Source organism: Aromatoleum toluolicum, assembly GCF_012911005.2.
In the GTDB taxonomy this organism is placed as follows: domain Bacteria; phylum Pseudomonadota; class Gammaproteobacteria; order Burkholderiales; family Rhodocyclaceae; genus Aromatoleum; species Aromatoleum toluolicum.
Genome location: NZ_WTVS01000004.1, coordinates 1 through 55885 on the forward strand (window position 1 = coordinate 1; position 55885 = coordinate 55885).

General features: G+C 67.7%; 56 protein-coding genes (1 of these 56 cut by a window edge). 21 read left to right on the plus strand and 35 right to left on the minus strand.

Features of this window, described 5'->3' with window-relative positions; translation table 11 throughout:
- Positions 1-44: 44 nt before the first annotated feature.
- The 12 genes from GPA27_RS02820 to GPA27_RS02875 are packed head-to-tail and all read right to left on the minus strand — an operon-like array spanning position 45 to position 11703.
- Positions 45-830 (minus strand): enoyl-CoA hydratase-related protein, encoded by a 786-nt coding sequence (locus GPA27_RS02820; RefSeq protein WP_169137633.1) that lies wholly within the window; start codon positions 828-830, stop codon positions 45-47.
- Between the two features lie 35 nt (positions 831-865).
- Positions 866-2542, minus strand: coding sequence for a CoA-transferase (locus tag GPA27_RS02825; RefSeq protein WP_169137635.1), 1677 nt, complete (start codon positions 2540-2542; stop codon positions 866-868).
- Between the two features lie 23 nt (positions 2543-2565).
- Positions 2566-3312 (minus strand): SDR family NAD(P)-dependent oxidoreductase, encoded by a 747-nt coding sequence (locus GPA27_RS02830; RefSeq protein WP_169137637.1) that lies wholly within the window; start codon positions 3310-3312, stop codon positions 2566-2568.
- Between the two features lie 58 nt (positions 3313-3370).
- Positions 3371-4129 carry an enoyl-CoA hydratase/isomerase family protein gene (locus GPA27_RS02835; RefSeq protein ID WP_169137639.1) on the minus strand — a complete coding sequence of 253 codons (759 nt, stop codon included), beginning with the start codon at positions 4127-4129 and terminating at the stop codon, positions 3371-3373.
- Positions 4130-4131: 2 nt separating this feature from the next.
- The gene (locus GPA27_RS02840) at positions 4132-5748 is read right to left on the minus strand and encodes an AMP-binding protein (RefSeq protein ID WP_169137641.1); all 1617 of its coding nucleotides are present in this window, start codon (positions 5746-5748) and stop codon (positions 4132-4134) included.
- Between the two features lie 4 nt (positions 5749-5752).
- A complete protein-coding gene (locus GPA27_RS02845; RefSeq protein ID WP_169137643.1) occupies positions 5753-6547 on the minus strand; it encodes an SDR family NAD(P)-dependent oxidoreductase in 795 nt (264 codons plus the stop codon).
- 13 nt (positions 6548-6560) lie between these two features.
- Entirely contained in the window at positions 6561-7748 is a 1188-nt protein-coding gene (locus GPA27_RS02850; protein WP_169137645.1) for an ABC transporter substrate-binding protein, read from the minus strand.
- Positions 7749-7768: 20 nt separating this feature from the next.
- Positions 7769-8467 carry an ABC transporter ATP-binding protein gene (locus GPA27_RS02855; protein WP_169137647.1) on the minus strand — a complete coding sequence of 233 codons (699 nt, stop codon included), beginning with the start codon at positions 8465-8467 and terminating at the stop codon, positions 7769-7771.
- Positions 8464-9174, minus strand: coding sequence for an ABC transporter ATP-binding protein (locus GPA27_RS02860; RefSeq protein ID WP_169137649.1), 711 nt, complete (start codon positions 9172-9174; stop codon positions 8464-8466). Before GPA27_RS02860 ends, GPA27_RS02855 begins: the two co-directional genes overlap by 4 nt.
- On the minus strand, positions 9171-10196 hold the full coding sequence (locus GPA27_RS02865; protein WP_169137651.1) for a branched-chain amino acid ABC transporter permease: 1026 nt from the start codon (positions 10194-10196) through the stop codon (positions 9171-9173). The genes GPA27_RS02860 and GPA27_RS02865 overlap by 4 nt, the downstream gene beginning before the upstream one ends.
- Positions 10193-11044, minus strand: coding sequence for a branched-chain amino acid ABC transporter permease (locus GPA27_RS02870; RefSeq protein WP_169137653.1), 852 nt, complete (start codon positions 11042-11044; stop codon positions 10193-10195). The genes GPA27_RS02865 and GPA27_RS02870 overlap by 4 nt, the downstream gene beginning before the upstream one ends.
- The gene (locus tag GPA27_RS02875; protein ID WP_169137655.1) at positions 11041-11703 is read right to left on the minus strand and encodes a TetR/AcrR family transcriptional regulator; all 663 of its coding nucleotides are present in this window, start codon (positions 11701-11703) and stop codon (positions 11041-11043) included. The genes GPA27_RS02870 and GPA27_RS02875 overlap by 4 nt, the downstream gene beginning before the upstream one ends.
- A 150-nt stretch (positions 11704-11853) precedes the next feature.
- Between GPA27_RS02875 and GPA27_RS02880 the strand changes: the two genes are divergently transcribed.
- Entirely contained in the window at positions 11854-12786 is a 933-nt protein-coding gene (locus tag GPA27_RS02880) for a helix-turn-helix domain-containing protein (protein WP_169137657.1), read from the plus strand.
- Positions 12787-12855: 69 nt separating this feature from the next.
- On the opposite strand, the gene GPA27_RS02885 is transcribed toward GPA27_RS02880, so the two are convergent.
- The 6 genes from GPA27_RS02885 to GPA27_RS02910 are packed head-to-tail and all read right to left on the minus strand — an operon-like array spanning position 12856 to position 18311.
- Positions 12856-13560, minus strand: coding sequence for a histidine phosphatase family protein (locus tag GPA27_RS02885; protein WP_169137659.1), 705 nt, complete (start codon positions 13558-13560; stop codon positions 12856-12858).
- Positions 13560-13961 (minus strand): DUF6285 domain-containing protein, encoded by a 402-nt coding sequence (locus GPA27_RS02890; RefSeq protein WP_169137661.1) that lies wholly within the window; start codon positions 13959-13961, stop codon positions 13560-13562. Before GPA27_RS02890 ends, GPA27_RS02885 begins: the two co-directional genes overlap by 1 nt.
- Positions 13961-14971 (minus strand): phosphotransferase family protein, encoded by a 1011-nt coding sequence (locus tag GPA27_RS02895; RefSeq protein WP_169137663.1) that lies wholly within the window; start codon positions 14969-14971, stop codon positions 13961-13963. Before GPA27_RS02895 ends, GPA27_RS02890 begins: the two co-directional genes overlap by 1 nt.
- Positions 14972-15017: 46 nt before the next feature.
- Positions 15018-16190, minus strand: a complete 1173-nt coding sequence (locus tag GPA27_RS02900) for an acyl-CoA dehydrogenase family protein (RefSeq protein WP_169137665.1) — start codon at positions 16188-16190, stop codon at positions 15018-15020.
- Positions 16191-16224: 34 nt separating this feature from the next.
- Positions 16225-17076 carry a 3-hydroxybutyryl-CoA dehydrogenase gene (locus GPA27_RS02905; RefSeq protein ID WP_169137667.1) on the minus strand — a complete coding sequence of 284 codons (852 nt, stop codon included), beginning with the start codon at positions 17074-17076 and terminating at the stop codon, positions 16225-16227.
- 47 nt (positions 17077-17123) lie between these two features.
- Positions 17124-18311, minus strand: coding sequence for an acetyl-CoA C-acyltransferase family protein (locus GPA27_RS02910; protein WP_169137669.1), 1188 nt, complete (start codon positions 18309-18311; stop codon positions 17124-17126).
- Positions 18312-18809: 498 nt separating this feature from the next.
- Between GPA27_RS02910 and GPA27_RS02915 the strand changes: the two genes are divergently transcribed.
- The 6 genes from GPA27_RS02915 to GPA27_RS02940 are packed head-to-tail and all read left to right on the plus strand — an operon-like array spanning position 18810 to position 23664.
- Entirely contained in the window at positions 18810-19700 is an 891-nt protein-coding gene (locus GPA27_RS02915) for an SDR family NAD(P)-dependent oxidoreductase (RefSeq protein WP_169137671.1), read from the plus strand.
- Positions 19700-20461, plus strand: coding sequence for an SDR family NAD(P)-dependent oxidoreductase (locus tag GPA27_RS02920; RefSeq protein WP_169137673.1), 762 nt, complete (start codon positions 19700-19702; stop codon positions 20459-20461). Before GPA27_RS02915 ends, GPA27_RS02920 begins: the two co-directional genes overlap by 1 nt.
- 50 nt (positions 20462-20511) lie before the next feature.
- On the plus strand, positions 20512-20940 hold the full coding sequence (locus GPA27_RS02925) for a Zn-ribbon domain-containing OB-fold protein (RefSeq protein WP_169137675.1): 429 nt from the start codon (positions 20512-20514) through the stop codon (positions 20938-20940).
- Positions 20941-20954: 14 nt separating this feature from the next.
- Positions 20955-22103 (plus strand): thiolase family protein, encoded by a 1149-nt coding sequence (locus GPA27_RS02930; protein WP_169137677.1) that lies wholly within the window; start codon positions 20955-20957, stop codon positions 22101-22103.
- 27 nt (positions 22104-22130) lie between these two features.
- Positions 22131-22895, plus strand: coding sequence for a DUF2889 domain-containing protein (locus GPA27_RS02935; RefSeq protein ID WP_169137679.1), 765 nt, complete (start codon positions 22131-22133; stop codon positions 22893-22895).
- A gap of 25 nt (positions 22896-22920) precedes the next feature.
- Positions 22921-23664, plus strand: coding sequence for an SDR family NAD(P)-dependent oxidoreductase (locus GPA27_RS02940; RefSeq protein ID WP_169137681.1), 744 nt, complete (start codon positions 22921-22923; stop codon positions 23662-23664).
- On the opposite strand, the gene GPA27_RS02945 is transcribed toward GPA27_RS02940, so the two are convergent.
- Genes GPA27_RS02945 through GPA27_RS02975 form a run of 7 tightly spaced genes read right to left on the minus strand, consistent with a single transcriptional unit; the run spans position 23636 to position 31306 of the window.
- A complete protein-coding gene (locus tag GPA27_RS02945) occupies positions 23636-24871 on the minus strand; it encodes a multidrug effflux MFS transporter (protein WP_256222753.1) in 1236 nt (411 codons plus the stop codon). The genes GPA27_RS02940 and GPA27_RS02945 overlap by 29 nt on opposite strands.
- Positions 24872-25669: an enoyl-CoA hydratase/isomerase family protein gene (locus tag GPA27_RS02950; RefSeq protein WP_169137683.1), complete on the minus strand. Its 798-nt coding sequence runs from the start codon at positions 25667-25669 to the stop codon at positions 24872-24874.
- Positions 25670-25705: 36 nt separating this feature from the next.
- Positions 25706-26497: an SDR family NAD(P)-dependent oxidoreductase gene (locus GPA27_RS02955; protein ID WP_169137685.1), complete on the minus strand. Its 792-nt coding sequence runs from the start codon at positions 26495-26497 to the stop codon at positions 25706-25708.
- Positions 26494-27612: an acyl-CoA dehydrogenase family protein gene (locus GPA27_RS02960; protein ID WP_169137687.1), complete on the minus strand. Its 1119-nt coding sequence runs from the start codon at positions 27610-27612 to the stop codon at positions 26494-26496. Before GPA27_RS02960 ends, GPA27_RS02955 begins: the two co-directional genes overlap by 4 nt.
- On the minus strand, positions 27609-28796 hold the full coding sequence (locus tag GPA27_RS02965; protein ID WP_169137689.1) for an acyl-CoA dehydrogenase family protein: 1188 nt from the start codon (positions 28794-28796) through the stop codon (positions 27609-27611). The genes GPA27_RS02960 and GPA27_RS02965 overlap by 4 nt, the downstream gene beginning before the upstream one ends.
- A gap of 48 nt (positions 28797-28844) precedes the next feature.
- Positions 28845-30143 (minus strand): spinster family MFS transporter, encoded by a 1299-nt coding sequence (locus GPA27_RS02970; protein WP_211164806.1) that lies wholly within the window; start codon positions 30141-30143, stop codon positions 28845-28847.
- A 23-nt stretch (positions 30144-30166) separates the two neighbouring features.
- On the minus strand, positions 30167-31306 hold the full coding sequence (locus tag GPA27_RS02975; protein WP_169137691.1) for a phosphotransferase family protein: 1140 nt from the start codon (positions 31304-31306) through the stop codon (positions 30167-30169).
- Between the two features lie 411 nt (positions 31307-31717).
- Here GPA27_RS02975 and GPA27_RS02980 point away from each other — a divergent pair, with 411 nt between their 5' ends.
- The 9 genes from GPA27_RS02980 (at position 31718) to GPA27_RS03020 (ending at position 41190) form a co-directional block, all read left to right on the plus strand.
- Complete coding sequence (locus GPA27_RS02980; RefSeq protein ID WP_256222754.1) at positions 31718-32437, plus strand: carboxymuconolactone decarboxylase family protein; 720 nt, start codon at positions 31718-31720, stop codon at positions 32435-32437.
- Positions 32434-33459, plus strand: a complete 1026-nt coding sequence (locus GPA27_RS02985; RefSeq protein ID WP_169137693.1) for an NADP-dependent oxidoreductase — start codon at positions 32434-32436, stop codon at positions 33457-33459. Before GPA27_RS02980 ends, GPA27_RS02985 begins: the two co-directional genes overlap by 4 nt.
- A gap of 12 nt (positions 33460-33471) precedes the next feature.
- Complete coding sequence (locus tag GPA27_RS02990; RefSeq protein WP_169137695.1) at positions 33472-35559, plus strand: 3-hydroxyacyl-CoA dehydrogenase NAD-binding domain-containing protein; 2088 nt, start codon at positions 33472-33474, stop codon at positions 35557-35559.
- A gap of 63 nt (positions 35560-35622) precedes the next feature.
- Positions 35623-36825: an acetyl-CoA C-acyltransferase gene (locus GPA27_RS02995; protein WP_169137697.1), complete on the plus strand. Its 1203-nt coding sequence runs from the start codon at positions 35623-35625 to the stop codon at positions 36823-36825.
- A 128-nt stretch (positions 36826-36953) separates the two neighbouring features.
- Complete coding sequence (locus GPA27_RS03000) at positions 36954-37751, plus strand: enoyl-CoA hydratase/isomerase family protein (protein ID WP_169137699.1); 798 nt, start codon at positions 36954-36956, stop codon at positions 37749-37751.
- A gap of 21 nt (positions 37752-37772) precedes the next feature.
- Positions 37773-38108, plus strand: coding sequence for an EthD domain-containing protein (locus GPA27_RS03005; protein ID WP_169137701.1), 336 nt, complete (start codon positions 37773-37775; stop codon positions 38106-38108).
- 25 nt (positions 38109-38133) lie between these two features.
- Positions 38134-38931 (plus strand): SDR family NAD(P)-dependent oxidoreductase, encoded by a 798-nt coding sequence (locus GPA27_RS03010; RefSeq protein WP_169137703.1) that lies wholly within the window; start codon positions 38134-38136, stop codon positions 38929-38931.
- Positions 38924-40456 (plus strand): class I adenylate-forming enzyme family protein, encoded by a 1533-nt coding sequence (locus GPA27_RS03015; RefSeq protein ID WP_211164808.1) that lies wholly within the window; start codon positions 38924-38926, stop codon positions 40454-40456. The genes GPA27_RS03010 and GPA27_RS03015 overlap by 8 nt, the downstream gene beginning before the upstream one ends.
- A gap of 89 nt (positions 40457-40545) precedes the next feature.
- On the plus strand, positions 40546-41190 hold the full coding sequence (locus GPA27_RS03020; RefSeq protein WP_169137707.1) for a TetR/AcrR family transcriptional regulator: 645 nt from the start codon (positions 40546-40548) through the stop codon (positions 41188-41190).
- Here GPA27_RS03020 and GPA27_RS03025 read toward each other — a convergent pair whose 3' ends face one another.
- Together GPA27_RS03025 and GPA27_RS03030 are read right to left on the minus strand one after the other, a co-directional pair.
- The gene (locus GPA27_RS03025; protein WP_169137709.1) at positions 41191-41880 is read right to left on the minus strand and encodes a carboxymuconolactone decarboxylase family protein; all 690 of its coding nucleotides are present in this window, start codon (positions 41878-41880) and stop codon (positions 41191-41193) included.
- Positions 41881-41952: 72 nt separating this feature from the next.
- Positions 41953-43458, minus strand: coding sequence for an aldehyde dehydrogenase family protein (locus tag GPA27_RS03030; protein WP_169137711.1), 1506 nt, complete (start codon positions 43456-43458; stop codon positions 41953-41955).
- Between the two features lie 345 nt (positions 43459-43803).
- On the opposite strand from GPA27_RS03030, the gene GPA27_RS03035 reads away from it, so the two are divergent.
- Together GPA27_RS03035 and GPA27_RS03040 are read left to right on the plus strand one after the other, a co-directional pair.
- Positions 43804-44100 carry a hypothetical protein gene (locus GPA27_RS03035; protein WP_169137713.1) on the plus strand — a complete coding sequence of 99 codons (297 nt, stop codon included), beginning with the start codon at positions 43804-43806 and terminating at the stop codon, positions 44098-44100.
- Between the two features lie 88 nt (positions 44101-44188).
- Positions 44189-45208, plus strand: a complete 1020-nt coding sequence (locus tag GPA27_RS03040) for an NADP-dependent oxidoreductase (protein ID WP_169137715.1) — start codon at positions 44189-44191, stop codon at positions 45206-45208.
- A gap of 55 nt (positions 45209-45263) precedes the next feature.
- On the opposite strand, the gene GPA27_RS03045 is transcribed toward GPA27_RS03040, so the two are convergent.
- The 5 genes from GPA27_RS03045 to GPA27_RS03065 all read right to left on the minus strand — a co-directional run bounded on the left by GPA27_RS03045 (position 45264) and on the right by GPA27_RS03065 (position 48940).
- A complete protein-coding gene (locus tag GPA27_RS03045; protein WP_169137717.1) occupies positions 45264-46046 on the minus strand; it encodes a glucose 1-dehydrogenase in 783 nt (260 codons plus the stop codon).
- A gap of 32 nt (positions 46047-46078) precedes the next feature.
- The gene (locus GPA27_RS03050) at positions 46079-46522 is read right to left on the minus strand and encodes a nuclear transport factor 2 family protein (RefSeq protein ID WP_169137719.1); all 444 of its coding nucleotides are present in this window, start codon (positions 46520-46522) and stop codon (positions 46079-46081) included.
- A 21-nt stretch (positions 46523-46543) separates the two neighbouring features.
- Positions 46544-47305: an SDR family NAD(P)-dependent oxidoreductase gene (locus GPA27_RS03055; RefSeq protein WP_169137721.1), complete on the minus strand. Its 762-nt coding sequence runs from the start codon at positions 47303-47305 to the stop codon at positions 46544-46546.
- Positions 47306-47409: 104 nt separating this feature from the next.
- Complete coding sequence (locus tag GPA27_RS03060; protein WP_169137723.1) at positions 47410-48459, minus strand: NAD(P)-dependent alcohol dehydrogenase; 1050 nt, start codon at positions 48457-48459, stop codon at positions 47410-47412.
- A 28-nt stretch (positions 48460-48487) separates the two neighbouring features.
- Complete coding sequence (locus GPA27_RS03065; RefSeq protein WP_169137725.1) at positions 48488-48940, minus strand: SRPBCC family protein; 453 nt, start codon at positions 48938-48940, stop codon at positions 48488-48490.
- 317 nt (positions 48941-49257) lie between these two features.
- Here GPA27_RS03065 and GPA27_RS03070 point away from each other — a divergent pair, with 317 nt between their 5' ends.
- From GPA27_RS03070 to GPA27_RS03080, 3 genes are all read left to right on the plus strand, one after another.
- Positions 49258-51417, plus strand: a complete 2160-nt coding sequence (locus GPA27_RS03070; protein WP_169137727.1) for a molybdopterin-containing oxidoreductase family protein — start codon at positions 49258-49260, stop codon at positions 51415-51417.
- A 159-nt stretch (positions 51418-51576) separates the two neighbouring features.
- On the plus strand, positions 51577-53457 hold the full coding sequence (locus GPA27_RS03075) for a 2-oxoacid:acceptor oxidoreductase subunit alpha (protein WP_246260917.1): 1881 nt from the start codon (positions 51577-51579) through the stop codon (positions 53455-53457).
- A 10-nt stretch (positions 53458-53467) separates the two neighbouring features.
- On the plus strand, positions 53468-54490 hold the full coding sequence (locus GPA27_RS03080; RefSeq protein WP_169137729.1) for a 2-oxoacid:ferredoxin oxidoreductase subunit beta: 1023 nt from the start codon (positions 53468-53470) through the stop codon (positions 54488-54490).
- Positions 54491-54560: 70 nt separating this feature from the next.
- On the opposite strand, the gene GPA27_RS03085 is transcribed toward GPA27_RS03080, so the two are convergent.
- The 3 genes in view from GPA27_RS03085 to GPA27_RS03095 are tightly spaced (at most 46 nt apart) and all read right to left on the minus strand, a layout consistent with a single transcriptional unit that may run on beyond the window.
- On the minus strand, positions 54561-54806 hold the full coding sequence (locus GPA27_RS03085; RefSeq protein ID WP_169137731.1) for a YfhL family 4Fe-4S dicluster ferredoxin: 246 nt from the start codon (positions 54804-54806) through the stop codon (positions 54561-54563).
- 46 nt (positions 54807-54852) lie between these two features.
- Positions 54853-55611 carry a glucose 1-dehydrogenase gene (locus GPA27_RS03090; protein WP_169137733.1) on the minus strand — a complete coding sequence of 253 codons (759 nt, stop codon included), beginning with the start codon at positions 55609-55611 and terminating at the stop codon, positions 54853-54855.
- Positions 55612-55636: 25 nt separating this feature from the next.
- A protein-coding gene (locus GPA27_RS03095) for a hypothetical protein (RefSeq protein WP_169137735.1) crosses the window boundary here: on the minus strand, positions 55637-55885 show its 3' portion. Its footprint extends 135 nt past the window's final position; only the last 249 of its 384 coding nucleotides appear in the window; its start codon lies beyond the right edge, outside the window; the stop codon is at positions 55637-55639.

Sequence of the window (55885 nt, forward strand, 5' to 3'; positions counted from 1 at the left end):
ACCCCAACCCTCCCCTTGAAGGGGAGGGAGCACCGGTGCTGCGCTCAGCGGAACTGCGCGAAGTTCGGCGGACGCTTGTCGACGAAGGCCTGCTTGCCTTCGGCGCTCTCCTCGGTGCTGCCGAGGAGCTCCAGCGACACGGCCGCCATCTTCACGGCGCCGAAGATCTGCGCGCTGTCGGCGTTGAAGCCGTACTTCAGCGCTTTCAGCGCGGTCGGGCTCATTGCCGCGGCGTCCTTCGCCCAGGCCTTGGCCTCATCGAGGAGCTGTTCGCCCGGCACGACCTTGTTGACGAGGCCCCATTCGAGCGCCTGCTGCGCCGTGTATTGGCGGCAGAAGAACCAGATCTCGCGGGCGCGCTTCTCGCCGATCGTGCGCGCGAGGTACGCCGCGCCCCATCCGGCGTCGAAGGACGCAACGCGCGGACCCGCCTGGCCGAACTTCGCGTGCTCGGCCGCAATCGTCACGTCGCACAGCACGTGGATCACATGGCCACCGCCGATCGCATGGCCGTTGATCGCCGCGATCACCGGCTTCGGGATGTTGCGGATCACCGTGTGCAGCTCGTCGATTTCCCACAGCCCGTTTTCGCTGGTGCCGTAGCTGCCGGTCTCGTTGAAGATCTTCTGGTCGCCGCCGACGCAGAACGCGCGATTGCCGGCGGCGGTGAGGATCACCGCAGCGACGTCGCGCGAGGCCCACGCACGTTTGAACGCGTGGATCAGCTCCTCGATGGTACGGGCGCGGAAGGAATTGAGGCGGTCCGGGCGGTTGATCGTGATGATCGCGGCGGCATCGCTGATTTCGTAGCTGACGTCTTCGTAGTTCATGGTGTGTCTCCGTTTGAAAAATGCAGGTGTGGTACTCAGGAAAGAAGGATTCGGCCGGGGTCGAAGGCACGTACCGCGGCGAGTTCGGCCGCCGATGGCGGATCGATCCGGCGCAGGTCGGCGGCCACCTCGACCGGCCAGTCGCACAGCTCGCGGATCTCGCGCACCGCCTGCCGCTCGCCGCCCGCGTCGCTCATCACCGCGGCGATCTGCAGGTCGCCGCCGGGGCTTGTCGGCGCGAACCACGCGCGGTCGGTCGCAACCCCACGCAGCCGGTGCGCCGGGCTCGTGACGAAGGGCAGGCGATCGACGAGGCGCCCCGCGCGCAGCGGCATCACGACGATGCAGTCGCCGCCGCCGTTCACCAGGTCATTCGCGCCGCCCGAGCCGACGATCAGCTGCCCGTTCGCCGCACGCGACGAATTGATGCTGCCGCGCCGGTCGAGCTGGGCCGCGGCAAGGAAGACCAGCACCCGCTCGGCGCGCGGCCCGGCGAGTGCGCCGAGCATGCGCAGGAAGCTCGAATGCATGAGGCTCGAGCGCGCGTTGGGATAGTTGAAGAGATACGGGTCGCCCTTGAACGGCCGGAAACCGTACATACCAGTTTCGGCGACGAGTTCGACCGGCACCCCTGCCTCGCGGCAGCAGGCCTCGGCCGCCCACGCGGCGAGGTGCGACAGCCCGATGCCGGCGAAGAAGGCATCGTGCGAGCCCGATTTCGCCGCCGCGATGGCCTCGCGCATCGCGACCACCGCGGCGCACTCCTCGACCGTGACCTCGTCGGCCCGCACCGCCTCGGCCGCGGGCGGCGTCATGTCGTGCAAGGCGGCAAGCCGCTCACGCCCGACGCGCTCGAGGTAGCCCGCGTGATCGAGCCCGAACACCCACTCCTCGACCCACGCGCGCATCGCCGCGGGGTCGCGCGACAGGCTGCGCAGCTCCTGCCGCAGCGCGTAGTCCTCGGCATACGGCGCGACGCCGTCGGCCTCGTTCCACACGAACTGCGCCTGCGGATGCGCGCCGTAGGGCGCCTCGACCACCGCCGTCACGCAGTGTCCGGGCAGGCCCGGTCGCGGCCCGAGCGCGCGCAGGGCCTCGGGCGAGACGACGCGTTCGGCCGTGACGACCACGCGCCGCGCCGCGAGCGCGCCCCACAGCTCCTCGGCATCCGGCCCGTACACCACCGCGTTGCCGTCGGTGTCGGCAAGCGCGGCATGCACGAAGGCGACGTCCGGATTGAGCGGTGCGAGCAGCATCGCCTCGCCGTCGCCGAACGGATTGCGGATGCGGGCCCGCCCCTCGCCGCGTTCGAGATCGCTGCCGGCAAGACTCGCGGTCGGCACGAAGGGCCAGCCCAGCGCCCCCGCCATCAGCCGCAGCGTCATCGTCAGGTTGGTCCAGTGCGGATCGCTGTCGGCGTACTGCTCGAAATGCCGCACCAGGACCTTCGACGGCGACGGCGACGGATAGGTGTTGCCGGCGAAGGCGCTCTCCAGCGCGCCGACCGCGCCCGCCGCGCACAGCACGGTCGCGTACTCCAGCAGCCCGGTCGCCACCAGGCGCAGGCTGCCCTGGTCGCGAAACTGCCTTGCGACCTCCCACACCGCCGCGTGCGAACGGTTGTGCGAGAACACGAAGTGAATCGTGTCGCCCGCGCGAACGCATTCACCGATCGCGCTCGCGAGGCTGCGTTGTTTGCTGTGCGTCGTCATGGCCGCGGTCCCGGTTCGTGGGCTCAGCCGGCCATCGTCAGGCCGCCGCTGATGCTGATCACCTGGCCGGTGACGTAGCTGCAGCGGTCGCTGGCGAAGAAGGTCACGGCGTCGGCGACTTCCTCGGGCTTGGCGAGACGGCGGAACGGGATCGCGTTGATCAGCGCTTGCTGCGCCTTCTCGGTGTGGGTGCGGAAGAGCGGCGTGTCGGTCGGTCCGGGGCACACGCAATTGACGTTGATCGAATAGCGCGCCATCTCGCGGGCCAGCGACTTCGTGAAGGCGATCACGCCGCCCTTCGCGCCCGCATACACGCTCTCGCCGCCGCTGCCGACGCGGCCCGCGTCGCTCGCGATATTGACGATCTTCCCGCTGCCGGCCTCGGTCATCTTGTCGAGGAAGGCCCGCGTGAACTTCACGACGCCCATGAAGTTGATCGACATGATCTTGTCCCAGTATTCCGGGGTGTTCTTCACGAACGGCTCGATGATGTCCCAGCCGGCGCCATTGACGATGATGTCAGCCTTGCCGGCGCGCTGATGCACGACGTCGGCGTATTCCTTGATCGCCGAATCCTTCGTGATGTCGAGGAACACGAACTCGGCAGCGCCGCCGGCTGCGCGGATCTCGGCCGCGACCGCTTCGCCCTTGACGCCGTCGATGTCGCCGACGAATACGCGTGCGCCCGCCTTCGCGAGCTCGATGCAGGTGGCGCGGCCGATGCCCGAACCGCCGCCGGTGACGACTGCAACCTTGTTGGTGAGCTTCATGATGTGATCTCCGTGATTGAGGGGTGCTGCAAGTGGTGCAGGTGGAAGAGCGCGCGCCTCAGCGCCGCTGTGCGAAGAAAGCTTTCACGCGCGCCCGGGTGTCCTCGAGCGCCATCAGTCCGTGGGTGCCCTGTAGTTCGCCCTCGTAGCCGGCGCGCGACAGCGGCGCGACGCGGGCGATGCAGCGCTTCGAGACGAGCAGCGACGCGGCCGACAGGCTGCCGATGCGCTCGGCCAGTGCCGCCGCTTCATTGGCGAGCTCGGCGCCGGGCACCGCCCACTGCACCATCCCCAAGCGGCGGGCCTCGGCGCCATCGACGATGTCGCAGGCGAGGATGATTCGGCTGGCAGTGCCGGGGCCGCACAGGCGGGTCAGGCGTTGCGTGCCGCCCGCGCCGGGGATCAACCCGAGGCGCGCTTCGGGCAGGCCGAGCTTCGCGTCCTCGGCCGCGATCCGGAGGTCGAACGACAGCGCGAGTTCGAAGCCACCGCCGAAGGCCGTGCCGCCGATCTCGGCGAGCGTCACGCAGGGCAGGTTCTCGATGCGGTCGAAGAGGCGATGGAATTCGCGGATATCGCGCACCATCACGTTCGCGCCCTCCTCCATCGCGAAGCGCGTCTCGACCTGGGCGAGGTCCGCGCCTGCACAGAAGGCGCGCTGGTCACTGCGCACATGCAGCACGGCGACATCCGCGCGGCCTTCGATGTCGTCGAGCACGCGATCGAGGGCGGCGATGAAGTCGTTGTTGAGGGCATTGACCGGTGCGCGCTGCATCGTCACGCGCACGACGCGGCCGAGGTTTTCGACTTTGAACATTGTCAGGACTCCATGAGGTCTTTAAGTTCTTGGCGCAGCTTGAATTTCTGGATCTTTCCGCTCGGCGTCGTCGGCACCGCCTCGCGCAGCACGAGCTTTTCGGGCAACTTGAAGCGCGCGACGCCGCGGTCGATCAGGAAGCGCTTCATGTCCTCCAAATCGAGCCGCTGCCCGGGCTGGCAGACGACCACCGCGGCGCAGGTCTCGCCGAGACGGGGATGAGGGATGCCGACCACCGACACGGTCTGGCAGGCGGGGTGCTCGAGCAGGATGTCCTCGACCTCGCGGGCGGAGATGTTCTGGCCGCCGCGGATGATCATGTCCTTGATGCGGCCGACGATCCGCACCGAACCGTCGGCGCCGACCTGCGCGAGGTCGCCCGAGTGGTACCAGCCGTCAGCGTCGAGCGAACGCGCCGTCAGTTCCGGTTCGTCGAGATAGCCGATGAAGGTGTTCGGGCCGCGCGACCACTGCTCGCCCTCCTTGCCCGGCGCGAGTGGCCGGCCGTTTTCGTCGGCCGCACGCACCTCGATGCCCGGCAGCGTCCGCCCGTCAGCGAGCCACGCGCACTCGACCGGATCGTCCGGCCAGGTCACCGTGTGCGGCGGGCTCTCGGTCGAGCCGTAGATGCTCAGCACGCGCACGCCGACCGCCAGCGCGCGGCGCACGACGACCTCGGGGATCGGCGCGCCGCCACACAAGAAGTAGCGCAGATCGGGCAAGCGCCGGGCGCTCTTCTCCATCGCCTCGACGACGTCGCCGAGGAAGGGCGTCGCGCCCATCGTCCAGGTCGCGCGGCTCGACGCCATTTGCGCGAGCGCGTCCTCGCCGCTGAAGACGTCGAGCAGCGACACCGTCGAGCCGAGCATCAGCGTCATCAGGATGCCGTGCATGAAACCGCTGGTATGCGACACCGGCGACGCCATGAAGCAGATGTCGCGATCGGTGAGGCGCAGCGTTTCGGCGAGCGCCCGTTCGCCGTAGATCGCGGTGTTGTGCGTATGCACGACACCCTTCGGCTTCGACTCCGAGCCCGACGTGAAGAGCACCAGCGAGGGCTCGTCGGCGGCCGCGTAACGGTCGTTCGCGAGCCGCGGCCCGGCGACCGCTTCGGCGAACGGCGTACCCAGGTCCACCTTGCCCTCGCCGATCACGACGATCGCCGGCTTCACGACCAGCTCGTCGCGGATGCGGTCGAGATGCTCGGTGTAGTCAGCGCTGCGAAAGCGCCCCGGCACGACGACCGCCTTCGCGCCGCACTTGTTCATCACGAACGCGAGATCCTTCCAGCCGTAGGTCGGCGGCAGCGGGTTGATCACCGCGCCGAGCTTGAAGCTCGCGTAGGTCACGACGACCGTCTGCCACCAGTTCGGCAGGTGCATCGTCACTACGTCGCCGGCGCCGACACCGCGCGCCGCAAGGAAGCCAGCGAAGCGCGAGGCCAGGTCTTCCAATTCGCGGTAGGTGATCGCGTGGCCCGATGCATCCTGCACCGCGAGCTTGTCGGCGTGACGCTCGACGCTCGCGGCGATCAGCTGGCCGAGCGAGTTTTCCTGCCAGTGGCCCGCCGCGTAGTGGCGTGCAAGGGCCTCCCGTGAGGGCTTCATGTGAATCGTCATGGTGTTATCGCTCCGTGGCGGGACGTCCCGGGATCAGGCCCTGCACGGCGTCGAGCAGACCGCCGTCCGCGAGCAGGTTCTGACCGGTCATGTAGGTGGCGGCGTCGCTCAGCAGGAAGGCGACGACGCCGGCGATGTGCTCGGCGGGGTCGCCGATGCGGTGTAGCGGGATCAGCGCCTCGCGGCCCGCGCGGACCGCCGGATCCGCGTACACCCGCGCCGTCAGCGGCGTATGGATCAGGCCCGGCGACACCGCATTGACGCGGACGCCGTCGGCCGCCCATTCCTGCGCGAGCACGCGGATCAGCATCAGCAGCCCCGCCTTGCTCGGGCTGTAGGCGCCCATGCCCGGGTAGGGCTGCACGCCCGACATCGAGGCGACCGAGACGAAGCTCCCGCGGCTCTCGCGCAGCGCCGGATAAGCCGCCTTGGCAAGCAACCAGGGCGCGCGCAGATTCACGCCGAAGAGGAACTCCCAGTCCGCGAGTTCCATCTCGGCGAGCGTCGAGGGACGCGACACGCCGGCATTGCCGACCACCGCATCGAGCCCGCCGAGCGCTGCCTCGGCCTCGGCCACGAGCCGTGCGGGCGTCGCCGGGTCGGACAGGTCGCCCAGCAGCGGCACGACGCGGCCGCCGGCGCGGCCGGCCTCCTCGACGACCGCCGCCAACTCGTCGCCGTGCGCCGAGCCGCAGGCCGCGATCGTCGCCCCCTCGGCGGCGAGCCGCAGGCAGATCGCGCGGCCGATTCCCCGGCTGGCGCCGGTCAGCAAGACGCGTCTGGAAGTCGCCTTCGACATCACGCTTCCTCCATCAGAGCTTGCAGTTGCTGGGGGTCGCCGCGACGATCGAGGCATCGAACGCCGTCTCGATGACCGGGCGCAGCTCGCCGCCGACCCGCTTGACGCGGCCGAAGTAATTCGGCTTCACGAGCTGGTGGTCCTCGGCGCGCATCGTCGCCTGCCCCCAAACCGTCTCGAGCGTCGCGCCCTTCAAGGCTGCGGCGACCGCGGTCGGCTTGACGCTGTCGGCCTTGGCGACGCCCTGCAGGATCACCTGGATGCCGTTGTAGCCCGCGACTTCGTTCTCGTTCGGGTCACGACCGAACTTCTTGCGCCACGCTGCGACGTAGGCCTTGTTCTTCGGCGTGTCGATCTCGGGCGCGTAGTTCATCACGCCCCACACGCCGTCGGTCGCGCCCTCGGTCGCCTTGACGACGAAGTTCATGATGTAGGCGTGGCCGATGATGCGCTTCGAGGTCGTCAGTCCGAATTCCGCCGCCTGCTTCGCGAACGCGATCAGGTCGCGGCCGACAAGGGCGACCCACACCGCTTCGGCGCCGGAGTTCTTGAGCTGCGCGATGTAGGGCGCGAAGTCCTTCGTCCCGGTCGGGGCATAGAGCGTCACATCGACCTCCTTGCCGAGCTTCTGCACCGCCTTCGTGAAGGACTCCGCCGAATCGCGGCCCCACACGTAGTCGTTGGCGAGGATCGCGAAGCGCTTTTCCTTCGCGTTCTCCTTGAGCCAGGGCTGAACGATCGCGAGGTCCATCGCGTCCGAATGGTTGGCCTGGAACATCCGCGCGTTGCAGGCGTCGCCGGTGATACGGTCGGACTTGCTCAGCGTGCTGACGTACAGCGCGTCCCAGCGCTGCAGGTTCTGTCCGAGCGCGAGACTGATCGACGACGCGATCGGCCCGACGAGCAGGTTGTAGCCGCTGCGCGCGAATTTCTCCGCGACACGCCGGCCCGCCTCGGGCGTGCTCTCGTCGTCGCCGATCTGCACTTCGACGGGCCGCCCCGCCGCGCCCCCGGCGGCGTTCGCTTCGTCGACCGCGAACTGCATGCCGCGCAACGAATCCTCGCCCTGGGCGGTGAAGCCGCCCGACTGCGAATTCACGATGCCGATGCGCACCGGCTCCTTGGCCTGTGCGAGCGCGCTGCCGCACAGGGCGGCGAGCGCCGCGGCGACGAGAATGTGTCCGATTTTCCTTGTTTTCATGGTGTCTCCTTGAGCTCCTCTTAAACAACGATGTGTTTGTGCAACTGCTCGATATCGAGGCCTTCGAGTGCGCCTTCTTCGATGATCGAACCCTTCGCCATCACGTACAGGCGGCGCGCGACGCGCGTGATCAGGCTGAGGTTCTGTTCGATGAGCAGCAGCGCGGTGCCGGCATCCGCGAGCCGGTTGAAGATCACCGCGAGCTGATCGACGATGACCGGGGCGAGGCCCTCGCTCGGCTCGTCGAGCACCAGCAGCGAGGGGTTGGCCATCATTGCGCGGCCGATCGCGAGCATCTGCTGCTGCCCGCCGGAGAGCGCCGTGCCGGGGGTATGCGCGCGTTCGCGCAGGATCGGGAACAGCTCGTAGATGCTGGCGAGGTTCCACGGCCCCGGCCGTTTCACCGCACCGCCGAGCAGCAGGTTCTCCTCGATCGTCAGGTTCGCGATGATCCGGCGCCCCTGCGGCACCACCGCGATGCCGGCGCGCGCCGCGGTGTAGGTGCGCAGGCCCTGCTGCGCGCGGCCGTTGAACTGCATCGTCCCGCCGCGCAGCGACGCGAGATTGAGGATGGTATTGACCACCGTCGTCTTGCCGACGCCGTTGCGCCCGACCAGCGCCACCCGCTCGCCCGCCTCGACGTGCAGACTCACGTCGTGCAGCACGTGCGCCCGGCCGTAATAGGCGTTCACCGCCTCGAACTTGAGCAGTCTCGTCATGCCGCGCTCCCCAGATAGGCCTCGCGGACCTTCGGATGCGCGCGGACCTCGTCCGGCGTCCCTTCCGCGAGCAATTTGCCGGTCTCGAGCACCGTGATGCTGTCCGAGATCCCGAAAACCACTTCCATGTCGTGCTCCACCAGGAGCACCGACACGCCCCAGTTGCGCGCGAGATTGCGCAGGTGCCGCGCGAGCTTCATCGACTCCTCGACCGACAGCCCCGCCATCGGCTCGTCAAGCAGCAGCACACTGGGCCGGCCCACGAGCGCCAGCGCGATGTCGAGCCGGCGCTGGTCGCCGTAGCTGATCTCGTCGGCGACGCGGCCGGCGAGGCGGTCCAGACCCAGCTCGCGCATCACCTCGTCGGGGTCGGCGTCGGGGATCTTCGACGCCGCCAGTTCCATCTGCACGCCGATGCGCATACCCGGGAAGATGCTGGTGCGCTGGAAGGAACGCGACAGCCCGAGAAGCCGCCGCTCGACGACGCCGAGCGCCGTGATGTCGCTGCCCGCCAGATGCACGCTGCCCGCGGCGATCGCACGCCGTCCCGACAGCGCATCGATGAACGTCGACTTGCCCGCGCCGTTCGGCCCGATCAGGCCGCGAATCTCGCCCTGCGCGAGGTGCATCGACACCCCGTCGTTGGCCGTCACGCCACCGTAGCGCACCGACAAGTCCCGTGCTTCGAGTGCGTAGTTAGCGCTCATGCCAGCCTCCTCGCGGCGGCCCGCTGCAGGGACGTCGCCGCGCGCATCACGCCGCCGGCGATGCCGGCCGGCCACAGCACGATCACCGCGATCAGGCTCACGCCGAAGATGCTCATCCAGTGCGTGGTGTGCTCGCCGACGAAATCGCGGAACAGGTAATAGACGACCGCACCGACGGCCGGGCCCCACAGCGTGCGGCTGCCGCCGAGCACGACCATGATCAGCACCGTGCCGGACACCGACCAGTGCAGCGACTCGGGCGACACGAAGCCGGTGTAGAGCGCCGACAGCACGCCGCCGACCGCCGTCACCATCGCCGAGACCGCGAACACCGCGGCGCGCGGCAGCAGCGTGCGGAAACCGATGAAGCGCGCGCGCTCCTCGTTCTCGCGGATCGCCTCGGTCAGCGGGCCGAAGCCGGTGCGCAGCAGCAGCGCAAGCAGCAGCACCAGCGCGACGAGCACCAGCCAGCAGATCAGGAACATGCTCGACGGATTCTGGAAGCTCGCGAGCTCCATGCCGAACACCTGCGCCGGGAAGTTGATGTTCATCCCGTCGGCGCCGCCGGTGAAGCCCCGCGACTTCGACACCAGCACGTAGAAGCTCTGCCCGATCGCGAGCGTCAGCATGCCGAAGGCGATGCCCGGCACCCGCACGATCACCAGGGCCAGCCCGAACGCGAACATTCCGATCGCGGCCACCGTCAGCACCACCACCATGCCGACCGGCCAGCCCGTCAGGGTGACGGCCGCGCCGACGAGATAGCCCGCCATGCCGAAGAAGAGCGCGTGGCCGAAGCTCACCATGCCGTTCTGCTTGAGCAGGAAGCCGAGACCCAGCGCGAACACCGCGTAGATCGTCGCCTGGGTCAGCAGCGACATCAGCCCGTTCGACGTCACCGACATGTTCACCGTGAGGCCCACGGCCACCGCCGCCGCTGCCATCGCGCACAGGCGCATAACGCCCGGATTACGCTTGACTTGCGTGTCTTCCAACGCAGTCGCTGTGATGATCGCGCTCATACCCGGCTCCCGGAGAGGCCCGACGGACGCCAGATCAGCACCGCGGTCATCAGCGCGAAGGGCAGCAGCGCCGCGAGGTCGGGAAGATAGACGGCGCCGAGCGCCTGGACCTGGCCGAGGATCATCGCGGCGACGAACGCGCCGGCGAAGCTCCCGAGGCCGCCGATCACGACGACGACGAAGGAATCGATCAGGATGTCGCTGCCCATCGTCGGCGACAGCGACAGGAAGGGACCGGACACCACTCCGGCGAGCCCGGCGAGCGCCGCGCCCACTGCGACGACGCCACCCGACAGCCGGTCGGTATTGACCCCCTGCATCGCGGTCGTCACCGGGTCGGTGCTCGCGCCGCGGATGAAGAGGCCGATCCGGCTGTAGCGCAGCCACCCGACGAGGCAGGCCGCGACGAGCGCGCCGACCGCGACGATCGCCAGCCGATACACCGGGAAGGGCGAACCGAACAGGTCGACCGTGCCCTGCAGCGCCTCGGGCGCTGCCAGCGAATAGCTCTGCTTGCCCCATATCGACTGGACGACGTCCTCGAACACCAGCAGCAGCCCGAAGGTCACCAGCATCACCGTCAGCGGATCGCGGTCCTGCAGCAGGCGGAAGCCGAAGCGGTCGAGGCAGAAGCCCACCGCCGCCAGCGCCGCGACCGCCGCCAGCAGCCCGCCGCCGAAGCCGAACTGCAGCGAGGCCGCATAGGCGATGTAGGCGCCGAGCATGAACAGCGAGCCGTGCGCGAAATTGACGACCCGCCGCAGGCCGTAGATCAGCACCAGGCCGGACGCCACGATCATCAGCAGCGAGCCGTACACCAGGCCATTGAGAATCTGGATCGCGATCATTTCGTGCCCGTCCTCCGTTCCGGTTGCTGGTAATGACTCCATCCGGCGGGGGTCATCAGCGCGTTCAGGAAGAGGTCCAGCCCTTCCTCGATGTAATCCTCCAGGGTCACGAACTGCTGCAGCCGCCACGCCTTGAGCGCCCAGCCGTGGGCGAGCAGCACGATGCGATAGGTCAGCAGCTCGATATTCACCGGCCGGAAGTAGCCGGCCGCGAGGCACTCTTCGATGCGGTCGATGATCAGACGGTTGGTCTCGAGCTCCATGCGCTTGATCACCGCCTGGTACTCGGGGTTGAGCGACTTCGTCTCGCGATATGCGAGCAGCGTCGCGTGCGGCTTGTCGCCGATCACCCGGCAGTAGGCGCGCACCGTCGCGCAGAAGCGCTCGACCGGCCCGTCGGCGTTCTCCAGCGCCAGCGGAATCTCGTGCAGGTAGGACGTGAGGACGTTCTCGAGCACCAGGAAGAGCACGTCCTCCTTGCTGCGCACGTACGAATAGATGAGCCCGGTGCTGAGGCCGGCGCCCTGTGTGATCTCCCGGATGGTGGTCTTGTGGTAACCCTTGCGTGCAAACAGCTCGCCGGCTGCCTTCACGAACTGGCTGCGCCGCATCTCCACCAGGGCCGGATCGTCAACGTTACTGACTACACTCGGCTGCATTTTTGGTCTCCTCCTCGCCGCTAAATCTGTTGTCCAGCGTTCAATTGGACGTTCATTCAGTGGAGACGATTCTGAGGGGGGACCTTCAACGGGAAAGTGCAGATTCGGGCGAAAAGCAGGACAATTCGTGCATCAGAACAGGAGGGACGAATGAAACGCAGCATCCCGAACTACGCGCTGTACGGCGACCAGGCCCAGCCCGGGTGGATCGACTCCTTCAACATCGAGTGGATTCCGCAGCGATCGAAACCCTATAACTGGCATATCCGTCCCCACATCCACGACGCGTTCCTGCAGATCCTGTACCTGCAGAGCGGGGGAATGGAGCTGCTGCTGAACGACGTGAAGTGGTCGGCGGTGGCGCCCTGCCTCGCGGTGATCCCGGCACAAACCGTGCACGGCATCGATTTCATACCCGATACCGACGGGCCCGCGGTGACGGCCGCGCAGAAGCAGCTCGAGTCGATGGCGAGCCTCGTGATGCCCGAACTGCTGCAGGTGATCCGCACGCCGGCGGTGATCGCGATGCCGGCAGAGAACTCGCATTCCGCGTCGCTGATGACGCTCTTCCGCGAGGTCGAGCGCGAATGGCGAATGCACGCCGTGGGGCAAAGCGCGGCGGGAATGTCGCTGCTGATCACCGTGCTCGTGCAGATCGCACGGATCGGCAACGCGCTGGGCCCGACACCGACGGTATCGAACCCGCGCAAGGCTGGCCAGGTGGAGAAATTCCGCACCCTGGTCGACAAGAACTTCCGCAAGCGGCTACCGATCGAGGCCTATGCGCAGGAGCTTGGCGTCACCCCCGGCCAGCTGTCGCGACTGTGCCGCGACGTGCTTGGCGTGTCGGCGCTCAACGTCATCAACGCGCGTATCGTGCACGAGGCGCAGCGCGAACTGGTCTACGGTGGTACCAGCGTCAAGCAGATCGCTGCCACCCTCGGTTTTGCGGACGAAGACTATTTCGGGCGCTTCTTTCGCAAACAAACCGGAATTGGCCCGAAAATGTTCCGCGATCAGGCGCGAGCGAAGCTGATCGACGGCGAGAGGCATCCACAGGTGGCAAGGCCGCCGGGATTCTAGCGCCCCCGACCCAGGCCCGGATGTATCAACTCTTCGGCAAGCGTGGCCCCACTGCTCGGCGAATTGAACTCACCCCCCCTTGAATTGCGCCGAGATGCGCTCCATCACCGTGTGATGGTTGGCGTGTGCTGCAAGGTTGTAGGCCGTCAGATTTGCCGCGCGGATGAACGCACGTTCGACCTGTCCGGCGGCGACATCGATGTCGATGATGTTGATGCAGGCGGGTTCCTGCTCGAAGGCTTTCAGGCCGTGCAGCGACGCCCCGACGACATGGCTCAGGATGACGCGATTGACCGCGTCGTGGGCGACCACCAGCAGGTTGGCCCAGTCGTCCGCCCGCACGAGTTCGAGCCAAACTTCGAGCACGCGCCGCTCGAAGTCCGCCCAGGATTCGCCGCCGATGAAGCTCGCGCCCGGCTCGGGGGCCCGCTCGTAGGCGCGGGTGATGATCTCGTCGCGCCGCTGCGGCGGAACCTCAGCGAGGCGGCCGGCGCGGATTTCCTTCAGGCGCGGCTCCTCGCGCACCGGCAGGGTCCGCCCGTCCAGCACCAGGCTCGCCGTGCGGGCGGTGCGCGGCATGCCGGAGATGAGCGCGCCGTCGAACGGAATCTCCCGCAGCAGCGCGCCCGCCGCGCGAGCCTGCTCGCACCCGTGCTCGGTGAGGGTCACGTGGCGCGGGTCGATGGGGCGCCCGGCGGCATCGAAGTACTGCACCTCGCCGTGGCGCATCAGATAGACGCGTCGGCGACGATCCGTGCCCGCCAGGCGGCTCATCAGCCCTGCTCCCCGAGATATTTCGGGTTGCTTTCCATGACCTTGGTGCGGATGGTTTCCAGCAGATGCTGCCGCGCCGCATCGCGCCACGCACCGGCGTCGCCCCGACCGGCACGGATCGCGTGCGCGAACTCGCGGTCGAGTTCCGTAAGCCGCCGCCGCAGTTCGGCCCCGCCGGCCGGTTCGTCGCGCCCGGCGTGACCCAGCAAGGACTGCAGCGATCTCAGTTCCCTGCGCTCGCCATCCTCGCCGTTCTTCAGCTGGCGCATCGCGATGATCATGGCGTTGGCGATCATCAGCGCGGCGTGCTTCCGCTCGGGCGGCAGCGCGGGCAGGATCTCTTCCCGCAACACGTTCCGCGCGGTCTCGAGCAGTTGTTCGCCGATCGGTTCGTCGCGCATCAGCGGGCCTCCGTCATGGTCAGGATTTCGTATTCGAGTTCCGGTACGATGTGGCCGGTCAGCGCGAGCATCAGCGAGGTCTCCTCGCCGGAGAGGTGACGCTCGGCCTGCTGCACGGCGATCACGGCCCAGTTCAGATGCGCCATCACTTCCCAGTAGTGGATGTCCTCGTCCTCGAGGCGGCGCCCGGTGACGGCTGCATAGCCGCGATAGAAGTCCTCGCGCGCCCCCACTCCGCCCGCCTCGCCCTTGCCGCCGAAACGCCAGCACTTGGCGCAGAACCAGCCGACATCCTCGAGCGGGTCGCCCCAGCCGGAGAACTCCCAGTCGAGGATGGCGGTGAGACCGTTCTCGTCCACCATGTAGTTGCCAGTGCGGAAATCGCGATGGCACAGGACGAGCTCGCCGCGCTCGGGCGCATTGATTTCGAGCCAGCGCAGGCCCCATTCCAGCGCGGGGTGGGCGGTGCGATGGCCGTCGAGGAAGCGGCGCAGCCGTGCGACGTGCTGCAGCGCGGGCGACGAGCCCGGGGACGGCAGGAACGCGAGATCCTCGCGCGGCGGACGGATCGAATGGATGCGGCCGAGCTCGGCGCCGAGGCGTTCGAGCAGCACGCGGCGGTCACCGCCCAGCTTCGCGTCGCGCACGACGACGTGGGAGGCCGCAACGCCGCCGACGAAGCGCATCACGAAGAACTGCTTGCCGATGAGGCTCGCGTCGCGGCACAGCCACAGCGGCTCCGGCACCGTCACGCCAGCGGCGTGGGCGGCCTTGAGGAGCGCGAACTCCTCGGCGCGGCAGTGGCTGCCGGATACTCCCGACGGCGCGTCGGTGCGCACGACGAGCTTCAGTTCGGGGGCGAACGCGCCGCCCGCGACCTCGGCCTGGATGAACCAGTTTTCCTGGATCGAGCCCCCCGAGAGGAGCTTCGCTTCCGCGATCGATACCCGGTCGGCACCAGCCTCCCGTCGAATGAATTCTTCCAGCGCGCCGCGCATCTGTTCGTTCATGTTCTGCACACTCGTCCGTGGTTCGGAAATGCGTTCGCCCGGCGCATCACACTTCGCGCGCGATGCCCTTGATGACCCGCTTCGCGATGCTCCAGCGGTGCACCTCGGACGGGCCGTCGTAGATGCGGAACGCCCGCATGTCGGCGAAGATTTGCGCCACCGTGGTCTCGCGCGTCACGCCCTGCCCGCCGAGGATCTGCACGCAGCGGTCGACGACGCGCCAGCAGGCTTCCGAGACCAGGACCTTGGACATGCTCGAGTCGTGGATCGCGAGGTGCCCCTTGTCGAGCACCCAGGCGGTGTGCCAGATCGCCAGGCGCGCCGAGTGGATGTCCATCTCGTTGTCCGCGAGCATGAAGCCGACGCCCTCGTGGCTGCCCAGCGGCTTGCCGAAGGCGTGGCGTCGACGGGCGTAGTCGGTGGCGATATCGTGGGCGCGGCGTGCGGCGCCGAGCCAGCGCATGCAGTGCGTGAGGCGCGCCGGCGACAGGCGGACCTGCGCGTACTTGAAGCCCTCGCCGAGCTCGCCGAGGATGTTCGCGGCGGGCACGCGGACGTCGTCCAGGCGCACGACGCCGTGTCCGCCGGGGAAACAGGTGTCGAGGGTGTCCATCGAGCGCTCGACGACGAAGCCGGGCACGTCGGTGTCCGACAGGAACATCGTGGCGCGCCCGTCCTCGAGCTTGGCCATGATGATCGCGAACGCGGCGCCGTCGGCACCGGTGGTGAACCATTTGCGCCCGTTGATGACGTAGTCGTCACCGTCGCGCACCGCGGTGGTCTGCAGCATCGAGGGGTCGGAGCCGGCGCCGGGGGTCGGTTCGGTCATGCAGAAGCACGAGCGCACCTTGCCGGCGGCGAGCGGGCGCAGCCAGCGCTCCTTGTGCTCGGGCCGGGCGACGACCTCCATCAGGTGCATGTTGCCCTCGTCCGGCGCCGCAATGTTGAGCGCAACGGGACCGAGCAGCGAGTATCCGGCCTCCTCGAAGAACACCGCCTTCGCGCGGTGATCGAGGCCCAGGCCGCCGAATTCCTTCGACACGTGCGCGGACAGCAGCTCCGCCGAGCGCGCCTTGGCGATCAGTTCCGCACGCAGCTCCTCACTCGGCCCGTGCGCGGTCCGGCGCGGGTCGCGCTCGTAGGGAATGATTTCCTCCGCGATGAAGCGGCGCACCTTCTGCTGCAGTGCCGACAGTTCTTCCGACAGATCAAAGTTCATGCTTGGCTGACTCCCGCGAGATGGTTCGCCGATTTCAGGCGTAGTTGAAGAAGCCGCGGCCGCTCTTGCGCCCGAGGAAGCCGGCGTCGACCATTTCCTTGAGCAGCGGCGCGGGTCGGTACTTGGGATCATTGAAACCGGCGTGGAACATCTCCATCACCGACAGCATCGTGTCGAGGCCGATGAGGTCGGCGAGCGCCAGCGGGCCGATGGGCTGGTTGCAGCCGAGCTTCATGCCGGCGTCGATGTCCTCGGCCGAGGCGAGCCCTTCCTGCAGCGCGAACACCGCCTCGTTGATCATCGGGCACAGGATGCGGTTCACCGCGAAGCCCGGGCTGTTCTTCGCGACGATAGCGGTCTTGCCGATCGCAGCGACGAATCCCCGCGCGGCGTCCACGCTCGCGGGCGAGGTGCACAGTCCCGGCACCAGCTCGACCAGCGCCATCAGCGGCACCGGGTTGAAGAAGTGCATGCCGACGAAGCGCTCGGGGCGTTTCGTCGCCGCCGCGAGGCGCGTGATCGACATCGACGAGGTGTTGGTGGCGATCAGCGCGTCCGGGCCGACGACCGCGTCGACCTGGGCGAGGATCTTCAGCTTGAGCGCCTCGTTCTCGGTCGCCGCCTCGATCACGAGGTCGACCCGCGCGAGGTCCGCGTAATCGGTCGTGCCGCGGATGCGGTCCAGGTATTCGTCCTTCTGCGCGGCCGTGAGCTGCCCCTTCTTGATCAGGCGGTCGAGGCTACCGGAGATCGTCGCGATCCCCTTGCCCACCGCATCGGCCGAAATGTCGACCATGACGACGGACAATCCCGCCGCCGCGCACACCTGGGCAATGCCGTTGCCCATCGTTCCCGCCCCGAGGACGCCTACCGTGCTGATACCCATGCTTCGCTCCCGCTCTGAATGCTGAAAATGTCCCGGCCGCGCGCGTCTTACAGCCGCTCGAAAATCGCCGCGATGCCCTGTCCGCCGCCGATGCACATCGTCACCAGCGCGTAGCGCCCGCCGGTGCGGTGCAGTTCGTAGATCGCCTTGGTCGTGATGATTGCGCCGGTCGCGCCGACCGGATGGCCGAGGGAGATGCCCGATCCGTTCGGGTTGACCTTGCGCGGATCGAGACCCAGTTCGCGCGTCACGGCGCAGGCCTGCGCCGCGAAGGCCTCGTTCGATTCGATGACGTCGAGGTCCTCGACCTTGAGGCCGGTGCGCTCGAGCACCAGGCGCGTCGCCGGCACCGGGCCGATACCCATGTACAGCGGTTCGACACCGGCGTGGGCGTAGCCCACCAGGCGTGCGAGCGGCTTCAGGCCGAGCGCCGCCGCACGGCCCGCTTCCGCGAGCACCACCGCGGCCGCGCCGTCGTTGAGGCCGGAGGCGTTGCCCGCCGTGACCGTGCCGCCCTCCTTGCGGAAGGCCGGCTTCATCGCTGCGAGCGATTCGAGCGTCGCGCCGGAGCGCACGTGCTCGTCGGTGTCGAAGCGCGCGATGCCGTTCTTCGTCTTCACTTCGACGGGGACGATCTGATCCCTGAAATAGCCCTCGACGATGGCGACCGAGGCCCGGCGCTGGCTTTCCAGCGCGAGCGCATCCTGCATCTCGCGCGTGATGCCGTAGCGCTCGGCGACGTTCTCGGCGGTGATACCCATGTGCACCGACTTCCACGGATCGTGCAGGATGCCGTTCATGTAATCGACGAGACGCGCATCGAGCATGCGCGCGCCCCAGCGCAGGTTCGGCACGGTGTAGGGACCGCGCGACATCGACTCTGCACCGGCGCCGATCGCGAGGTCGCAGTCGCCGAGGCGGATCGCCTGCGCCGCCGAGACGATGGCCTGCAGGCCCGAGCCGCACAGGCGATTGACGTTGAACGCCGGGACCGTCTCGGGGATGCCCGAATCGATCGCGGCGACGCGGCTCAGGTAGGCGTCGCGCGGCTCGGTCGGAATGACGTTGCCCATCACGACATGCCCGATCGCGTCCGGCGCCGCGCCGGAACGCTGCAGCGCGGCCTTCACCGCGATCGTGGCCAATTCGGTGAGCGGAATGTCCTTCAGGGTTCCGCCATACGTTCCGATGGGAGTCCGTGCAGCTCCCAGCACGACAACTTCACGCTGCGACATCGCTTTCAACGCCTCTTAAAGGTTATCCGTGGATTCCATGTGTCGTTCCCGCATCCGCTTGGGCACATCCGGCCCGACCGGTCGGTCGAGCAAATACTAAAACATCGGCGCGCGGACAACAAGCCGTTTATGAAGACCGCCTTCGGCCCGACACGCGAACCCGGTCCGGTTACACCCGGATAGCCTTGATTGCGCCGCTCTCGACGAGCGACCGGGAAAAAGAAAAGCCGTCCGGCAGACTGAGGTCGCCGGACGGCAAAAAGCTTCGACGCAGGTTGCGTGGAGAGAGGAGGCGCAATCGTCGAAGTGAGACACCACAAAAAAGAGCAGAGGAGCATTCGCGCACCACCGCCAACCGGTCGGGCCTCGCTTGACACCCGACCGGTCGGTCGATACGCTTGAGCCGAATGTTAAGTGAGTCGATCACGGATGACAAGCCCCCCACCGACACAGCACGACGACGAGGCGGCAGGAACATCCGGTTCCCAGGAGATCCCGATGCAGGAACTGGCCGGACGCGTTGCGGTGATCACAGGCGCTGCCAGCGGCATCGGCGCGGCCATAGCGCGGCGCTTCGCCCGCGCAGGCATGAAGATCGTCGCCGCGGACGTCGACGAGGCGGCGCTTGCTGCGGTGTGCAAGGAACTCGTCGATGCGGGCCACAGCGCGATCGGGGTGCGTACCGACGTCGCCAACGCGGCAGCGGTCGAGGCGCTTGCCGAGCGCGCATATGCGGTCTTCGGTGCCGTCCATCTGCTGTGCAACAACGCGGGCGTGGTCCCGTCCGGGCGCTACCGGGCGGTGTGGGAATTTCCGCTCGAAGACTGGCACTGGTCGCTCGACGTGAATCTCTACGGCGTCATCCACGGCCTGCGCAGCTTCATCCCCCGCATGCTGGACGCGGGCGAGGAAGGCCACGTGCTGACGACGGCCTCGGTCGCCGGGCTGATCAGCGGCTCGGGCTCGGCGGTCTACAGCGCGGCCAAGCACGCCGCGGTGCGGGTAACGGAGGCCTTGTACGCGTCGCTGCGCGAACGCAATGCGCCGATCGGCGTGAGCCTGCTCTGCCCGGGGCTCGTGAACACTCGCATCTACGAGTCCGAGCGCAATCGCCCGGACGGCCTGCGCCCGACGGACGGCGCGGCGCCGGAGACCGCGGAGCTGCAGGCGGTCGCGGCGAGCCTGTATGCGGGAGCGATGTCTCCCGAGGAAGTCGCGGAGATCGCCTGCCAGGCCGTGCTCGACGACCGCCTCTACGTGCTCACCACCGACAGCTTCGATGACGCGATCCGCGAGCGCATGGAGGCCATCCTCGAACGCCGCAATCCGCAGTTCGCGACCCTGCTCGCGCTGAGCCGGCGCGACGTCGGCGAGCGGGAGTCGGCGTGATGAGCGGGCGTCTGGCACGCAAGGTCGCGCTAGTGACCGGCGCAGCCTCCGGCATCGGACTCGCGACCGCACGACGTTTCGCGGCGGAAGGCGCCGAAGTTGCGCTCGCCGACCGCAACGCGAACGGCCTCGCCTCGATCGAGGCGGAACTGCGCAGCGGCGGCGGCAACCCGCTCGCGATCACGATGAACGTCACGCAGGAGGCCGACTGGAACCGCGCGATCGACGCCGTCACGGCGAACTTCGGGGGCCTCGACATCCTCGTGAACAACGCCGGGTTTGGCCGCTTCCGCTCGATCGCCGACACCACCCTCGCCGAATGGCGCGCGACGCTCGCGGTGAACCTCGACAGCGTGTTCCTCGGCACCCGCCATGCGCTGCCGCTGCTCACACGCTCGGGCCGCGGGGCGATCGTCAACATGTCGTCGATCCGCGGGCTCGTCGCCGGGCCGAACGCGGGCGCGTACAGCGCGGCCAAGGCCGGTGTGCGCCTGTTCACGAAGGTCACCGCGCTCGAATGCGCCGCGGCCGGCAACGGCGTGCGGGCGAACTCGGTGCATCCCGGCCACGTCGAGACGCCGCTGACCGCGCCGGCCTACGCAAACCCGGAGCTCGCACGCGAGTTCCTCGCCGAAACGCCGCTCGCGCGCTTCGCCCGGCCCGAGGAAATCGCCGATCTCGTCGTGTATCTCGCGAGCGACGAAGCCGCCTATGTCACCGGCGCCGAATTCACCATCGACGGGGGCCTGACCGCGCGTTAGACCAACCAGCCCCCTCCCCTCCTCCTCCATTCACGACAAGGGAACCGAACATGCCCCACCCCGTTCTTGCCAGTCCGGACCTGATCCGGTTCGAAGGCGACACGCCCCATCTCGTCGGCAGCCGCTGCGACGAATGCGGCGAGCTGTACTTCCCCGCCACCGACAGCTGCACACGCTGCACCGCGACGCGTATGAGCCCGCACGACCTCGGCCGCCGCGGCACGCTGTGGTCGTGGACGATCCAAGGCTTCCTGCCCAAGGCACCCTACGACAGCGGCGAAACGCCCGAGACCTTCCGGCCCTATGGCGTCGGCTACGTCCAGATGGAGAGCGGCCTCAAGGTCGAGTCGCGCCTGACCGTCGCCGACGAAACGCAGCTGCAGATCGGCATGCCGCTCGAACTGACCCTGATCCCCTATCGCACGACCGGCGACGGCGAGGTGTTCACCTTCGCCTTCCGCCCGTCCGCATCCGCCTGAAGAGGAATTCACCCATGGCTCAAGACGTCGCCATCATCGGCATCGGCCTGCACCCCTTCGGCCGCCACGACACACTCACCGGCCGAGCCCAGGGGGCGATCGCGCTACGCGCCGCACTCAAGGATGCCGGCATCGGCTGGGAGTCGGTCGGCATCGCCTACGGCGGCAGCCACGACGCCGGCAACGCCGACGCGCTGTGCAACGATCTCGGCCTCACCGGCCTGCCCTTCATCAACGTCGCCAACGGCTGCGCCACCGGCGGCAGCGCGCTGGCAAGCGCGGTCGCGGCGATCCGCTCGGGCAGCGCGGAGTTTGCGGTCGCGGTCGGCTTCGACAAGCACCCGCGCGGCGCCTTCAATCCGCATCCGCGCGACTGGGGTCTGCCCGACTGGTATGGCGAGACGGGCCTGATGCTGACCACCCAGTTCTTCGCGCTGAAGACGCGGCGCTACATGCACGAGCACGGCATCACCGAGGACTCGCTCGTGCGCGTCGCCCAACGTGCCTTCCGCAACGGCGCACTGAACCCGCAGGCGTGGCGGCGGCGCGAGATGAGCTATGCGGAGATCGCCGAATCGATGCCGGTGAACCTGCCGCTGCGCCAGTACATGTTCTGCAATCCGGCCGAAGGCGGCGCGGCGCTCGTGCTGTGCCCGGCGGAAGTCGCGAAGCGCTACCACCCCAAGCCGATCATCGTGAAAGCGGCCGTCGTGCGCACGCGCCACCACGGCTCCTTCGAGGTCTTCAGCCCTGCGCTCGCCGCGCAGCAGGCGCCCGCCCCGACCGTTACCGCCTCGCGCGCGGCCTTCGAACAGGCCGGTGTCGGCCCGCGCGACATCGACGTGCTGCAGCTGCAGGACACCGACTCGGGGAGCGAGATCATCCACATGGCGGAAAACGGCTTCTGCGAGCACGGCGAACAGGAGCGGCTGCTGCGCGACGGCGAAACCGAGATCGGTGGGCGGCTGCCGATCAACACCGACGGCGGCTGCCTCGCCAACGGCGAGCCGATCGGCGCTTCGGGCCTGCGCCAGGTGATCGAGATCTGCACGCAGCTGCGCCAGGAAGCGGGCGCGCGGCAGGTGCCCGGCACTCCGCGGCTCGGCTACACCCACGTCTATGGCGCGCCGGGGGTCAGCGGCGTGACGATCCTGCAGCGGTAGGCGCGCGCGGTGCTGTGGCGCAGGCAAATGGCGGACATCCCCTTCGAGGGGATCTACCGCCGCCAGATCGACCTCGATGCCCCCGACGCGCAGACCGTCGTCGGGTGGCTCGAGGACGAGTCGCACCACTTCGGGCTCACGCTCGTGCATGACGGCGCGCGCGTCCGCGAAGTGCGCATGACTTCGCCGCGCTACCCGTGGACGACCTGCGCGGAGGCAGGCGAGCCACTGCAGGCGCTGGTCGGCCAGCCGCTCGTCGCGCGGGCCTCGCAGCTCGGCACGCTGGTCGACATGCGCCTGCAATGCACGCATCTCTTCGACCTCGCGAGCCTGATGGTCGCCCACGCGCATGCGGGCCGCGGCCATCGCCGCTACCACGGCACGGTCGAGCCGCTCGCCGCCGTCGTGCCCGGCGCCCCCGACGGCGCACAGCGCGCGACGCTGCAGTGCGATGGCGCCGTCGTGCTGCAGTGGGATCTCCACGACGACCGCATCATGGCGCCGGACGCGCACGCCGGGCGCACGATCTACCACGGCTTCCGCGAGTGGACCGAATCGCTCGACGCCGAGGAGGCCGAGCAGGCCCTCGTGCTGCGCCGCGTCGCGTTCGTGTCGAACGGGCGGCGGATCACGATCGAACACCTCGGCTCGGCCGCCGAACTAGGCCAGGCTGCCGTGTGCCATTCCTTCCAGCCGGCGCAGCGCGAACACGCGATTCCGATCCCGAACTCGCGCCGGCGCTACGACACCACCCCTGGGGACATGCTCGCGCTGGTGCGCCAGCATCCCTGAACCCGACCACAGGAGATAGCGGGCGATGCAGAACTACATCGATTTCACCGACAAGGTCGTGCTGATAACAGGCGCCAGCCGCGGGCTGGGTCGGGCGATGGCGCTCGGTTTTGCCGAATGCGGCGCCAACATCGTCGCAACGAGCCGTTCGGCGGAGAGCTGCGCCGAGGTCGTCGCCGAAGTCGAGCGCCTGGGTCGCCGTGCGGTCGCCATCGGCTGCCACGTCGGCAAATGGGACGATCTGCCGCGGCTCGTCGAAGGCGCGCTGGAGGCCTTCGGCCGCATCGACGTGCTCGTCAACAACGCGGGCATCGCGCCGGTCGCCGAATCGTCGGCCGCGGTAAGCGAGGAGCTGTTCGACAAGATCATGGCGGTGAACCTCAAGGGCCCCTTCCGCCTCTCCGCGCTGGTCGCCGGGCACATGCGCGCGAACGGCGGCGGAGCCATCATCAATATCACCAGCACCGCGGCGATCCGGCCGGAGCCGGTCTATCCGGTGTATGCCGCGGCAAAGGGCGCGCTCAACATCGTCACGCGCTCGCAGGCGATGGAGTTCGGGCCTACGGTGCGCGTCAACGCGATCATGGCCGGTCCGTTCTGGACGGACATCTCGCGCAGCTGGCGCGAGGACTACGATCGCAACGCGCCGTCGGCGGCGAAGCGCATTGGCCGGCCGGAGGAGATCGTGTCGAGCGCGCTCTATCTCGCGAGTCCGCGCTCGAGCTACACGACCGGGGCGATCATTCAGCTGGACGGGGGGATCCCGTAAGGCGCAGCGTCACCAGGGCGGCAGCCCCCAGCAGCACGTAGGCCGCCAGCAGCGGCCGCACGCTGCCGTCGAAGCACTGTCCCACGACGCCTCCCAGCGCCGCGCCGACCGTGACCGATACGAAGCCGTACATCGACGACGCGGTGCCGGCGATATGGCCCAGCGGGTTCATCGACATCGCGGTGAGGTTCGGCAGCAGCAGCCCGAATGCGAACATGTTGCAGGCCTGCACGACGAGGAACAGGGCCAGCGGGACCGCTCCGGTAACGGCGAGCGCGAACGCGGCCGCATTGATGGCGACGACACCGCACAGCATGCGCCGGATCAATGCCGCACTGCCGACGCGGCGCACGAGGCGCGCGTTGGCCAGCGACGCAGCGGACATCGCCAGCGAGACGGCCGCGAGCAGCAGCGTGAACCCGAGTCCGGCGCCGAAGGTGATCTGGAAGATCGCCTGCGCGGACGACAGGAAACCGAGATGGGCGCCCATCACGAGGCCGCATACGAGCATGCTGACGATGGCTTCGCGCGTGCCGACGACAGTACGGTAATCGGCGGCCACCGCTCGCAGCGAGATTGACCCGCGCGGCCCGCCCGGCACCGATTCCTCCAGCCGCAGCACGACCCACACGAGCATGCAGGCGGCGACCAGGCCGACCGCGGCCATCAACCAGCGCCAGGACCCGGCGAGCAGGATCAGTTGCCCCAGCATCGGCGCGACGATTGGCTCCAGCAGCACGACAGACATCGCGAGCGACATCACCCGCGCCATCTGCGGCCCGGAATGGTGGTCGCGCACGATCGAGAAGGTCACGACCCGCTGCGCGCCGGCGCCGATGCCCTGCAGCAGGCGCGCCGCGAGCAGGGTGCGGAAATCCGGCGCAATGGAGGCCAGCACGCTACCGGCGAGGAAGATCAGCAGTCCCGCGATCAGCACCGGCCGGCGACCGTAGCAGTCGCTCAGTGGCCCCAGCACCAGTTGCGGAAAGCCGACGCCCAGCAGATAGATGGCGATCACCGCCTGGCTGGGGTTGGTGCCCCCGAGCCCGAACTCATTCCCGATCGGCAGCAGCGCCGGCAGGACCATGTCGACGGCGACCGCACCGACGACGAGGCTCAGCGCGACGAAGGCGACGAACTCGACCGGTCCCATTGCCCGCGGGCCGATTGCGAGCTCGCACTGGCCGACTTCGTCGCCGCTCGTCACCTAGTTACCGCGGAATTCCGGCTTGCGCCGGCCGAGGAAGGCCGCCACCGCCTCGGCAAAATCCTGCGACGCAGCGCCCGCGACGAAGGCCTTGCGCTCGGCTTCGAGCTGCGTGGCAAGGTCGTTTTCGAGCGAGGCATTGAAAAGCCGCTTGGTGCGGCCGAACGCGCCGGTGGCCTGCCCGGCGAGGCGCTGCGCGAGTGCCATCGCCTCGTCCTCCAGCGCGGCGTCGGCGACGACCTTGCTGACCAGCCCCAGTTCGAGGGCACGCGCAGCGTCGATGCGCTCATCCAGCAGCGCGATCTCCATCGCCTTGCGCACGCCCACGAGACGCGGCAGCGTGTGGCTGCCGCCGCCATCGGGCGACGCCGCGATCTGGCAGTACGCGAGCTTGCAGTTCGTCGTGTCGCTCGCGATGACGAGGTCGCACGCACACATCAGCGAGAAGCCGAAACCGGCCGCCGCGCCACGCACCGCGCCGATCACCGGCTTGGCCATCGTGCGCAGGCTGTTCACCGCGGCGCTGACGTCGGCGATCAGCGCACCGAGATGCGCATCCCGTTCGGCCGGCGGCAGCTCCAGCCACTCCGCGAAGCAGCGGATGTCACCGCCGGCCATGAAGTGCGGCCCGGCGCCGGTGACGATCACGCAGCGCACCGCCGGGTCCTCGGCCACCTCCGCGGCGACGCGGGAAAATTCGCGTGCCATGTCCGGTCCGATCGCGTTCAGCGCCTCGGGCGCATTGAGCACGATGCGCGCAACTGCGCCCTGCCGTTCGACCAATACCTTCGCCGTCATTGCCTAGTCCTTGGTTATCCGTTCATCGGACCACTATTACAACGTATTGACGGTATGTCCGCCATCGACGACCAGCACGGAACCGGTCATGTAGGACGAGGCATCGGACGCGAGCAGCAACAGCGGGCCCGTGAGTTCGCCGCCGCGGCCCAGGCGCCGCAAGGGGATGCGCTTGATCAGGGCCTTGCCCGCGTCGCTCGCGAAGAAGTCCGCGTTCAGCGGCGTCTCGACGTAGCCCGGCGCCAACGCATTGACGCGGATGCCGTAGCGCGCGAGCTCCAGCGCCATCGCCTTCGTGAGCTGGATCAGCGCGGCCTTCGACGCCGCATACGCCGGCAGTTGCTGCGCAACGCGCAGGCCGAGGATGGACGAGATGTTGATGATGCTGCCGGCCTTGCCTGCGTCCTTCATCGCACGCGCGACACGCTGCGCGACGCGCCACGAACCGTTGAGGTTTACGTCGATGATGCCGTTCCAGTCCTGCTCGCCGACTTCCAGCAGGGGCTTGGTCTGGGTCACGCCCGCGTTATTCACGAGGATGTCGGGCACGCCGACGCTCGCGACGATGCTCGCGAGTGCGTCCTCGACGCTTTCCGCTCGCGTGACGTCCATCGCCACCGCATGCGTGCGGATGCCCTCTTCGGCGAAGCGCGCGGCGACCTCGCGCCCCTGCTCGATGCGGCGGCCGGCGAGGACGATGGTGGCGCCGGCGCGGCCGAGGTCGTGGGCGAAGTCGCGCCCGAGTCCGCCGAAGGCGCCGGTCACGAGAGCGATCTTGCCCGAGATGTCGAACAACGCGGCCGGAGCCGCGGCAGGTGCTTGCGTCATGCGGGGATGCCCTCCGGGCTGGAATGCGTGGTGGCGGCGAGGAAGCGTGCGAAGTGTTCGTCACGGCTGCCGAACAGGGCGGCATTGACCATCAGCCGCCGGAAATAGTGGCTCACGTCGAGCTCCTCGGTGATGCCAAGGCCGCCGTGCATCTGCACTGCCTCGTTCGCGACCTTGCGCGCGGCGCTGGAAATGTAGGCCTTCGCACCGCTGATGATGCGCGCGCGTTCGGCGGCGGGCCGCAGCAGCGCCTCCTGCGCCGAGCGCGTGAGGGCGGCGATCTCCTCCTGCAGCAGGAACATATCGACCGCACGGTGCTGAAGCGCCTGGTTGGTGCCGATTGCACGGCCGAACTGCTTGCGGATCTTCAGGTACTCGCAGGTCGTCGCGACCAGCGCACGCACGATGCCCAAGGCCTCGGCGCAGGAGGCGACCGTCGCGTGGTCGAGCACGTCGGCGATCGCGGTGGCCGCCGGCGTGCCGTCGTCCGGGTCGAGTCGCTCGGCCGGCACGCCGGCGAAGTGCAGGTTCGCCGCGCCGCGACCGTCGACGAAGCGGTAGTGCCGCCGCTCGATCTCCGCCGACTTCGCGTCGACGAGAAACAGGCGGCGCTCGCCGCCGTGATCGGCATCCGCCGCGGAGACGATCAGCCGGTCGGCGATGTCGCCTTGCAGCACCGCGATCTTGCGTCCGCTGATGCGCCCGGCGCGGACCTGGCACCGAGGGTCCCCCGCCGCCTCGGCATCCGCGAACGCGAGCTTCACCGAGCCGTCGGCAAGCTGCGGCAGCAGCGCGTCCTGCTGCGCGGCGCTGCCCTGGCTGCGCACGAGCCCGGTACTAACGAGCGCACTCGCGAGCACCGGCTCCATCAGCAGGCGGCTACCCACCACTTCCATCAGCGCACCGACCGCGAGCGGGTCGGCATCGAGGCCGCCGTGCTTCTCGGGCAGGCGCAATGCGAGCCAGCCCAGCTCGGCATAGTCGCGCCACGCCTTCCCGCTGTAGCCCGCCGGGTCCGCGAGCACCGCGTGGCGCTGCAGGAAATCGTAATTGTCGGCCGCGTAGCGCGAGGCGCTGTCGCGCAGCATCCCGGCCGTTTCGAGGTCCATGTTCATAGCCCCAGCACTCCCTTCGCAACGATGTTGCGCTGGATCTCGGACGCCCCGCCGAAGATGGTCGCGGCGCGGTTGTAGAAGTGATCCTTGACGATGCCGCCCGCGTCCTCGGGCCCCAGCGGCGGCGCGCTCGCGGCGTGCAGCGCGGCCGGATCCCACGCGACGCCGGCAAACCCCAGCAGGTCGATCGCGGCTTCGGCGATGTCCTGGTAGAGCTCGGTGCCGCGCAGCTTGATCAGCGAGGCCTCGCCGCCATGGTCGGTGCCGCGCATCATCGATTCGACGGCCTGGTAGGAGGCCGCCTCCAGCGCCAGCAGGCGCAGTTCCAGCTCGCCGATGCGGGCGGCGGTGCGTTCGGGCGAGGCGGACGGTTTCTCCTGCGCCAGTGCCTTCAGCCGTTCCAGCGCATGGCAGGCCATGCCGAGCAGCGCGCCGGCCGTGCGCTCGTTCTTGAGCAGGTACTTGGCGTAGGTCCAGCCCTCGCCTTCCGCACCGACGAGGTTTTCGGCCGGCACGCGCACGTTTTCCAGCCACACCTCGTTCACATGCACGTAGCCGTCCATCGTCGGGATCGGCTTCACCGTCACGCCGGGGCTCTTCATATCGATCAGCACGAAGGAGATCGACTTCTGCGCCTGTTCGCCGCGCGCGGTCTTGACGAGGCAGAACAGCCAGTCCGCCCACTGCGCGTAGGTCGTCCACACCTTCTGGCCATTGACGACGTAGTGGTCGCCCTCCCGGATTGCCTCGGTGCGCAGCGCCGCGAGGTCGGAGCCGGCACCGGGTTCCGAATACCCCTGCGCCCAGAAATCCTCGGTCGTCGCGATGCGCGGCAGGAAGCGGCGCTTCTGTTCCTCGCGGCCGAAGGCGTAGATCACCGGGCCGACGTATTTCACGCCGAAGGGGATCACCCACGGGCAGCCCAGGCGCGCCAGCTCGTCCTCGAAGGTGAAGCGCTCGAGCAGCGACCAGCCCTGCCCGCCATGCTCCTTCGGCCAGTGGCCGATCGCCCAGCCCTGGTCGTTGAGCAGGCGCATCCAGCGCACGTAGTCGTCCTTGTCGAGCACCTGATGCAGGTGCGACTTCCTCTTCAGGTCGTCGGGCATCACGCGCTCGTGGAAGCTGCGGATGTCGGCCCTCAGGCGTCGGGCCTTGTCGCGGGCTTCGTCTAGCTGATCGGTCATGGCGTTTCCTGCGCGATGGTCATGAAGGAATCCGGTTCGTCCGGCGCGTCAGCGCGGCACCGGACATGGGGTTGCCGCGCTCACCTCCTCGGGCGCCCCACTGCCCGAGAGATGCCGCGCAGCGACGAGGAACAGCACGCCGCCGGCGACCGAGAGCAGCGTCGCCGAGCACAGCGCATAGCGGATGGAGTCGGTCGCGACGTCGAGACGGGTGGCCAGCAGGTCGCTGAGCAGGCCGGTGCAGACCGGCCCGAGCCCCAGTCCCAGCAGGTTGAAGGTGATGATCACCACCGCCGACGTCAGCGCTCGCATCCCGGGCGGCACCAGCAGCTGCGGAACCGCAACGATGGGGCCGAAATAGAACATCATCAGGATCGACGCGAAGGCGCCGAAGACGATCGACAGCGTCGGCGATGCCACGAGGTACTGCGCCAACGCGAACGGCACCATCGCCAGCAGCGCCCACGCGACGACGCGCAGCCGCCCGCCGTTGTCGTGCCGCCCGGCGCGATCCGACAGCCGGCCGCCGAGGTACATGCCGATCGCGCTGCCGAAGCCGTTGAGCAGCGCGAGATAGATCGAAACATCCGTCAGCGCCATGCCATGCACCCGCCCATAGAAGGGCGCGTTCCAGTTCATCGTCGCGTACACCGCATAGGCGTGGCAGGTGCCGGCCAGCACCAGGTAACGGAAGGCCTTCAGCTGCCACAGATGGCGCAGCGCCGCCTTCAGGTCGGCACCTTCCGCCGCATGCTGCGCCGGGGCGTCGAAGCGTCCGCGCAGCGGTTCGCGCATCGTCCATAGCACCAGCGGCGCCAGCGCGATGCCGGCGAGCCCGATGACGAGGAAGGTGCCGCGCCAGCCGATCATGCGTTCGAGCTGGCCGGCGAAGAGGTAGCCGTAGGCCATGCCCGCGGGCAACGACAGGCCCCACAGCGCGAGCACGGTGGCACGTTCGCGCGCCGGATAGAGGTCGGCGATGATCGAATGCGTGGACGGCACGCTGCCCGCCTCGCCGACCGCGACGCCGATGCGCAGCATCACCAGCGTCATGAAGCCGCCCGCGAAGCCCGTCAGCGCCGTCATCGCGCTCCACAAGGCGAGCGAACCGGCGACGATGCGCGTGCGGTTGCCGCGGTCGGCCCAGCGCGCGACCGGCAGGCACAGCGTCGAATACACGATCGCGAAGGACAGGCCGGTGAGCGCGCCGAGTTGGGCATCCGACAGCGCGAGGTCGCGCTTGATCGGCACCTGCAGGATCGAGATGATCGTCCGGTCGATGTAGTTGAACATCGACACCAGGAACAGCAGGAGCAGCGTGTAGCGGCGCTGCAGATGCCCGGTCACGGCGGCGTCCTCCGGCCTGCCCGTCAGCTTGCGCCGCCGTCGCGCGCGAACTGCCACGCCGCGGTCGCGAGCGGACGGATGTTCGCGGCGATCTCGGCCGCGTTCATCGACGCGGCGTTGCCGCTCTGCAGGCGGTGCGCGATGCCCTGCAGGATCGCGGCGGTGCGGAACAGGTTGAAGGCGCGATAGAACGGATGGGTCGCATCCACGTCGAAGCCGGTGCGTTCGCAGTAGCGGGCGACGTAACGCTCCAGCGTCGGAATGCCGAGGACCGCAAGATCCGCATCCTGCAGCGTGCCGCGCGCGTCCACCCCGGGCGGACGATACCACTCCATCGCGTGGTACATCAGGTCGCCCAGCGGATGGCCCAGCGTCGACAATTCCCAATCGACGACGCCCACCACCTTCGGCTCCGTGGGATGGATCAGCAGGTTGTGGAAGGAATAGTCGCCGTGGATGATCGACGACAGCCCGTCGTCGGCCGGCAGGGCTTCGGGTAGCCACGCGATCAGCTTGTCCATCTCGGGGATGTCCTGCGTGCGCGACTGGTCGTACTGCTTCGACCAGCGCGAGATCTGGCGCGAGAAGTAGTTGCCGGGCTTGCCGAAGTCGGACAGGCCGAGCGCGGCGTAATCCACCGTATGAAGGCGCGCCAGCGTCTCGTTCGCCGAATCGAACACGGCCGCACGATGCGCCGGATCCAGGTCGGGCATGCGGCAGTTCCAGAAGATCCGCCCCGGCACGTGGCGCATCACGTAGAACATGCTGCCGAGCACCTCGCGGTCCTCGCACAGGACAAAAGGCGCGGGAACGGGAAAGCCGGGAACGTGCGACAGCGCCTGGATCACCCGGAACTCGCGGTCCACCGCGTGCGCCGACTTCAGCAGCACGCCGGGCGGCTGCCGGCGCAGCACGTATTTCTGCCCGGGCGTCTCGAGCAGGTAGGTCAGGTTCGACTGGCCGCCCTGGAATTGCTTCACGACCAGCGGCCCGCGGAATCCGGGCAGATGTTCGCGAAGGTATTCCCCTAGGCGCCCCTCGTCGATCAGCGCGACCTGACGGATCTCGCCGACCTCCCCGATGTAAGCCTTGGGTTCGCTGGCGACCGCCACTTCGTCGGCGACTGCCTCCTCCTTCATCACGCTGCTCGTCATTTCACCCATGGCATTCATTTGTCCATTTGTTGTGCCGGACGGGCACCGCTGGTGCCGTCACGTCTGTCTCCGCCGGATTCCGCGAAATCCGGCATCGCCCGATTTCCGCGCCGCATTCCCGTCCGTCCAGGCGGTCGATTCATTGACAATATTCAGCCGTGATAGTCTGGAATCGACCGTTGGACCCAAGATACTCGACCGACCGGTCGGCTGTCAACGCACAAAAATGGGTCCAGCCAACACGGGAAGCCGAGATCGCACGCTGCCATTGACACCCGACCGTCCGGTCGGTAGGCTTGAAACGAAATGGCTGCGGCACGCTGAGAGGACGCCTGCTGCCACCTTCCGGAAGCGGTCAGCCAAACGGCTTGCGGGAGGCGCAAACTTGGCGACACACGACAATTCTCTTGGAGACTCAAGGTGAGGGACAGGAACGCGTTGTTCAACTCCGAGCTGCTGAAGGAGCTCGCACCATTCACGATCTCGGGCTACGACCTCTTCCGCGAAGTCATCGAGACCGATGGCGCCCTGCCGGCGAAACTGAAAGGCCTGTTTGCCGCCGTGGTGGCCTGCAACCGCCGCTACCCGGCGCTCGCCCGCAAGGAACTCGACCGTGCCGCGCGCCTGGGCCTCACCCGCAATGAAGCGGCCGCCGGCCTGATCCTGCTGAGCAGCCTGCGGGGCGAAGGCGCGGCGCTGGCCTTCGATGCCACCATCCGCGAAATCTATCCGCCCGCCTGCGACGGCAACGCAAGCCCGCCGCGACACCCGTCGTCGCGCCAGCCCGAGCTTGTACGCGCGGCGCCGGGCGAGGCGGAGGCAAACTTCAAGGCCTACTTCGGCACGGTCCCGCCCGCGCTGGCGACGCTGCTGCGCCTCGCCCCGAAAGGCGCCGACGGCTATTTCCTGATGCGCAAGGGGACCATCGACTGCAACCAGCTCGACCGCAAGGCGGCCGAACTGATGCTGATCGCGGTGCTCGCGTCCGATTACAGCCCCCAGGCGGCGACCCACATCCGCGCGGCCCGCGCCGTCGGCGCAACCGACGAAGAGATGGCCGAGGCCATCCTGTGCGCGGTTCCCTCGGCCGGCATCGCCGCGTGGATGGCGACCGGCGTACTCCTGGAGCCCCAACAATGAACCCGAACAGCAATCGCCAGTGGCTGCTGCGCCGTCGCCCGCAGGGCCAGGTTGGCCGCGACGATCTCGAACTCGCGACCTCCGCGGTCCCCACGCCGGCAAAAGGGGAAGTCCTCGTCCGGGTCAAGCTACTGTGCATGGACCCGACGATCCGCAACTTCATGGATCCCGACCCCGGCTACGGCGTTCCGGTCGCGGTCGGCGGCGTGATCCGCGGCGTCGTCATCGGCGAGATCGTCGAATCGCGCGACGAAACACGCGCGATCGGCGAGCTGGTGTGGGGCTTCGGCGAGTGGAGCGACTACGTCGCAGGCCCCGCCGCGCAGTTCTTCCCGCTGCCGACGCGCTTCGGCCATCCGCTGCCGGCGTATACCCACGTGCTCGGCACGATCGGCCTGACCGCGCATTACGGCCTGCACGACGTAGCCGGCATCCACCCCGGCGCCACGGTACTGGTGAGCGGTGCAGCAGGCGCGGTCGGTTCGCTCGTCGGCCAAATGGCACGCATCGCCGGCGCCTCGCACATCGTCGGCATCGCGGGCGGCACCGACAAGTGCCAGCGTGCGGTCCAGCGCTACGGCTACGACCAGTGCCTCGACTACAAGGGCGACACGAAACTGGACGCCGCGCTCGGCGAGGCTTTCCCGGACGGCATCGACATCGTCTTCGAGAACGTCGGCGGCGCGATCCTCGAGGCCGCGCTGAACCACCTGCGCAAGAACGCGCGCGTCGCGCTGTGCGGGATGATCGCCCGCTACGGCGCCACCGAGACGGTGCCGGGCCCGCGCAACCTGTGGAACCTGGTCGTGAACACCGCACGCATCGAGGGCTTCCTCGTCACCGACATCCTCGGCGACCCGGCTCGGTCCGACAAGGCGCTGCGCGAAATCGACTCGTGGATCCGCGACGGGCGCCTGCATTACGACGTCGACGTGCGCACCGGCTTCGAGAACATCCCGGACATCTTCAACTGCCTGTTCACCGGCGCCCACACCGGGCGGCTGGTCGTGCAGATCGACTGAGGCGCCACAACGATGACGCAAGTCAGCTACACCCGCCACGGTGACGTCGCCGTCGCCACCGTCAATAACCCGCCGGTCAATGCCCTAAGCCTCGGCGTGCGCCAGGGGCTGATGCAGGCCATCGAGGCGAGCCGCGCGGACAGCGCCGTGCGCGCCCTCGTGATCATCGGCGGCGGCAGCACCTTCGTCGCTGGCGCCGACATCAACGACTTCGGCAAGCCCTACGAGGAACCGAGTCTCTACGCGATCATCGACGCGCTGATGGCGAACCCCAAGCCCGTGATCGCCGCGATCCACGGCAGCGCCTTCGGCGGCGGGCTGGAACTCGCGCTCGCGTGCCACTGGCGCATCGCGAGCCCGGACGCGCAGATCGGCCAGCCCGAGGTCAAGCTCGGCCTGATGCCCGGCGGCGGCGGCACACAATGGTGGCCGCGGATGGCCGGTCCGGCGGTCGCGCTCGAAGTGACGACCAGCGGCAACCCGGTCGCCGCGCGCCAGGCGCACGAATGGGGCGTCATCGACCGCATCGCCGAAGGCAAGCTGCTGGAGGACGCACTCGCGATGGCGCAGGACGTCGTCAGCGGCGCCCTGCCCGCGCGCAAGCTCAGCGAATCGACCGACAGGATCCGCGACGTCGATCCGGCGCTTTTCGACGAATTCCGCAAGAAAAACGCGCGCAAGTGGAAGGGCCAACTGGCGCCGTGGAAGATCGTCGATTGCATCGAGGCCGCGTGCCGACTGAGCTTCGACGAAGGCTTCAGGATGGAAAAGGACGCCTTCCGAGAATGCGAGCACAGCTACCAGAGCCGCTCGCTGATCCACCTCTTCTTCGCCGAACGTGCGGCCGGCAAGCTGCCGGACGTCAGCGCGGCGCCCGTGCCTGTCGCCTCCGTCGCGGTTGTCGGCGCCGGTACGATGGGCGCCGGCATCGCGATGAGCTTCGCCAACGCCGGACTGTCGGTGACCCTCCTCGACAGCTCCGACGAAGCGCTCGCGCGCGGTATGAAGACGATCACCGGCAACTATGCCACCTCGGTGAGCCGCGGCAGCATGCCGCAGGCGCGCGCCGACGCCGCGCTCGCCTGCATCAGCGCGACGACCGACGACTCGGTGCTTGGCGACGCGGACCTCATCGTCGAAGCGGTGTTCGAGGACATGGAGATCAAGCAGTCCGTGTTCCGTCGCCTCGACGCCGTCGCCAAGCCCGGCGCGATCCTCGCGACCAATACCTCGACGCTCGACGTCGACGCCATCGCCAGCGTCACCTCGCGCCCGGAAAGCGTATTGGGCCTGCACTTCTTCAGCCCCGCCAACGTGATGCGCCTGCTCGAAGTCGTGCGTGGCCCGCGCACCAGTGCGGCGACGCTCGCCACCGCGATGGCGGTCGCGCGCAAACTGCGCAAGATCGCCGTCGTCTCCGGCAACGCCTACGGCTTCATCGGCAACCGCATCCTCGCCGCCTACGGCCGCGAAGCCGACTTCCTGCTGGAAGAAGGCGCCACGCCGTGGCAGATCGACCGCGCACTGACCGACTTCGGCTTCCCGATGGGTCTCTTCGCGATGCGCGACATGGCCGGCCTCGACGTCATCTGGCGCATCCGCCAGCAGGAAAACACGACGCGCCCCGCGCACCTGCGCTATTCACCGATCGCCGACCGCATCTGCGAGATGGGCCGCTTCGGGCAGAAGACCGGCCGCGGCTACTACCTCTACGACGGCCGCACGCCCATCCCCGACCCCGAGATCGAGAGCCTCATCGTCGGCGTGTCGGCCGAACTGGGCATCGCACGCCGCGAGATTCCGGACGCCGAGATCCTGCAGCGCCTGCTGTGCGCGATGGCGAACGAAGGCGCGCGCATCCTCGAAGAGGGCGTCGCGCTGCGCGCCGGCGACATCGACATCGTCTATACGAACGGCTACGGCTTCCCGGCCACGCGCGGCGGCCCGATGTGGTGGGCTCGCGAGGCGGGACTCGCCTCGATCCGCGACGCCGTCGCCGCCTACCACCGCCAGCACGGCGACTACTGGACGCCCTCGCCGCTGCTCGCACGGGCCGCCCAAGCGGGCGGCGACTGGGATGTCGCGCTTGCTGCCAACTGAGCGCCGGCTGAACTCCGGCCCACCATCTTCCTCACCCACCAACCACTACAGGGAGCGCACCAGATGCGTGACGCAGTAATCGTTTCCGTCGCCCGCACCCCGATCGGCAAGGCCTATCGCGGTGCATTCAACAACACCCAAGGCCAGGCACTCGCCGCGCACGTCGTGCGTGCCGCGCTGGATCGCGCCAAGGTCGAATCCGACGCCGTCGACGACGTCGTGCTGGGCTGCGCGATCCAGCAGGGCACCACCAGCTTCAACGTCGCCCGCCAGGCCGCGCTGCGTGCCGGTCTGCCGGTCAGCGTCCCCGGCATGACGGTCGATCGCCAGTGCGGCTCGGGCCTGATGGCGATCGCCACGGCGGCCAAACAGATCATCGTCGACGGCATGAATGTCGCGGTCGCCGGCGGCGTGGAGTCCGTGTCGCTGGTGCAGAACGAGCACTACAACATGTTCCGCATCATGGACCCCGTGCTCGAGGAGCGCGTCCCGGCGCTCTACATGTCGATGCTGGAAACGGCCGAGATCGTCTCGCAGCGCTACGGCGTCAGCCGCGAACGCCAGGACGAATTCGCCCTGCGCTCGCAGCAGCTCACCGCCGTGGCGCAGGCCGAAGGGCGCTTCAAGGACGAGATCGTGCCAATGGAATCGGTCATGGCGCGCTTCGACAAGGCGAGCGGCAGCACCGTGTTCGAGACCGTCACCCTCGACCGCGACGAAGGCAACCGGCCGCAAACGACGCTGGAAGACCTCACGAAGCTGGAGCCCGTATTCAAGGGCGGCCAGATCCTCAAGGAAGGCCGCTACGTCACCGCGGGCAACGCCTCGCAACTCTCCGACGGCGCCGCGGCGCTGGTGCTGATGGAAGCCGGCGAAGCGGCGCGGCGCGGGCTCACGCCACTCGGGCGCTATCGCGGCATGGCGGTGGCCGGCTGCAGCCCCGACGAGATGGGCATCGGCCCGGTGCTCGCGGTACCGAAGCTGCTCGCGCAGGCGGGCCTCAAGGTCGAGGACATCGACCTGTGGGAACTCAACGAGGCCTTCGCGTCGCAGGTGCTGTATTGCCGCGACACGCTGGGCATCCCCGACGAGCGGCTCAACGTCTCAGGCGGCGCGATCGCCGTCGGCCACCCCTACGGCATGTCCGGCGCGCGCATGACCGGCCACATCCTGCTGGAAGGGCGTCGCCGCAAGGCGAAGTACGGCGTCGTCACGATGTGCGTCGGCGGCGGTATCGGCGCGGCGGGCCTGTTCGAAATTTTCTGAAAGCACGGCATTGACAAATATCGTTGCCGTGGTAAGGTTTCACTTAACCGACCGACCGGTCGGGTGCTAAATGAGGCCCGGGGCGAACCCGGGCTCGACTCGAAATTCACACAGGAGCGGATACAGCCATGGAATTGGAAAAGGACGTCATTCAGTACGAAGTTGCCCCCAACGGCGTTGCCACGATCTGGCTCAATCGCCCGCACAAGCGCAACTGCGTGAGCCCCCAGCTGCTGAAGGAACTCGAGAAGGCCGTCGATCGCGCCTCCGAGGACAAGGAAGCCCTCGCCGTCGTGTTCCGCGGCCGCGCCAACACCTTCTGCTCGGGCGCCGACCTCGACCTGCTGGTCAGCCCGGTGCTGCAGGAGACGACGACCTCGCTACAACTGGCGATCGATTCCGCACGCACCTTCGACAAGATCTTCAACATGAAGAAGCCCACCATCGCCGCTGTTGAAGGTTTCGCGGTTGCAGGCGGTTTCGAGCTGATGATCTCCTGCGACTTCGCACTCGCCGCCAACGAAGCCAAGATCGGCGACTTCCACATCCGCCGCGCGCTGTTCGGCGGTGCAGGCCCGATCTACCGCCTGCCGCGCATGATCGGCATGCGCCGCTCGAAGGAGCTGATGCTCACCGGCAAGCTGCTCACCGGCGTGCAGTGCGCCGATTGGGGCCTGGTTAACGCCGCCGCGCCGCAGGCCGAGTTCGACAAGCTGATCCAGGACTTCTGCGCGCCGCTGATCGACAAGAGCCCGTTCTGCATGTGGATGACCAAGATGGCGTTGAACCGCGGCCTCGACGCGGACACCAACTCCCTGATCACCCTCGAAACCATGACCTGCAACGTGGTCCATCACTCGGAAGATGCCAAGGAAGGCGTGCGCGCCTTCCTCGACAAGCGCGCTCCGAAGTGGACCGGTCGCTAATCCGCGGAGGCAGATAGGCACATGTCAGCAAGCTTGGTCATCCTGGCGACCCGCCCCCCCGAATGGTCGCGCGAGCAATTCACCACCTGGTGGCGCAGCGAGCACGCGGACTACGCGAAGAAGCTCCCCGGCCTCGCCGCCTACCGCCACGGCGAGGTGACGTTCGACTACGATCACCCGGAAGGACCCGCCTGGGATGGCCATGCCGTGCTGACCTTCGCCTCGCGCGAAGTGCTCGATGCGGCACTTCATTCCCCCGAGTGGGCCGCCGCGGTGGCCCACGTCGGCAAGATGAAAGGAAAACGGATCGCCCTGATCACCGAGGAGCTCGATCTCCTCGCCGGTCACGGCGCCTGAAACCCGGCATCGCAAGGACAACAAGGTGAGCGAAAACTTTACCCCGGGCTTCGTCGCCCGCCAGTTTCGCCTCGACGGCAAGGTCGCACTCATCACCGGAGGCCGCGGCGCGCTCGCCGAGGCCATCGCCGCGACGCTTGCCGACCTCGGCTGCAAGGTCGCACTGGCCTCGCGCCATCAGCAGGAATGCGCTGACATGGCTGCGAGCCTTGCCGAGCGCTTCTCGACCCAGGCCATCGGCCTGCGCTGCGACATCGCCAAGGAAGAGGACGTCGAGGCAGCCGTTGCGGCGACGGTCGAGCAGCTCGGCGGCCTCGACATCCTGATCAACAATGCGGGCGCCTCCTGGTGGGGGCTGCCCGAAGAGATCCCGCTGTCGGGCTGGCGCAAGGTCATCGACGTCAACCTCACCGGCACCTTCCTCGCGTGCCGCCATGCAGCCCGCCACATGATCGGCAAGGGCGGCGGCTGCATGGTCAATATCGCCTCGGTGGGCGCCTTCCTCTCCTACCGGCCGGACGCCGGCCAGGTCGTGCCCTACACGACGAGCAAGGCCGCGATGGTGCATCTCACCAGCGACCTGGCCGCGCAGTGGGCCCACCACGGGATACGCGTGAATGCCGTCGCGCCGGGCTCGGTCGAGACCGGCATGACCGAAACGCTCACCGAAGGCATCCAGCAGAAACTCCTCGACGGCATCCTGCTGCACCGCTTCGGCAAGCCCGCCGAAGTCGCGCCGACCGTCGCCCTGCTCGTCTCGGAAGCCGGTAGCTTCATCACCGGCCAGACATTCCTCGTCGATGGAGGCCAGTCGATTGCCTGACCGCACCCCCACCCAACACAGAGCGGACGGCCTGACCTGGACCGATGAAACGCTGTGGGCGCAGTTTTCGCGTCTCGCAGATGCCGCCCCCGAAGCGCTCGCGGTAGTCGGTGCCGACGGGCGTCGCTGGAGCCGCGCCGAGATGCGCGAGATGGCACACGCGGTGCGCGACGCGCTCCTCGCCGGCGGAGTCCGCCCCCACGACCGCGTGATGCTGCAGGGGCGCAAGACCGCCCCCGTGCTCGCCGCCGCGCTGGGAATCTCGGTGGCGGACGCCATCATCTGCCCCTACACGCCCGACCTCGGCATCGCCGAGCGCACCGTGCTCAACGAACGCCTCGACCACATCGCCGTCATCGGCGACGCAGAGGGCGAACCCATCCCGGGTGTCGCGGACCTGCGCCTGCAGTTGCGCAGCCGCAACCCTGACCTCGTCCCGGACGAGCGCAATGCGCGCACCGCGCTGATCGGCTTCACCTCCGGCACCACGGGCGTGCCGAAAGGCGTGATGCACTCCCCCGCAGCGATGAACTACACCGTGCGCGCGTGCGAACATATCGCCGGCCTCTTGCCGGGCGACACGATCCTCGGCGTGGTGCCGCTGGGCAGCGCGCCCGGCTTCACCTTCTCCGTCCATTTCTCGCTCTCGCTCGGCCACCCGCTCGTGATCGTCGATCCCTGGGATCCGCTCGCGACGCTGCAGAAGATCGCCGAGCACGACGTGCGCTGGGGGATCTGCGTGCCGACCCACCTCGCGACCATGGTCGAGCTCGCGCGCAAGGGACAGTGGTCCGCGCCCAGCCCGCTCAAGGCCCTCGGTGTCGGCGGCAGCTCGATGACGCCCGAGCTCATCCGCGACGCGCGCGAGCTGCTGGACATCCGCGCGCTGCGCATGTTCGGCATGTCCGAATGCATGGGGCACGCCTCCACGCGACCCGACGATCCCATCGACCGGCAGTGCCATTCCGACGGCAAGTCCTTCCCGGGCACGCAGGACGAAGCCTTCGACGCCGAGCGGCGCATGCTCGCGCGCGGCGAACGCGGCCAGGCCGGCGTGCGTGGCCCCTCGCTCTTCCTCGGCTATTGCCGCGGCCTCGGCGACAGCGAATTCCAGCTCACGCCCGACGGCTTCTACCTCACCGGCGACGAGATCATCTGCGGCGCCGACGGCTACCTGCGCGTCGTAGGGCGCATCAAGGATCAGATCATCCGCGGCGGATATAATATCGACCCGGCGGAAGTCGAAGCGGCATTGCTTCGGCACCCGGCGATCGACCAGGTCTCCGTCGTTTCCGTCCCCGAACCGCGACTCGGCGAACAGGCATGCGCGCTGTGTTCCGTTCGTGACGGTTACGGCAAACCGACCCTGGATGACATCAAGCAACACCTCGGCGAAATCGGCCTGTCGAAGAAGAAATGGCCTGAGCACCTCTTGATCATCAACCATTTCCCATATACAACGACCGGCAAGGTTGACAAGAAACGCATGGCCAGGATGGCCATCGCCGAGCTGGGGCTCGGATGAGGACATCGTTCCAGGACCCTTTTCTGCATATGCAAACGCATGGCACGAGGGTATCGCGTCGCCGCTAACTTTCAGAACATGGGAGTCACATGAAGAGTCCGGACAAGAAGGCAGCTGCGCCAAAGAAAAAGAACGGCCGCGCAACATCGGCCGCCCATGACGAAAAACGTCATGAAATCATCGGGCACTGCGCTTCGCTTTTCGATCGGGTGGGCTATCACGGCACCTCGATGCAGATGCTCGCCGACGAAGTGGGGCTCGGCAAGCCTACGCTCTACCATTACTTCGCGAGCAAGGGTGACATCCTGTACGAGATGCACCAGCTGCATATCGACTCGATGATCGGCGGCCTCGAACGCGACTCCCAAATCGAAGGGATCCAGCCCGCCCAGCGTCTGGAACGCGCCTGCGCCTCGACGCTGCGCGAGATCGCCCATCACCCCGGCTACGTGCGCGCCTTCATGGACCACTACGCCGAGCTGGAAGATGAGCAGCGCGAGGAAATGCGCCTGCGTCGACGCGAATACTTCACGCGTGTGACCGATATCATTCGCGAGGGCATCGACACCGGCCAGTTCGCCAACGTCGATCCCCAACTCGCGACGCTCGCCTTCGTCGGCATGTGCAACTGGGCCTACAAGTGGTATCCCCGCATGGCGCAGGAAGTGCCGCCGGAGAAGATGGCAAAGCAGCTTTGCCAGCTTCTCCTCAACGGCTTGAACGTCCGCCCCTGATCAGCCCGGCGCGTCCATTGCAGTCGCGCCACTGACCCACCCCGACAGTCCGCTGGTCGCCACCGTGCACACGATCGCCTCGGCGATCTCGGACTCGCTGGCGCCGGCGGTCCGTGCGCCTTTGATGTGCACCGCCGCGAGCGGACTGTAGTCCGCCGCGAGCACCGTCACCAGCAGCAGCTCGGAATACTTGGGCCCCAGCGGCGTGCCGTTGATCGTGCCTTCGCGCATCAGGTAGTACGCTTCCGCGCCGAGCGGGATCAGGTCGATCAGCTTGCCGAGCGAAGGCGGCATCGTGCCGAAGTAGGCGAGGAAATTCGCCTCGACCGCTCCCGGCTCCACTGCGATCTCCGGGGAGGCGTCGTCACCGCCGGTACGCCCCGGATACACCGCCTCCAAGGTGTCGAGGTAGGACAGCGCCGCCCCTTCGCCGCGCACGCTGCTCAGCACGATCGCGGCGGCGGAAGCCTCCTCGAACGTCAGCCCCAGCTCCCGCGCGCGCGTCAGCTCGCGCAGCGCCATCTCGCGATAACCCTTGGTGGTCGCCGCCACGGCGAGGTACAGCACCTTGATGCGGCCCGGCAGCGCGCCATCGTCCTCGATCACGCGCCGGAAGCGCGAATAGCCGCCGAGCGTCTTCGGCGCGATACGTCGCAGCAGCGGCGAAGCCAGCAGATTGTTTCCCGTCACGTCACATCCTCTTCATTACGGCATGGAAGCCCCGGCGCGCACGCGCAGGGGCTTCGAATGCGGCTCCGTTTCTCAGGCCAGGTTGATCCACACGCTCTTCACGTGGGTAAATTCCTCGACCGAAACCGCACCGAGACTGCGGCCGAAGCCCGAGAACTTGACCCCGCCGTAGGGTACCGAGGTTTCGTTGAGCTGGTAGGCGTTGATCCACACCGTGCCGACCTTGAGCCGCTGCGAGGCGCGGTGCGCGCGCACGACGTCGCGAGTCCATACGCCTGCGGCGAGGCCGAAGTCGGTGTCGTTGGCAATCGCGAAGGCCTCGTCGTCGCTCTCGAACGGAATCACCGACATCACCGGCCCGAAGATCTCCTCGCGCGCGATCGTCATGTCGTTGCTTACGCCGGTGAAGATCGTCGGCTGGAAGAAATAGCCCTCGTCGCCGTGGCGCGCGCCGCCGAGCGCGACCTTCGCGCCTTCGTTCTTGCCGATCTCGACGTAGCGGTTCACCTGGTCGAGTTGCTGGCGCGAGATCACCGGCCCCACCGCCGTGTCGGCATCAAAGCACGAGCCGATCTTCAGCGCGCGCGAGGCCTCGACCATGCGCTCGACGAATTCGTCGTGGATCGAGCGATGCACCAGCACGCGCGAGCCCGCGGTGCAGATCTGCCCGGAATGGCCCCACACCGCCCACGCGGCCGCCGGCGCAGCGCGGTCGAGGTCGGCGTCGGCGAACACCATCTGCGGGCTCTTGCCGCCCAGCTCCAGCGACACGCGCTTGAGCCGCGTCGCCGCGGCCGCCTGGATGCGGCGCCCGGTTTCGACCGAGCCGGTGAAGCTGATCGAATCGATCTCCTTGTGCTCGACGATGCCTGCGCCGACCACATGACCGAGCCCATGCACGACGTTCACGACGCCCGGCGGCACGCCTGCCTCGAGGCACAGCTTGCCGAACAGCAACGCCGTCAGCGGCGTATGCTCCGCGGGCTTGAGCACCACCGAGTTGCCGCAGGCGAGCGGCGCGACGACGCCCAGCGGCACGGCCGACGGTGCGTTCCACGGCATGATCACGCCGCACACGCCGATCGGTTCGCGCACCTGCTGCACGACCAGGTTCGAGCCGGTCGGTGACATCGCGCCCTCAATCTTGCTCGGCCAGCCGGCGTAGTAGTTGGTGACGTCGATGCCGAACTGCACGAAGAACGGCGTCTGCGCGCGAATGATGCCGCCGTCGAGCATGTCGAGGTCCATCAGCACCTCGCGATGGTCCTCCAGCAGCGCGGCGAGCCGGCGCAGCACGGCTTCCTTCTGCATCGGCGGCAGGTTGCGCCAACGCCCGTCCTCGAAGGACTGCCGCGCGGCGCGTGCGGCGCGGTCAACCTCGGCCATCCCGCCCTGCGCCACGCGGGCGAATTCGCGCCCCGTGTTCGGATCGACGACCGGCATGGTGGCCTCGTCGGCCGACATCACGATCTCGCCGTCGATCAGGTGTCCGAGCCGGGTTTCATCCAGGAAACGCCGGGTCCTTTCCGACAGCGCGTAGTCGCTCAACGACGCCTTTTCTCTCACCGCATCTTCCATGCTTACGTCTCCATCGTGAACCAACTGACTCCGAAATTCCCGCCTGGCGGGAAAGCTGCGCGACCGGTCACCAGAGCGGCAAATCCCCATTGAGGGGATCCGCTTGGCGCGACATGGACGCCGGCGCATCCGTTATCCGACCGACCGGTCGGGCCACATAACAGGCAAATTATAGTCGCGGCCCGAACCCTGTCAATGCTCGCCTCGCCAAGACGCCGACCGGTCTTTCGCCATCCCCGGATGGAATAAAAAATCGTCGAAAATTCATAAAGAAACAGAATTGCGCCGTAACTCCATGTGGATTAATATTGCACTGCACAATGCGAATATTTCAGGGAGAACGCTATGAACGCACCGATGATTCTGCCTTGGCTGGCACGCAAATGGGGGGTCAGCGAGGAGCGCACGCTGGCCTTGTGGAACGAAGCCTGCGTCGATGCGGACCACGTGATCGGCGCGAACCGCGACTCGGCCTATTGGGGCCATGCGAAGGCCCGCTGGATCGACCTGCTGGACCAGGACGTGATCGCCCGCTATCCGGTTACGGAAACGCCGTGGATCATGATGCGCCTGAACCTGCTGCGCCTGCTCGCCAGCGTGCGCATCTGGTTCGTCGGGCACGGGTTCGCCAGCGCCTACTGAGCGACACCGGTATCGCAGTCAACTCCTCGCGAATATGGCACAATTCGACCGTCCGGTCGGGCGCCACACATCTTCGCGAGGAGCAACGATGAACACACCCCAGAACAAGCAGATCCTGCTTCGGCAACGCCCCGAGGGCACCCTGCGCGAAAGCGATTTCACGCTGGTGACGCGCCCCGCGCGCGAACTCCGCGACGGCGAGTGCCTCGCACGCAACCTCTACTTCTCGCTCGACGCCGGCTTCCGCAAGTGGATGAACGCGGGCGCCGACGACAACTACCTGACCGCGATGGAGCTCGGCGCGCCGGTGCAGAGCATCGTGCTGGGCCGCATCGAAGCCTCTCGTCATCCCGATTACCCGGTCGGCAGCCTGGTGCTGGGGCGCAGTTCGTGGGAGGAGTTCAGCGTCTTCGACGGCAGCGACTTCCTCCAGAAACTCGACCACGACGGCAGTTTCCCGCTGCACGAGTATGTCGCGACGCTCGGCCCCACCGGCATGACCGCCTACTTCGGCCTGATGGACATCGGCCGTCCGCGCACGGGCGACACCGTGCTCGTGAGCGCGGCCGGCGGCGCGGTCGGCTCGGTGGTCGGGCAGATCGCACGCATCCTCGGCTGCCGCACCATCGGCATCACCAGTTCGGAAGATAAGTGCCGCTGGCTCGTCGAGGAGCTGGGCTACGACGCGGCGATCAACCACCGCGCGCCGGGCGGCCTCGCAGCCGGCATCCGCGAGCACCTGCCGGACGGCTTCGACATCTACTTCGACAACGTCGGCGGCCCGATGCTGGACCAGGCCGTCCAGCACATGAAGCTCGGCGCGCGCGTCGTGCTGTGCGGCGCGATCGCCGACTACGATCAGAACGACCGCGAATCGGGCGTGTTCCACATGTGGCAGTTCATCGTGAAGCGCGCGAGCGCGGCGGGATTCATGTTCTCGGACTACGTCGAGCGCTACCCGGAAGCGGTGCAGGCGCTGTCGAAGTGGCTCGCCGAAGGCCGGCTGAAGACCGTTGTCGATATCCGCGAAGGGATCGAGCAGACGCCCAAGGCGTTCTGCGACATGCTGGAAGGAAAGAGCCGCGGCAAGTGCATCGTCCGCCTCTGAAGGGGCGGAGTGCGGTGCCGCGCAGGGCGCGCGGCACCGCTATCTTCCTACTTCTTCAGTACTTGTAGGACTGTCCGCCGTCGATGGGAATCACCGTGGCATTGATGAATGACGCCTGGTCCGAGAGCAGGAAGGCGACGACGTAGGCGACTTCCTCGGGGCGGCCGAGGCGCTTCATCGGATTCACGCTGACATACTCACGCCCCACCGCCTCCCAGTCGTCGCCGCCGATCTGGCGCAGCGCGCCTTCGACCATCGGCGTCATGATCGCGCCAGGGGCGACCGCGTTGATGCGGATGCCGAACTGACCGTACTCCACGCCGGCATTGCGCGTCAGCCCGACCACCCCATGCTTGCTGGCCGCATAGCCGGCCTGGTTGCCGACGCCGCGGATGCCGCCGACGGAGGCGGTATTCACGATCGCACCGTACCCCTGGCGGTGCATCGCCTGCAGCACGTACTTCATGCCGACGAACACACCGTCGAGGTTGACCGCGACGACCTTGTGGAACTCGTCGATCCCGTAGTCCTCGGTCGGGTTCTGCTTGCCCTCGATGCCGGCGTTGTTGAAGAAGCCGTCGATGGCGCCGAAGCGCGCAACGGTCTGGTCGACGAAGCCGCGCACCGCCTGCTCGTCGGCGACGTCCGCCGCGATCGCGAGGATCTCGACATTTGGCGCCGCCGCGCGCAGCGCACCCTGGGTTTCCTCCAGCGCGGCCCCGTTGCGATCGACGATCGCCAGCTTGGCCCCTTCCTGCGCGAGCTGCAGCGCGGTCGCCCGCCCGAGGCCCGAGGCGGCTCCGGTAATCAGCACCACCTTGTCCTGAAAACGCATCATTCCTTCACCTCCCTGTTCCCCCTTCAAGCTGCTCACAGCAGCATCGGGCCGATGTCGCCATCGACCTTGAACACTTCGAGCTCGCGATGGACGATGCGCCAGCCCTCGGGGCGACGCTCGAGCCGGTCACGGTACTCGCCCCACACCGTCATGATGTTCTGCGCGTAGTCGCCGAGCCCGAGGTGGATGGCCTGCAGGTAACACTTGGCGGTCGCCTTGTCGCCATCGATGATGATGCGGTAGTTGCCGAGCAGGTGCTGGGTGCGGCCGCAACGTTCGAGTGCGCTGCGCACCATGTTGCGGATCCCGTCGCGGCCGGTGAAGTCGCCGATGCCGTGATAGGTCGCCGTCGCCTCGGGCACGAAGACCTCGTCGAGGCCGGCCCACTGATGCTCGTCGAGATCGACCGCGTAGCGGATCAGGATCTGTTCGATGTCGCGCTGGTCGCGCAGGACTTGCACGTCTGTCTGGTTCATTTCGTCTGGAGTCCGGTGAAATCAGAAGCTGGTATAGCCGCCATCGACGGCGACGGTGCTGCCGTGGATGAAGCTCGCGTCGTCGCTCGCGAGGAAAGCCACGACGGCGGCGACCTCCTCCGGCTGACCGGCGCGCCCGGCCGGCGCGCGCAGCATCTTCTGGTAGTCCGCGCTGGCGTCGAGGAACTCCTGCGGAATGCTCGCGACCATCGGCGTCATGATGATGCCCGGCGCGATTGCGACCGCGCGGATGTTCTGCTGGCCGTACTCGTAGGCGATCTCGCGCGTCATGCCGACCACCGCGTGTTTCGCGGCGGTGTATTCGATGCCCGCCGCGGTGGCCAGCACGCCGGCGGTCGAGGCGATGTTGATGATCACGCCACCGCCCTGCTGCACCATCTGCGGGATCACCTGCCGGCAGAACAGGAAGACGCTCTTGAGGTTCACGTTGAGCACGCGATCCCACGATTCGTCGCTCACTTCCGCCGTCTTCACGAACTGGCCGACGATGCCGGCGTTATTGACCAGCACGTCGATCGCGCCATACTGCGCGAGCGTGTCAGCCGCAATGCGCGCGACGTCCTCGCGGCTGGCGACGTCGCCCTGCATCGCGACGGCCTCGCCGCCAGCCGCGACGATCGGCCCCACGGTATCGCGCGCGGCGGCGATATTGAGGTCGGCCGCCACCACCCGCGCGCCCTCGGCCGCGAGGCGCACGCACATCGCGCGGCCCAGCCCCGAGCCACCACCGGTGACGATCGCCACCTTGCCTTTCAGTCTCATCCTTGTCTCCTATTAGCCCGGCAAGCGATTACGTGATGTCCGATTGAGTGGTGCACGGTCGCTCCCTCCCCTTCAAGGGGAGGGTTGGGGTGGGGATGGGTTATTCAGTCGAGGTCGGGCACCAGCACGGCGCGCCCCATGATCTTTCCTTCGCGCAGTTCCTGCAGCACGCGCGGCCCCTCGTTGATGCCGAAGTAATGGGCATCGACGTGGATGCGGCCGCTCTGCGCGAGCGCGATCACTTCCTGCAGTTCGGCGCGCGTGCCCCACAGCGGCGTGCATACCGAGCAGCCGAAGGGCAATGTCAGCTGGCTTAGCTGGATCACACCGCCGCCCACGCCGACGACCGTGAGCTGACTGTTGCGCCCGACGATCTGCACCGCGAGATCCAGCGTCGGCTGCGCGCCGACGCAGTCGAGCACGAAGGCCGCGCGGCGCACGCCGGTGAAGGCGCGGATGCGCTCAGCGGCGTCCGCCCCGTCGCGCGAATTCACCGTGAGTTCGGCGCCCAGTTGCCGCGCATGCTCCAACCTGCGCTCGTCGACATCGACGGCGACAACGCGCACCCCCGTCAACGCCCGCAGCAGCTGCACCGCCATGTGGCCGAGCCCGCCGACGCCGATCACCACCGCCGTCGCATCCGGCGTCAGCAGCGGCAACGCGCGCTTGATCGCGTGGTAGGGAGTCAGCGCCGCATCGGTGAGCGGCGCCGCATCGCGCGGCGCCAGCTTGCCGAGCGGCACCAGCAGCCGCGGAGACGGCACCAGAAGGTAATCCGCCATGCCGCCGTCGGCACCGAAACCGCCACCGGGGTTGGGCAGGTTGTCGGCGTTCTCGCAGTAGTTCTCCATCGACTGCTGGCAGGCATGGCAATGGCCGCAACCCCAGTGGCCGTACACCGCGACCGGATCGCCCTCCTTCCAGCCCGTGACGCCGGCGCCGACAGCCGCCACCCAACCCGCGTTCTCGTGCCCGAGAGTGAAGCCGCGGCACTCGCCAGCACCAGCAACACCATGGTCGAGCACATGCAGGTCGGAATGGCACACGCCGGCCCCGCCGATCTTCACCAGCACCTCGCCCGGGCCCGGTACCGGGACAGCGACATCCGCGACTACCGGGGGCCGCCCCGGCTCGATGAATCGAACGGCCTTCATGCGCGTTTCTCCGCCTGACTCGTGGACATCAGGCAGTCGCCCGGGCGGCCGCGTCCGCGACCCCGCGGAACATCAGTGCATAGGCCATGCGCAGCCATGCGTCCGCCTCGTCGGGCTTGCCCGATTCGGTTGTGAACTCGCTCGAATAGCTGAGGCGGCTGCGCCCTTCGCCGAGGCTTTCGATGCGCCCGGTGGCCTGGTAGTGAGTGATCCCCACCGGCGGACGGCCGACGATCGACAGCTTGTAGGTCATCGTCGCCGGATCCTGGAAATCCAGCCGCTCGCTGACCGGGTCGGGATAGCCGACGTTGTAGATGTGGCGGATCTGGCCGATGCCTTCGCCCACCAGATCGACATGGTCGATCTGCACCGCTGGGTCGTGCGTCGGCCACCAGCGTTCGATGTGCGCGAAGTCCCGCAACATGTCCCACACCAGCTCGGCCGGCGCGTCGAAGTCGTGACTGATCTTGATGTAGTGCATGGTCGCCTTGTCCCTCAGAAATGGTTTGATCGGCATCGGTTGCGGGCACGCGGCCCAGGGTGATTCGGACGTCCCCAGAATAGACGACCGATCGGTCGGTCGTCTAGTGGCTTGCGCTGATTTTCATCTTCGCATTTGACCCCGACACGAATGTGGAAATCGGTTGACGCCCGACCGGCCGGTCGATATTCTGACCCGACGCTAGAACACACCATGGCGCTACCGGAAACGACCGGCTTGCGAGGTCCGCGCAATGGCCGTCCACCACGCCCGTGAAGCTCCATGCAAAGCCTATTCACAGCGAGGAGACACGCAGCATGATCGAGACTCACAAGTCGTTTTGCCGGTTCTGCCACGTATTCTGCGGCATCCAGGTGGATGTCGATAAGGACGCGAATCGCGTCGTGGCAGTGCGTCCGGATCGCGACAACCTGGTATCGCAGGGCTACACCTGCCCCAAGGGCCGTGCCGAGATGGAGCGCCTCTACCACCCGAACCGGCTGCTCTCGAGCAGGAAGCGTGTCGGCGACGAATTCGTCGATATCGGCAAGCGGCAGGCGCTCGATGAGGTCGGCGCGAAGCTGCGCGAGATCATCGACCAGCATGGCCCCGAGTCGGTCGCGGTGTACATCGGCGACGCCGGGCACCGCATGTCGGCCTCGGGCCCGTGGTTCGTGCGCAAGTGGCTCGACGCGATCGGCTCGCGCGGCTTCTATACCTCCTACACCGTCGATTCGCCCAGCCTCGTCGTCGCGATGCAGCGCCTGTGGGGTTCGCTGATGCCGTTCAGCCTGTTCGACATCGATCACGCCGACGTGTGCATGTTCATCGCGACCAACCCCGTCGTCTCGCACATGCTGACGATGCCGCAGTCGAACCCGTCCAAGCGCCTGCGCGACGCCCGCAAGCGCGGCATGAAGCTGATCGTGATCGATCCGCGCCGCTGCGAAGTCGCCAAGGTCGCCGACATCCACCTGCAGGTGAAGCCGGGCGAGGACGCGACCCTGCTCGCCGCGCTGATCAAGGTGATCCTCGACCGCCGCCTCTACGCTCAGGATTATGTCGCGCAGTTCGGCAGCGGGCTCGCCGAGCTGCACGATGCGGTCGGCAGCTTCGACCTCGACTACGCCTCGCGCCGCACCGGCGTGCCGGCCCAGCTCATCGAGGACGCCGCGGTCGCCTTCGCCACTGCCGGCAGCGGCGCCGCGACGAGCGGCACCGGCCTGCACATGGCGCGCCACCAGAACCTCACCACCCAGCTGGTGATGACGCTCAACGCGCTGTGCGGCCGCTACGACCGCCGCGGCGGCATGCTCGCGATGCCCGGCGCGCTGGCGCCCGAGATGCCGGAAGACTCGGGACCGATCCCGTTGCCGCTGCACCCCGGCCCGGTGTCGCGCGTGCGCGGCATCCGCGCGCTCACGAACTGGCTGGGCGCCGAGGAGATGCCGTCGAACACCCTCACCGACGAGATCCTGACCCCGGGCAAGGGCCAGATCCGCGCGCTGATCGTGCACGGCGGCAACCCGGCGCTGGTCTTCCCCGACGAGACCGACACGGTGAAGGCACTCAAGAGCCTGGACCTGCTGGTCGTCAACGAACTCTTCATGTCTGCGACGGCGAAATACGCCGACTACGTGCTCGCATGCCGCCACCCCTACGAGCGCGCCGACGTGCCGCGCCTGATGGACGCCTTCTTCCCCTTCCCCTACTCGCAATACACGCCGCCGCTGGTGCAGGCGCCGGACGAGGTGTTCCAGGAATTCGAGATCTTCTGGGACCTCGCCCGCCAGCTCGGCGTGCCGCTCGATGTCCCTGGCATCTCGATGGAGCGCCAGCCGACCGCCGACGAGATGCTCGACGGTCTCAACGCCGGTTCGCGCATCCCGATGGACGCGATCCGCCAGCATCCGGAAGGCCGCATCTGGGGCGACACCGTGAGCCGCGCCGGCCACATCCTGCCGGGCATGATCGGCAACGCCAACAAGCGCTTCGATCTCGCCCACCCCGAGGTCGTCGCCGAGTTGCGCGACGTGCAGGCGGAATACTGGTCCGAGGGCGGCGGCTACGCGCCGGGCGAGCAGCATTCCTTCCGCATGATCACCTACCGCGAGGACGACGTGTATTGCACGCAGGGCCAGAACCTGCCCGACCTGCGCCGCCGCATTCCGTACAACCCGGTGATGATGAACCCCGAGGACATGGCGACGCTGGGGCTCGCGGACGGCGACGCGGTGAAGGTGGCGAGCAACTACGGCTCGGTCGAGGGGCTCGTCGCGGGCGGCGTCGAGTTCCCGCGCGGCGTAATCGGCATCGCACACGGCTGGGGCGACCCGGCCGAACCCGGCGGCCCGCGCGAGAAGGGCATCAACGTGCAGCGCCTGATCCCCGACGACAAAGACTTCGACCCGATCACCGGGTTGGCACAGATGTCGGCCATCGCGGTGAGTGTCGAGCGGATCGCGCTGGTGCATTGATCGGCAGACAAGGGGCCGTCAAACGACGGCCCTTTTTTCTGCCCCTCCGCGCGCGGCGACTCACCGCGCAGCCGACCTCCGTTTTTCTCCTCCGACCCGGCGGCAATCGCGGTCGCCGCCTGTGCCCCGGTTCCCCCAGTCCGCTATTAGGCATCTCGCATGGATACCCGAACACTTGTCGTGGAAGACGCCACGATCCGCACGCCGCGCATGTCGCAGCCCCGCCCTGTCGAAGAAATCCGGAGTGTCGTGATCCGCTTCGTCGGCGATTCCGGTGACGGCATGCAGCTCACCGGCAACGAATTCTCGAAGTCGATCGCCCGCGCCGGCCACGACTTCGCCACCCACCCCGACTACCCGTCCGAGATCCGAGCCCCGACCGGCACGCTGTTCGGCGTGTCGGGCTACCAGATCCAGTTCTCGTCCGGCCAGGTGTTCACCTCGGGCGACGCGCCGGACGTACTCGTCGCGATGAACCCCGCCGCGTTGAAGACCAACCTCCCGGACCTCAAGCACGGCGGCATCATCATCGCGAACAGCGGGGCCTTCACCGACGGCAACCTGCAGAAGGCGGGCTATCAGACCAGTCCGCTGGAAGACGGCAGCCTCGCCGATTTCCGCCTCTACGCCATCGACATCGCGGAATTCACGACGCAGGCCCTGCAGCACACCGGCCTGTCGAGGAAGGAAGTCGGGCGCTGCAAGAACTACTATGCGCTGGGCCTGATGCTGTGCCTCTACGGCCGACCGCTGGAGTCCGAGGAAGAGGACATCCGCGCCAAGTTTGCGAAGAACCCCGACATCGCCGAAGCGAATGTCATCGCACTGCGTGCCGGCCATGCCTATGCCGAGTCGGCCGAGATGTTCGTCAGCACCTATCAGGTGCGCGCGGCCGACATCACGCCCGGCACATATCGCAGCCTCACCGGCAACCATGCCGCCGCCCTCGGTTTCGTCGCCGCCTCCGAGCTCGCCAAGGTGCCGCTCTTCCTCGGCTCCTACCCGATCACGCCGGCCACCGACATCCTGCACGAGCTCTCGGGGCTCAAGCACTACAACGTCACCACCTTCCAGGCCGAGGACGAGATCGCCGGCATCTGCTCGGCGATCGGCGCGGCCTACGGCGGCGTGCTCGGCCTGACCACCACGTCCGGCCCCGGCATGGCGTTGAAGACCGAAGCGCTGGGCCTCGCCGTGATGCTCGAACTGCCGCTGGTGATCACCAACGTGCAGCGTGGCGGTCCGTCGACTGGTTTGCCAACGAAGGTCGAGCAGTCCGACCTCTTGCAGGCGGTGTACGGCCGCAACGGCGAATGTCCGATCCCGGTCATCGCCGCGCGCTCGCCGGCCGACTGTTTCGACTGCGCGATCGAGGCCTTCCGCATCGCGGTCAAGTACATGACGCCCGTGATCTTCCTGTCCGACGGGGGCATCGGCAACGCCACCGAACCGTGGCGCATTCCCGATCCGGCGAGCCTGCCGCCGCTCGAAGTGAACTTCCGCACCAACCCGGACGGCTTCCAGCCCTACGCCCGCGACGAGCATCTCGCCCGCGCGTGGGTGCGGCCCGGCACGCCGGGCATGGAGCATCGCGTCGGCGGTCTGGAAAAGGATTTCCTCACCGGCAACATCTCGCACGACCCGAACAATCACCAGCGCATGGTCGAGGTGCGCGCCGCGAAGGTCGCCGGCGTCGCGCAGGACATCCCGCCGCTCACGGTGGAAGGCCCGTTGTCGGGCGACCTGCTGATCGTCGGCTGGGGCAGCACCTATGGCTCAATCGTGCAGGCCCGCGAACAGGCGGAACTCGCAGGCAAGTCGGTCGCGCACGTGCATCTGCGCCACCTCAATCCCCTGCCCGACGATCTGGGCGAAATCCTGTCCCGCTACAAGACCGTACTCGTCCCCGAACTCAATCTCGGCCAGCTCTCCCGGCTGCTGCGCGAACGCTATCTGCGCGATGTCGTCGTGATGTCAAAGGTGCAGGGAAAGATGTTCAAAGTCTCCGAGATCCGCGACCGCATCCTGGAGCTGTGCTGAGGAACCGACCATGAACCAATTGACCGAACTCAAGCCCCTGACCAAGAAGGACTTCGAATCCGACCAGGACGTGCGCTGGTGCCCCGGCTGCGGCGACTACGCCCTGCTCGCGCAGATGCAGAAGCTACTGCCGACCCTGGGCATCCCGCGCGAGAATTTCGCCTTCATCTCCGGCATCGGCTGCTCGAGCCGGTTTCCGTACTACATGGAAACCTACGGCATGCACAGCATCCACGGCCGCGCGCCGGCCATCGCGAGCGGCTTGAAGCTCGCGCGCCCGGAGCTGTCGGTGTGGGTGGTGTCGGGCGACGGCGATTCGCTCGCGATCGGCGGCAACCACTTCATCCACGCGATGCGGCGCAATATCGGCCTCAAGATCATCCTGCTCAACAACCGCATCTACGGCCTGACCAAGGGGCAATACTCGCCGACCTCCGAATTCGGCAAGAAGACCAAGACCACCCCGCACGGCAGCATCGACCGCCCCTTCAGCCCGATCTCGGTGGCGCTCGGCGCCGGTGCGACCTTCGTCGCCCGCACCATCGACAGCGACTTGCAGCATCTGCAGCAGACCCTCAAACGCGCCGCCGAACACCCCGGCACCGCCTTCGTCGAGGTGCTGCAGAACTGCATCGTCTTCAACGACGGTGCCTACGACGACATCAGCGGCAAACAGACTCGCGCCGACGCCCGCATCCTGCTCGAACAGGGCAAGCCGCTGCGCTTCGGCAAGGACGGTAGCAAGGGCATCCGCATGCGCGGCTTCGAACCCGAGGTGGTCACGGTCGGCGAAAACGGCATCACCGAAGCGGACTTGCTCGTCCATGACGAAGCGGCCGCAAACGGCGGCCTGGCCTTCTTCCTGTCGCAGTTCGCGGCCCCGTTGCCGGTGCCGATGGGCGTGTTCCGCGCTGTGGAGGCCCCCTCCTATGACGAGCTCAATGCCGAGCTCGCCGCCGACGCCCGCGCGAAGAAAGGCGACGGAACGCTCGAACGGCTCTTCAACAGCGGCGACACCTGGGTCGTGAACTGAAAGGGGGATGGCCACTGGCCATCCCCCTTCTCGTCCGCCCGCCCGACTTCCGCCGGGCGGAAAGTCCTCCTCAGGCCGTCAGGCTGGCGAACTTCTCCATGAGCTGATCGCGCGTCTCCACATGCGCGGGATCAGCGACGATGCAGTCGACCGGACATACCGCCACGCACTGCGACTCATCATGATGCCCGACGCATTCGGTGCACTTGGCTGCGTCGATCTGATAGTAATCGTCGCCCTGCGCGATCGCGCCATTCGGACATTCCGGCTCGCACACGTCACACGAAATGCAGTCGTCCGTGATCATCAGTGCCATGTCTTGCCACTCCTTTTCCGATTAAACAACAACGACGCCGAGAGCGTTACTGTGCGACCCAGCCGCCATCGACCGAGATCAGCGAACCATGCACGAAGCCGGCCTGCTCCGAGGCCAGCCACAGCACGCAGTTCGCGACGTCCTCGACCGTGCCGAGGCGCCCGATCGGGTGCAGCGCGACGAGGCTCTGTTCCAGTTCGGCGGCGTTGGGCAGGTTCATGAGCAGCGGCGTGCGGATGACCCCGGGGCAGACTGCGTTGATGCGGATGTTCTTGCCGCCGTATTCCACCGCGGCCGTTTTCGTGAGGCCGGCGACGCCGTGCTTGCTGGCGATGTAGGCCGAGGAACCAGGCAGGACGCGGTGGCTCAGCGCCGAGGCGGTGTTGATCACGACTCCGCCGCCCTGCGCCAGCATCTGGTTGATCGCGTATTTCATGCCGAGCCACACGCCCTTCAGGTTCACCGCGATGACGCGGTCGAAGTCGGCCTCGGTGGTCTCGGCGGTCAGGGCGTTCTCGTTGGTGATGCCGGCGTTGTTGTGCAGGATGTCGAGCCGGCCCCAGCGCGCGACGACGTTCGCGACCAGCTGCTCGACATCGGCGGCCCTCGTGACGTCGACGCGGTGGAAGTCCGCCGTGCCTCCGGCGGCGCGAATCTGGGCGACGGTCTGCTCGCCTTCGGCAGCCGAGATGTCGGCCACCGCAACGCGCGCGCCCTCGCGCGCGAAGGCGAGCGCGGTGGCACGCCCGATGCCCGTCCCGGCGCCGGTGATCAGAACGACCTTCTGGTCGAATTGTGCAGTCATGGCAGTCTCCTCCTTGTTGTCCCTGCTAGTTCTTGCGCGCTCCGGCGGCGATCCACGCGCGCACGCGCGCGCGGATCTCGTCGGACAGTTGCGGAAAGCCGAAGGGCATGCGCTCGCCCTGCCCTTCGACGTCGAGATGCGTCCCGTCGAGCTTGTGCATCAGGTAGCTCTCGTCGGGCTGGCCCGGCTTCACGCGCGCCAGGCGGCTTTCGACCGAAGGCACATTCACGAGCGACGCATAGGCGCCGCCCGGATGCAGCTTCATACCGCCCGG

Excerpts from the sequence above, each read along its gene's own strand:
- GPA27_RS02965 (WP_169137689.1), bottom strand. The coding sequence starts at position 28,796 with ATGACCGATCAGCTAGACGAAGCCCGCGACAAGGCCCGACGCCTGAGG.
- GPA27_RS02860 (WP_169137649.1), bottom strand. The coding sequence starts at position 9,174 with ATGAGCGCTAACTACGCACTCGAAGCACGGGACTTGTCGGTGCGCTAC.
- GPA27_RS02940 (WP_169137681.1), top strand. The coding sequence starts at position 22,921 with ATGCAGAACTACATCGATTTCACCGACAAGGTCGTGCTGATAACAGGC.
- GPA27_RS03075 (WP_246260917.1), top strand. The coding sequence starts at position 51,577 with ATGGATACCCGAACACTTGTCGTGGAAGACGCCACGATCCGCACGCCG.
- GPA27_RS02885 (WP_169137659.1), bottom strand. The coding sequence starts at position 13,560 with ATGAGCCGCCTGGCGGGCACGGATCGTCGCCGACGCGTCTATCTGATG.
- GPA27_RS03020 (WP_169137707.1), top strand. The coding sequence starts at position 40,546 with ATGAAGAGTCCGGACAAGAAGGCAGCTGCGCCAAAGAAAAAGAACGGC.
- GPA27_RS02925 (WP_169137675.1), top strand. The coding sequence starts at position 20,512 with ATGCCCCACCCCGTTCTTGCCAGTCCGGACCTGATCCGGTTCGAAGGC.
- GPA27_RS02930 (WP_169137677.1), top strand. The coding sequence starts at position 20,955 with ATGGCTCAAGACGTCGCCATCATCGGCATCGGCCTGCACCCCTTCGGC.
- GPA27_RS02845 (WP_169137643.1), bottom strand. The coding sequence starts at position 6,547 with ATGTCGAAGGCGACTTCCAGACGCGTCTTGCTGACCGGCGCCAGCCGG.
- GPA27_RS03090 (WP_169137733.1), bottom strand. The coding sequence starts at position 55,611 with ATGACTGCACAATTCGACCAGAAGGTCGTTCTGATCACCGGCGCCGGG.
- GPA27_RS02905 (WP_169137667.1), bottom strand. The coding sequence starts at position 17,076 with ATGGGTATCAGCACGGTAGGCGTCCTCGGGGCGGGAACGATGGGCAAC.
- GPA27_RS03035 (WP_169137713.1), top strand. The coding sequence starts at position 43,804 with ATGAACGCACCGATGATTCTGCCTTGGCTGGCACGCAAATGGGGGGTC.
- GPA27_RS02850 (WP_169137645.1), bottom strand. The coding sequence starts at position 7,748 with ATGAAAACAAGGAAAATCGGACACATTCTCGTCGCCGCGGCGCTCGCC.
- GPA27_RS02890 (WP_169137661.1), bottom strand. The coding sequence starts at position 13,961 with ATGCGCGACGAACCGATCGGCGAACAACTGCTCGAGACCGCGCGGAAC.
- GPA27_RS03030 (WP_169137711.1), bottom strand. The coding sequence starts at position 43,458 with ATGGAAGATGCGGTGAGAGAAAAGGCGTCGTTGAGCGACTACGCGCTG.
- GPA27_RS02830 (WP_169137637.1), bottom strand. The coding sequence starts at position 3,312 with ATGAAGCTCACCAACAAGGTTGCAGTCGTCACCGGCGGCGGTTCGGGC.
- GPA27_RS02895 (WP_169137663.1), bottom strand. The coding sequence starts at position 14,971 with ATGAACGAACAGATGCGCGGCGCGCTGGAAGAATTCATTCGACGGGAG.
- GPA27_RS02870 (WP_169137653.1), bottom strand. The coding sequence starts at position 11,044 with ATGATCGCGATCCAGATTCTCAATGGCCTGGTGTACGGCTCGCTGCTG.
- GPA27_RS02955 (WP_169137685.1), bottom strand. The coding sequence starts at position 26,497 with ATGACGCAAGCACCTGCCGCGGCTCCGGCCGCGTTGTTCGACATCTCG.
- GPA27_RS03080 (WP_169137729.1), top strand. The coding sequence starts at position 53,468 with ATGAACCAATTGACCGAACTCAAGCCCCTGACCAAGAAGGACTTCGAA.
- GPA27_RS02835 (WP_169137639.1), bottom strand. The coding sequence starts at position 4,129 with ATGTTCAAAGTCGAAAACCTCGGCCGCGTCGTGCGCGTGACGATGCAG.
- GPA27_RS03065 (WP_169137725.1), bottom strand. The coding sequence starts at position 48,940 with ATGCACTACATCAAGATCAGTCACGACTTCGACGCGCCGGCCGAGCTG.
- GPA27_RS02920 (WP_169137673.1), top strand. The coding sequence starts at position 19,700 with ATGAGCGGGCGTCTGGCACGCAAGGTCGCGCTAGTGACCGGCGCAGCC.
- GPA27_RS02915 (WP_169137671.1), top strand. The coding sequence starts at position 18,810 with ATGCAGGAACTGGCCGGACGCGTTGCGGTGATCACAGGCGCTGCCAGC.
- GPA27_RS03055 (WP_169137721.1), bottom strand. The coding sequence starts at position 47,305 with ATGAGACTGAAAGGCAAGGTGGCGATCGTCACCGGTGGTGGCTCGGGG.
- GPA27_RS02960 (WP_169137687.1), bottom strand. The coding sequence starts at position 27,612 with ATGAACATGGACCTCGAAACGGCCGGGATGCTGCGCGACAGCGCCTCG.
- GPA27_RS03040 (WP_169137715.1), top strand. The coding sequence starts at position 44,189 with ATGAACACACCCCAGAACAAGCAGATCCTGCTTCGGCAACGCCCCGAG.
- GPA27_RS02820 (WP_169137633.1), bottom strand. The coding sequence starts at position 830 with ATGAACTACGAAGACGTCAGCTACGAAATCAGCGATGCCGCCGCGATC.
- GPA27_RS02875 (WP_169137655.1), bottom strand. The coding sequence starts at position 11,703 with ATGCAGCCGAGTGTAGTCAGTAACGTTGACGATCCGGCCCTGGTGGAG.
- GPA27_RS02995 (WP_169137697.1), top strand. The coding sequence starts at position 35,623 with ATGCGTGACGCAGTAATCGTTTCCGTCGCCCGCACCCCGATCGGCAAG.
- GPA27_RS02825 (WP_169137635.1), bottom strand. The coding sequence starts at position 2,542 with ATGACGACGCACAGCAAACAACGCAGCCTCGCGAGCGCGATCGGTGAA.
- GPA27_RS02865 (WP_169137651.1), bottom strand. The coding sequence starts at position 10,196 with ATGAGCGCGATCATCACAGCGACTGCGTTGGAAGACACGCAAGTCAAG.
- GPA27_RS02985 (WP_169137693.1), top strand. The coding sequence starts at position 32,434 with ATGAACCCGAACAGCAATCGCCAGTGGCTGCTGCGCCGTCGCCCGCAG.
- GPA27_RS02840 (WP_169137641.1), bottom strand. The coding sequence starts at position 5,748 with ATGACGATTCACATGAAGCCCTCACGGGAGGCCCTTGCACGCCACTAC.
- GPA27_RS02880 (WP_169137657.1), top strand. The coding sequence starts at position 11,854 with ATGAAACGCAGCATCCCGAACTACGCGCTGTACGGCGACCAGGCCCAG.
- GPA27_RS02950 (WP_169137683.1), bottom strand. The coding sequence starts at position 25,669 with ATGACGGCGAAGGTATTGGTCGAACGGCAGGGCGCAGTTGCGCGCATC.
- GPA27_RS02975 (WP_169137691.1), bottom strand. The coding sequence starts at position 31,306 with ATGGGTGAAATGACGAGCAGCGTGATGAAGGAGGAGGCAGTCGCCGAC.
- GPA27_RS02900 (WP_169137665.1), bottom strand. The coding sequence starts at position 16,190 with ATGAACTTTGATCTGTCGGAAGAACTGTCGGCACTGCAGCAGAAGGTG.
- GPA27_RS03060 (WP_169137723.1), bottom strand. The coding sequence starts at position 48,459 with ATGAAGGCCGTTCGATTCATCGAGCCGGGGCGGCCCCCGGTAGTCGCG.
- GPA27_RS03085 (WP_169137731.1), bottom strand. The coding sequence starts at position 54,806 with ATGGCACTGATGATCACGGACGACTGCATTTCGTGTGACGTGTGCGAG.
- GPA27_RS03050 (WP_169137719.1), bottom strand. The coding sequence starts at position 46,522 with ATGAACCAGACAGACGTGCAAGTCCTGCGCGACCAGCGCGACATCGAA.
- GPA27_RS03045 (WP_169137717.1), bottom strand. The coding sequence starts at position 46,046 with ATGATGCGTTTTCAGGACAAGGTGGTGCTGATTACCGGAGCCGCCTCG.
- GPA27_RS02935 (WP_169137679.1), top strand. The coding sequence starts at position 22,131 with ATGGCGGACATCCCCTTCGAGGGGATCTACCGCCGCCAGATCGACCTC.
- GPA27_RS03000 (WP_169137699.1), top strand. The coding sequence starts at position 36,954 with ATGGAATTGGAAAAGGACGTCATTCAGTACGAAGTTGCCCCCAACGGC.
- GPA27_RS02910 (WP_169137669.1), bottom strand. The coding sequence starts at position 18,311 with ATGTCGCAGCGTGAAGTTGTCGTGCTGGGAGCTGCACGGACTCCCATC.
- GPA27_RS03005 (WP_169137701.1), top strand. The coding sequence starts at position 37,773 with ATGTCAGCAAGCTTGGTCATCCTGGCGACCCGCCCCCCCGAATGGTCG.
- GPA27_RS03070 (WP_169137727.1), top strand. The coding sequence starts at position 49,258 with ATGATCGAGACTCACAAGTCGTTTTGCCGGTTCTGCCACGTATTCTGC.
- GPA27_RS02990 (WP_169137695.1), top strand. The coding sequence starts at position 33,472 with ATGACGCAAGTCAGCTACACCCGCCACGGTGACGTCGCCGTCGCCACC.
- GPA27_RS02855 (WP_169137647.1), bottom strand. The coding sequence starts at position 8,467 with ATGACGAGACTGCTCAAGTTCGAGGCGGTGAACGCCTATTACGGCCGG.